Raw genomic sequence first — 57,671 nt, 5'->3', positions numbered from 1 at the left:
GGTATTGTATGGCTTAGCTCTAATATGTTTGCTTGTGTTGAAGACGAATCTGGTACAGTTTTCATTTACAACACTAAAGAACAAACTATTACAAAAGAAATAAAATTTGCTGGTAAAGGTGATTATGAAGCTATTGCCATAAATGATAATGACGCTTACATTCTAAGAAGTGATGGATTAATATATGAAGTTAAAAATTATGATTCAGAAAATCTTGAAACCTCTAAAATTGCAACCTCTTTTAAACAATACAATAACATGGAAAGTTTAACTTTAGATAGAGGGAATGACCAATTACTCATCACACCAAAAGATTACGACTTCGGAAAAAAACATATTAAAAGTATCTACAAAATTCCGCTTAGCTCTAAAAAAATGGACGCCAATCCTATCATTAATATTGATTTAAAAGCAAACATTCTAGAAGACTTTAAGAAAAAGAAAATTCGTGAGACATTAAGTCCTTCTGATATTGCAGTGCACCCTAAAACGAAGGATATCTATGTAATAGATGGCAGAAACCCGAAACTTCTAATTCTTAATTCAGAAGGCGAAATAAAAGATGTTTTTGAATTAGATAAACACAAATTTGCGCAACCAGAAGGTATAACTTTTAGCACTGATGGCCGTTTATTTATTTCTAACGAAGCCAATAAAGAAGAGGCTAATATTTTAGAGGTTGAGCTGAAATAGATAGTAAAGCAGCCTCATATGATTTTTAAGCCGCTTAAAACACTTGTTTTGAAAATCAAAAAGTTGCACTTACAAATTCAAGCGAGCTTATACTACGTCTTTTTTTTAAACAAAACGAAGTTATAAAGGATTGCTACGCATCCTCTTTAGCTCCGCTTTGAAAATCAAAAAGTTGCACTTACAAATTCAAGCGAGCTTGATTTGACGTGCAACTTTTTGATTTATTCGTGACCGCGAGAGGATTCGAACCTCCAACCCTCAGAGCCGAAATCTGATATTCTATCCAGTTGAACTACGCAGCCATAATTCCTGTTAAAACAGGAATCCTATTCTTGTATTTTAAGACAACTTAGCTTTAACAATATTAGAAATAGTTTTCCCATCAGCTTGTCCTGCTAATTTCTTATTTACTATTCCCATAACTTTTCCCATATCTTTCATGCCTTCTGCACCAACTGCAGCAATGGTTTTCATTACTTCAACAGTTATCTTCTCTTCAGATAGTTGCTCTGGTAAAAACTGGCTTATAACCTCTGCTTGTGCCAATTCTGGCTCTGCTAAATCATTTCTGTTTTGATCTGCAAAAATCGCAGCACTATCCTTTCTTTGTTTTACTAATTTAGATAAGATTTTTATTTCGTCTTCTTCTGATAACTCAGCTTCAGAACCGGAAGTCTTAGCTAATAATATCTCTGACTTTACAGCTCTCAATGCAGCTAAAGCTGTTTGATTTTTTTCCTTCATTGCTGCTTTCATCGCAGTCATTATATCTACTTGTAAACTCATATTTTTATTCTTTATTTAAGAAGTTCAAAGATACTAAAAACTTTCGCTTAAGGTCGTTTAGAAAAGCGTGAATAAACAAAAAGCCCAAAAAGTTTGAGGGACTTTTTAGGCTTGACTTTAGTGTTTCTACACAATAGCTCAATTTGCTATTAATCTACGTTATCGTGTAAAAATGAATTATTACTTCTTAATTGAATATCGTCATTTTCATCCGTTCCTACTGACATTCTTGAAGCTTTAGTTTCAGAAGAATGCTGCGCATCTTCTAAATTTACACCTTGTCTTTTGTAAGCAGGTTCTTTTTCAATCTCATCTATTTTAGCTTTATTAAATTTATAGTTGAAATCTTTCATACTTCTTCTACGATCATCAGCACGAGCTATTAATAAATCTGAGATAGGACTGTTCATAGGATCAATCTCTTCCTCAGTAATTTCTTTAGGCTCATTTATATGAAGCGTTTTCTTCTCAAAAACAATCTCCTCCTTTACTTCGGTTCCTTCGTTTTTTGTATTAATAGACGATTCAAATGTTTCAAAATCATCTAAAGCATAACGCTTTTCAACTTGCTCGTTAACTTCCGCTACAGAAATAACTTCAACCGGCTCCTTAACATCTATATCTTTTACTTCTTCTTCTAAGCTAAAAAACATTTTTTCTTCCTCAGCTTTTGGCTCTTCAGCTTCTACTTCAGTTTTTTTATTTGCTAACGGCAAATCAAAAGAAAATGTAATTTGTTCTTCTGAGGTTTCTTCTATTCTTTCCGCTTTGTTTACAATTGGCGTAATAATAAAATCTTCTGGCTCTATTGTTGGTTCTTGTTCAATTACGGCTACTGGCTCAATGATCTCTGGTTTAGCATCTAAAACCTCATCGTAAACAACATTTATATTTTTAATAATATCTGTAGTTTCAATTAAGTTAGTACCACTATTATTTTCAACTTTAGTTACAACTTTAACCTCCTCTACATCTTCTTCTAAAGTATGACGAACAACTGGTTCTGGTTTTTCTACTTCTAAAACAATATCTGGTGTCACAATTGCTGGCTCCTTGTCTGGAACATTGGTTTCAGTGGTTTCCCCTAACGCATGAATTACTTTTTTAGTCTCTGTATTAGAAATTTCATTTTGCTGATCTAAATCAAAACCCGTAGCAATAATAGTTACAGAAATAGATTCTTGTAACTCTTCATCTTCACCAACACCCATAATTATGTTAGCTCCAAATCCAGCTTCAGTTTGAATATGATCATTAATTTCTCCAATCTCATCAATTGTAATTTCTTGAGAACCAGAAACGATTAGCAACAATACGTTTTTAGCTCCTGTGATTTTATTATCGTTGAGTAATGGCGAATCTAAAGCACTCATAATAGCTTCTTGTGCTCTGGTTTGTCCAGACGCTGTAGCAGAACCCATTATTGCTGTACCACTATTACTTAATACCGTTTTAGCATCACGTAAATCAATATTCTGTGTGTAGTGATGTGTTATAACTTCTGCTATTCCGCGAGATGCTGTAGATAATACTTCATCTGCTTTAGAGAAACCAGCTTTAAACCCAAGGTTTCCATAGACTTCACGAAGCTTATTGTTATTTATAACCACTAAAGAATCTACATGAGAACGTAATTTCTCAATACCACGTTGTGCTTGTGCATTACGCATTTTTCCTTCAAACTGAAACGGCATTGTTACAATACCGACCGTAAGAATATCTAACTCTTTAGCCATTTTTGCAATAATTGGCGCAGCACCTGTTCCTGTTCCTCCACCCATTCCTGCAGTGATAAATACCATTTTAGTATTAGTATCTAACATTCTACGGATATCTTCTAAACTTTCAATAGCTGCCTCTTCTCCAACATCTGGGTTGGCACCTGCACCTAATCCTTCTGTTAAAGCTACACCTAATTGAATTTTGTTAGGAACTCCACTGTTTTGAAGTGCTTGTGAATCTGTGTTACAGATTACAAAATCAACACCTTTAATACCTTGCTGAAACATGTGATTGATGGCGTTGCTTCCACCTCCTCCGACACCAATTACCTTGATGACATTAGATTGATGTTTTGGCAAATCAAATGAAATGTTTCCAAATTCGTTGCTGTTACTCATTTTAATTGTAATTATGGGTTTTCAATTTTATTTTAATACTGTATTAGATAATTTGAATGCGCTTATTCCGCATTATCCAAAAAATCTTTTACGCGTTCTGTTAATTTATCTAAGAATGAACGACGCTCTCTTGTTGGTTCCTCTGGTTTAACTTCAACCTCTGGTTCCTCTACTTCTTCTGCTATATTCTCAATAATCAACTCTTCTTCTATTGCTTCTGCTTTTTTACGTTCTTGACGTTTTAAACCGTCCATCACTAAACCTACAGCTGTTGCATAAAGTGGACTTGCTATATCTTCATCACTATCGCCTGCTAAATGCTCATTTGGATAGCCAATTCTAGTATCCATACCTGTAATATATTCTACTAATTGCTTTAGGTGCTTTAATTGGCTTCCTCCACCAGTTAAAACAATACCACCAATAAGTTTTTTCTTTTGCTCCTCGTGACCGTAATTTTTTATTTCAACAAAAACTTGCTCAATAATTTCCACAACTCTAGCGTGGATAATTTTAGACAAATTCTTTAATGTGATCTCTTTTGGCTCTCTTCCTCTTAATCCAGGAATAGATACAATCTCATTATCCTTATTTTCTCCTGGCCATGCTGACCCAAACTTCACTTTTAAAAGCTCAGCTTGTTTTTCGATTATTGAACAGCCTTCTTTGATATCTTCAGTAATTACATTTCCACCAAAAGGAATTACAGCTGTATGACGAATAATACCATCTTTAAAAACAGCCAAATCCGTTGTTCCACCTCCTATATCAATTAATGCTACACCAGCTTCTTTTTCTTCTCTGCTTAACACTGCATTTGCAGACGCTAAAGGTTCTAAAGTGATGCCTTCTAATTCTAAACCAGAACTTTTAATACATCTTCCTATATTTCTGATAGATGATACTTGACCAACTACCACATGAAAATTAGCTTCTAATCGTCCACCATACATCCCTATTGGTTCCGTAATTTCGGCTTGACCATCAATCTTAAATTCTTGAGGTAATACATGAATAATTTCTTCACCTGGAAGCATTACTAATTTATGCACCTGATTGATTAAACGATCAATATCATCTTCATCAATAACGATATCAGAATTTGGACGCGTTATGTAATCGCTATGTTGTAAACTACGTATATGCTGACCAGCAATACCAACCGTTACTTCTTCAATTTTCTCTGCAGCTGCCGCTTCTGCCTCTTGAACCGCTTGTTGTATAGACTGAATCGTTTGGGTAATATTATTTACCACACCACGATGCACTCCCATACTTTTAGCCTTACCTAAGCCTAAAATCTCAACTTTATCATACTCGTTTTTGCGACCAATCATGGCCACAATTTTTGTGGTTCCTATATCTAGACCTACCGAAATGTTTTGTTTGTCCATAGTTTACTTTTTGGTGCAAATCACTTGTTTATCAAATTTTAAATTTACTAATGCATAGCTATCCAAAATTTGGTCTTTAAAAGCCTTTTGATAAAACGCTTTAAAATTATTTATCTTTTTTTCGAGCTGATTTAAAGTTCCTACGTGAACCGTAAAATCACTTTTTCGAATTTTAAAATCGATTGTATTATCGTCGTTTTGACGAATCTCAATGACATGTTTCTTTAAGAAATCATCTTCATCTACAATTTTTGCAAATTGAAAGACAGTTTGAAGCTTATTTTTCTTAATATTTCCAGTAACAAGTGGCACTCTTGCAGCGTAATTATAAGACAGAGGCATAAATCCACCTTCATCGTCTATATAATAAGACGCATTTGTGTTCACTCTTGCGATAGGTCGTTTCTGTTCAATTTCGGCTGAAAGTGTACCGTTTACTGACATAAACACTTCCGCTTGCTTGATCATTGGATTAGATTTCAGGGCAGATTCTAATTCATTCAAATCTATAATATCTTTAGGCTGCTTTGAAACAGGTTCTAAATTTTGTATTAACAATTTACTAACATTCGATTCTGTTATAAATAATTTGTTTTCGCCCAAGAATTTTATGCTTGGTTCTCCAACAATTCTATTCTTATTTCTTTGATTTGAAAACGCAAACAAAAAACCAACCAACAGAATTAATACAATGATTTTTATGTAGTTGTAATTAATTTTCAACATAGAACGCTTCTTTTATATGTTTAACTTCAGCTCCTATATCTCCTGCTCCAATAGTTAACACAATTTGAGCATCAGATTTATTAATTTCATCAATTATTTCTGATTTTTGAATTAGTTTTTTATTCGGGTTTTCAATCTTTTCTAAAAGCCATTTTGAGGTTATACCTTCAATTGGTAATTCTCTTGCAGGATAAATATCTAACAACAATAATTGATCGAAATTTGAAAGACTTTCTGCAAATCCATCTACAAAATCTTGTGTTCTACTAAATAAGTGCGGTTGAAAAACTGCCAACACCTTTTTATCTGGATACATTTCTCTTACGGCTTGATGCACTGCTTTAATTTCCTCAGGATGATGCGCATAATCATCTATAAAAACAAAATCATTGGTTTTTATATGATATGTAAATCTGCGTTTTACACCTTTGTAAGTTTCTAACCCAATAGCCAAATCACTATACGAACAACCATACTCAACAGCCATAGCTAAAGCAATAATGGCGTTAGATAAATTGTGCCTTCCTGGCAAACTAAATTTGAAACCTTTTTGAATGCCTTTTGGTGTTTTTACATCAAAAATATAGCTGCCATTTTCTATTGAAATGTTCAGCGCACTATAATCTGAATCATCTTCAACACCATAAGTAATGCCTTTTAAAGGCAATCCATTTTTTACAAATAGTTTTCCGTTAGGTTTTATACACGCTGTAAAATCTTTAAACGTTTTTACGAGCTCTTCTGCATTTCCGTAAATATCTAAATGGTCTGCATCCATTGACGTGATGCATGCAAAATCTGGCGACAAGGTTAAAAACGAACGATCAAATTCATCTGCCTCCACAACTGTAACGTCTGTTCCGTTAAGAATTAAATTAGAATTATAATTCTCACTAATGCCACCTAAAAAAGCCGTAACAGGTACATTACATGTATTTAATAAATGACCTAAAATACTTGTCGTTGTTGTTTTACCATGCGTACCAGCAACTGCCAAACAAACGGTTTGCTTTGTGATTTCGCCTAAAACTGCTGAACGTTTTAAAACACTGAAACCATTATCTTTAAAATAATTAAATTCCGAATGACTTTTAGGAATCGCAGGTGTATAAACCACCAATGTGTTTTCAGGATTTAAAAATTCTGAATCAATGTGTTCTGCGTTATCTTCAAAATGGATTTGAACACCTAAAGCCTCAAGCGACTTAGTGATTTCAGTTGGTGTTTTATCATAACCAGCCACCTGATTACCGTTGGCTACAAAATAACGCGCAATAGCACTCATTCCGATGCCTCCTATGCCAATGAAATAAACACTAGAAGCCCATCCCAAACCCTTCCCATTAGGAAGGGCTTTTTCACGGTTGCTAATATGTTCGTTATCCATGTTCATTCTTGTAATTCCTATTTTTGACTCTTACATTTTGACGCGTCTCAGTTTCTTCCCTTAGGGAAGATTAAGATGGGCCATTTAATAATTTTTCCACCTCATCCACAATATCATTTGTGGCATTAACTAATGCTAAGGCTTCAATATGTTTACTTAATTCTTTTTGTTTGTCTTCGTTTGAAATCAATGCAGAAAATTCATTTTGAAAATCAGCATCTAAATCTTTTTCTCGTATTAAAATCGCTGCGCCTTTATCTGCAACCGACTTTGCATTTTTTGTCTGATGGTCTTCTGCCACATTTGGCGACGGAATAAAAATGACAGGCTTACCAACAATGCATAATTCTGAAACCGAAATTGCTCCTGCTCTAGAAATTATAACATCTGCAGCTGCATAAGCCAAATCCATTTGATTTAAAAACGCATGTACTTGCACTCTATCTAAATCATTGTATTGTTTATACTGATTGTAATACAATTTTCCGCATTGCCATATCACTTGGATATCTTGTGTTTCAAAAAACTCAATATTAGCTTCAATTAATTGATTGATACGTCTTGCTCCTAAACTTCCACCTAATACTAAAAGTGTTTTTTTATTATGCTTTAACGTAAAGGCATCTTTACCTTCTATCTGTTTATTTTTTACTTCCAATAAATCCTTACGAATGGGATTTCCTGTCAGCTTTACTTTCTCTTTAGGAAAAAACCGCTCTAAACCATCATAAGCCACACAAATGGTATTCACTTTTTTTCCTAGTAACTTATTTGTGATACCAGGAAATGAATTCTGCTCTTGAATTAAACTCGGAATTCCTTTTGAAGAAGCCACTTGTAATAATGGACCACTTGCAAAACCACCTGTTCCGATAACGGCATCTGGCTTGAATGTCTTTATGATTTTTCGAGATTTTAAAAGACTTGAAATCAATTTAAATGGAAAGGCTAAATTCTTTAAGGTTAATTTTCTTTGAATTCCAGAAATCCATAACCCGTCAATTTTATAACCAGCTTGAGGCACCTTATCCATTTCCATTCTATCTGAAGCACCAACAAAAAGAAACTCAGCATTAGGATAGCGCGACTTTAACTCGTCCGCAATTGCAACCGCAGGGTAAATATGTCCTCCTGTCCCACCTCCTGATAATATGAATTTATATGGCTTCAAATTTTAATTTCTATTTTTTTAGTCTTTAGTCTTTTGTCTTATTTCTTTATCCTTAACTCTCTTTACTAACCTCTTTTCTGTGTATCTAAATCGCTTCGCTTAAAATGGCTAATGGATTATCTTCTGCTTCTTCTTGTTCTTTTAGCTCTTCGCGTTTAGCACTAACACTCAGAATAATTCCAATTGCCATACAGGTCATCCAAATTGATGTTCCACCACTACTAATTAACGGTAATGTCTGACCAGTAACTGGGAATAACTCCACAGCAACTGCCATATTAATTAAGGCTTGAAATACAATTGGTAACCCAACACCTAAGACCAATAATTTACCAAATATGGAATCTGATTTATGGCTCACTACCACAATTCTAAATAACAACCACATATATAAAAACAGAATAAAAATGCCACCAAACAAACCGTATTCCTCGATGATTATGGCGAAAATAAAATCTGAAGACGATTGTGGCAAAAAGTTCTTCTGTATGCTTTTACCTGGTCCTAAAGGTGTAATTCCTGTTGCAATAGCAATTTTTGCTTTTTCAATTTGGTAATCCGCTTCGGTGTCTTCTCCGTTTGTAAAATTTTCAATTCTACTCATCCACGTATCTACTCTATTTGGCATAGCTTCTGGAAATGCTTTTGCTACCAATATAAAAATAGCTAAGGCCGCAATACCAGATACTATCATTAACGCCAAATATTTTAATGGATAACCACCAATAAATGCCAACATCATAATCATTGTAAATATGATGGCTGTTGTTGAAAAATTAGCAGGAAGTATTAAAATTAGAATCAGAAAGATTGGTGTCCAAAGTGGTAAAATAGTTTCCTTAAACTTAATCTCCTTGTCTCTTATTTTAGATAAATATCTAGCCACATAAACCATTAACACTACAGACGCTAACGTTGATGTTTGAAAGGACATATTCACTATAGGAATCTGAATCCAACGACTTGCATTTGCGCCATCAATAGTAGTGCCTTGAAGCATTGTTATCAGTAACAAAACAAACACAATCGGAATCATTACCATAGACAAGCCACGGAAATATTTGTAAGGCACTTTGTGTACCCCAAACATAATAACAAAGCCCAATAACAAATGCATAAAGTGTTTTACCAACAAGGAAAACGTATTGGTATGCCCAGCATTAGCTAAGTTACTTGCAGCACTATAAACAGGCATAAACGAGAATATAGCCAACAACGCGACTATAGCCCAAATGGCTTTATCTCCTTTTATTTGTTTGAATATGTTTTGCATTTTCCGCTTTGTCTTTCCTGCGTAGGCAGGAATCTAATTGTTTACCTTATTCTGGATTCCTGCGTTCGCAGGAATGACTACATTTTATAAATTTCTAACCGCATTTTTAAATTGACGACCTCTGTCTTCATAATTTTCGAACAAATCAAAACTAGCACACGCAGGCGACAACAATACATTATCTCCAGCATCAGCCAATTTGTAAGCTATTTTCACAGCTTCACTCATATACTCCGTTTCAATAATAACATCTACCATTTTTCCAAATGCATCCATAAGCTTAGCATTATCTGTACCTAAACAAATAATCGCTTTTACTTTTTCATTTACAAACGGAAACAACTCTTTATAGTCGTTACCTTTATCTACACCTCCAACAATCCAAACCGTTGGTGCATCCATACTTTCTAAAGCAAAATAAGTAGCATTTACGTTGGTCGCTTTTGAATCATTAATGTATTGCACCTTATTAATCTTTAGAACATTTTCTAAACGATGCTCTACACCCTGAAAATTCTCTAAACTCTCGCGTATAGTTTGCTTTCTAATTTTAAGTAAATGTGCCACAGTAGAAGCTGCCATTGCATTCTTCACGTTGTGTTTTCCTTCTAGTGCTAAATTTTCTGTTGGCATAGTGATTTTATTATTATCTATTGTTATTATTATATTGTTATTGTCTAAATATGCGCCTTGCTCCATAACTCGCGTTAATGAAAAAGGCAATTTTTTTGATTGAATTTGATGCGTTTTCATGTACTCCACAATAACGTCATCATCTGCATCGTAAATGAAATAATCATCTTCTGTTTGATTCTCTACCACTCTAAATTTTGAAGCGATATAGTTTTCAAACTTATAATCGTATCTATCTAAATGGTCTGGTGTAATATTCGTTAGAATCGCAATTTTTGGTTTAAAATCGATGATATCATCTAATTGAAAACTGCTAATCTCCAACACGTAGTTATCATGATTTTTTTCTAAAATTTGCTTCGCGAAACTGTCGCCTATATTCCCAGCTAAACCCACATCTAAATCTTGATGCAACAAATGATGTGTTAACGTTGCCGTTGTGGTTTTACCATTACTACCTGTAATTGCAACCAAAGTTGCTTCTGTAAATTTTGAAGCAAATTCAATTTCTGAAACCACTTTAATTCCGGCTTCACGAATCTGTTTTATCAAAGCCACTTTATCTGGAATACCAGGACTTTTCATGATGATGTCTGCATTCAGAATTTTTGATTCCGTATGCTGTTCATCTTCAAATTCAATCTCATTATTTAAAAGAACGTCTTTATACTTGTCTTTAATTTTTCCTTTGTCTGATACAAAAACCTTATATCCATTTGCTTTTCCTAAAAGCGCTGTTCCTACACCACTTTCTCCTCCACCAAGAATTACTAATCGAAGCCCCTTCCTGAATCCTTCCCCAGAAGGGAAGGACCTCTTACTCTGCTGGTTATTTGTTGCTTCGTTCATTACTTTCCTTTTTGTCATTCCTGCGACGACAGGAATCTACTTTTATTCTACTCTGTATTGTGGACTCCTGCTTTCGCAGGAATGACAAACTCATCTATCTAATTTTCAAGGTTACTATAGTAATTATCGCAAGTAAGATTCCTACAATCCAAAACCGCGTAACGATTTTACTCTCGTGATAACCTGATTTTTGATAATGATGATGTAAAGGCGACATTTTAAAAATGCGTCGTCCTTCTCCAAATTTCTTTCTTGTGTATTTAAAATAACTGACTTGCAAAATGACTGATAAATTCTCTGCTAAGAATATGCCACATAGAATAGGAATTAACCATTCCTTTCTAACCGCAATAGCAATAACCGCAATAATTCCTCCTATCGTTAAACTCCCAGTGTCTCCCATAAACACTTGTGCTGGATAGGTGTTATACCAAAGAAAACCAACCAATGCACCAACAAAGGCTGCAATGTAAATTGTGATTTCCTCAGCTCTTGGGATGTACATAATATCTAAGTAACCAGAAAAAACGATGTTACTAGAGACCCAAGCAAAAATCCCTAAAGTCAATACAATTATGGCCGAAGTTCCTGCTGCGAGTCCATCTATTCCATCTGTTAGATTTGCACCATTAGATACTGCTGTGATAATAATAATGCTAACCAAAATAAATACTAGCCACGTATATTTTTCTAAACTTGGACTTATCCATGTGATTAAATCTGAATAATCAAACTCATTGTCTTTTAAAAAAGGAATCGTTGTTTTTGTTGATTTCTCTTCTGCCTTAAACAACTTAGTTGCTTGCACGTTTGGGTTCTCAGCCCTAATTTCATTTTGTTGCGCAATTGGCAACTTCTCCTTTAAGGTCACATCTTGATGAAAGAATAAGGTGGCTCCAACTATGATTCCTAATCCAACCTGACCCAAAACTTTAAATTTCCCTTTTAAGCCATCTTTATCATTTTTGAATTTCTTGATATAATCATCAATAAACCCAATGGTTCCCATCCATAGCGTAGTAACGATTAAAAGGATGATATAAATATTTTCAAGCTTCGCTAACAACAATACAGGAATCAAAGTCGCTAGAATAATGATGATTCCACCCATGGTTGGTGTACCAGCTTTCTCAACTTGCCCTTCTAGACCTAAATCTCTAATAGTTTCGCCTACTTGCTGTCTTTGTAAAAAACGAATAATACGCTTACCAAAAATTGTAGAAATCAACAACGACAATATAATTGCCACAGCCGCTCTAAAGGTTATGAACCCAAAAAGTGACGCTCCTGGTAATTGGAACTGTTGTTCTAAATATTCGAATAAGTAATACAGCATTATTGGTTGTTGTTTATTGTAATTGTTTCAAATAGTCTTGAACGATTTTATAATCATCAAAATCAAAGCGTTCGCCTTTAATTTCTTGGTAATTCTCATGGCCTTTTCCAGCGATGAGAATAATATCTTTTGGTCCTGCCAATTGGCAAGCTGTTTTAATGGCTTGTTTTCTATTGGTTATAGACAATGTCTTCTTAAAATTTTGAGGCTCTACGCCTTTTTCCATATCTTCTATAATCGTTTCTGGCACTTCGCTACGTGGATTATCACTTGTAAAGATGGCTTTTGTACTTAAAGCCGAAGCGATATGCGCCATTTTTGGTCGCTTGGTTTTATCTCTATCGCCTCCACAACCTATAACCGTAATTAATTCTTCGTTTTTAGTTCTGATATCGTTTATGGTCTGCAATACGTTTTTTAAAGCATCTGGTGTGTGTGCATAATCTACAATCGCTGTAATTTTTTCATCTGAAATAAAATATTGAAAGCGTCCTGCTACGTTTTCAAGCTCACTAATCAATCTTAAAATTTCATCTTTTTCTAAGCCTAATAATTCGGCGGTTCCGTAAATAGCCAGAATATTGTAGGCGTTAAAACTTCCTATTAAACGTGTCCATAATTCGCTATCATTCAACTTTAATAACAAACCACTGAATTCATTTTCTAAAATCTGAGCTCTATAATCCGCATAGTTTTTTAAAGCGTAAGTATATTTTTTGGCTTGGGTATTTTGAAACATTACCAGACCATTCTTATCATCGATATTAGATAATGCAAAGGCTTCCTTTGGCAATTGGTCAAAGAATTTTTTCTTTACATCTCTGTACTCAGCAAACGTTTCGTGATAATCTAAATGGTCGTGAGAGAGGTTTGTAAAAATGCCACCTTCAAACTTTAAGCCTTCAGTTCTACTTTGATGAATACCATGTGAACTCACTTCCATGAAGCAAAATTCTACACCTTCATCATTCATTAGCTGTAAATATTTATTGATAGTTAAAGAATCTGGCGTGGTATGCGTCGCTTTATACATGGTATTATCCACCATAATTTTCACTGTAGACAATAAGCCAACTTTATATCCTGCTTTTTTAAATAGCTGATACAGTAAACTTGATACCGTTGTCTTACCATTTGTCCCTGTAACACCAACTAGTTTTAAATTCTCAGACGGTTGACCATAAAAATTATTAGCCATAAAAGCCATTGCCTGATTAGAGTTTGCTACCTCTACATATGTGATGTCATCTTGAAGGTTTTCAGGCAATGTTTCACAAATAATAGCTGTTGCTCCATCTTTAATCGCTTTTTCTATATAGTTATGACCATCTGTAATCGTCCCAGAAATAGCCACAAAAACATCATTAGTTTTTATTTGACGCGAATCGAATTCAATTTTGCTAACCGTAATGCTTGTGCTACCAACCACTGCGTTTATTGTAACCTTGTATAATATGTCTTTTAATACCATCATGATGCTTCTAAAATGATAGTTTGGTTAGACTCTAATTTATGATGTTTCTCAACAGACTGTTTCTTTACAATACCACTACCTGTTAATTTTACGCGTACATCTACTTGTAAGTTTTCTAACAACGCAATCGCATCCATTGCTGGCATACCCACTACGCTTGGCATTAGTTCCTTATATTTTTGAGCGTTATCGTAATAACTTTCAAAATCTTTATTAACTATATTATTTTTGAAATCGAGGGTCTCAATTTCATCTATAATTGGCGTATCTGTATAAATTTTTTGAGCAATCCTCTTAAAAACAGGCCCAGAAACATCTGCTCCATAATACCCTACTTTAGTACTTGGTTTATGAATCACTACAATACAAGAATATTTAGGGTTATCTGCCGGAAAATATCCAGCAAAAGACGACACATATTTTTTGTCTTTATACCATTTTTCTAAATCGGAATAATCCGTTCTCGCTGTTCCGGTTTTGCCTGCCATAGAAAATGTTTCAGAATACATACGCTGACCAGTACCACGAATGACCACGTTCTTCAAAATATCTTGAACCTCAAAAAGTGTTTTATCTGAGCATATTTTATCGATGATAACTTCTTTTTCAAACACTTCAATATCCTTATCAAATGACTTAACCGATTTAATAAAACGTGGCTTTATCATTTCGCCATCATTTGCAATCGCATTGTAAAACGTTAATGTTTGCAAAGGCGTAATCGTTAAATTATAGCCATAAGCAATAGAAGGCAATGCGTTTCTACTCCAGTTTGAAGCTCCAGGTTCTGGAATATCTGGTATTCCCTCTCCCATTATTGAAATATTAAGAGAATCATTTAGCTTCCAATCTTTTAAATGGTCAATAAATTTTTGTGGTTGTTTAGCATAATTATCATCTATAATTGATGCCAAACCAATATTTGAAGACACCTCTAATGCACGTGCTGCAGAAATTTCGCCATAACCAGCACCAGAATCCGTAATAACACGACCGTAAAATTTCTTTCTTCCTTTCTTTGTATCTACAACTGTTGATGTGTCGATTACTTTATCTTCTAAAGCTGCCATCATCGCCATAACTTTAAATGTAGAACCTGGTTCATGAGCTTCATAAACCGCGTAGTTTCTTTTTTCGTAATAGGTGCCTTTTGATGTTTTAGCCAAGTTAGCAATGGCTTTAACTTCGCCAGTTTTAACATCCATAACAACAACACAACCGTGTTCAGCTTCGTATAATTCTAATTGCTTTAACAACGAATGATGTGCAATATCTTGAATATTAACGTCTATAGTTGTGTACACATCATAGCCATCTTTTGGCTCCACTTGGTCGTAATCTGCAATAGGTTTCCATTGTCCATTTCCTATCTTTTGTTTACGACGCTTACCGTTAGTTCCTCTTAAATATTTTACACCAAAAGCGCCATCTATGCCTGCTCTAGTTACATTTCCATCTTCGTCAAATCGCTCGTAACCAATAGAACGCGACGCAACGCCTCCCATTGGATGCTCTCGTCTTGTGGTTTGTTCTACAATTAAACCACCTTTAATCGCTCCGAGATTTAAGAGAGGAAAATTTCGCATTCTTATATAATCTGAATAGCTAATGTTTCGAGCTAAAAGGAAATATCTGTTTTTGTTTTTTCGTGCTTTACGAATGATGGTTTTATAATACGAAGCAGGTTTTCCTTTATAAACATGAAGTGAATCTGCCAAAGCACCAATATACTTTTCGAAAGTAGCTGGCTTCGCCTGAATGGCATCAATTCTAATATCATATTTGGGAATGGAGGTTGCCAACAAACTGCCATCCGCAGAATATACATTGCCACGATTTGCAGGAATATCGAAATCCTCAAGTGTTCTTTTCTCAGCAAGCGCTCTGTATTCGTCTCCTTGAACAAATTGAATATTCACAAGTTTAAACACCACAGCAATCGCGAACACAAGCAAGCAGCCTGCCACGAAATATAATCTGTGTAATATGTTTTTCTCTGTTATTGCCAAAGTTTGTTTATTATTGCTCTTGTTGCGACTTTACTATTATTTTTGTTGGTGGGTTTAAGGAAATCCCAATTCCTTTTGCTTTCATTTCTACCTCTACAAAAGATTCTTTTTTAAGCTGCATTAGCTTCCCTCTTTTATCCACAAATGCAGAACGTAATTCTTTTACCTCATTGGTTAATTTTGCAATTTCATAAACCTTCTGGTCCGCCTTATGAGAACTAGCAATCATTATTATAGCTAAGACAGAAATTAAAATGATGATACGCCAATTTTTAAACGAATCATCACTGATTAGAAATTTCCCTCTTAGTATGTGATAAATATTTTTTCTCATTTTTACTTCCTACAAAGGCAGGAAACTTTTATAATTTTTTCGCAATTCGAAGCTTAGCACTTCTTGCTCTATTATTTGTTTTTATTTCTTCTTTTGAAGGAATTATTAATCCGCCAACCTTTTTTAGAGGCACTTCAAAATTCCCAAACACATCACGCTCTGGCTCGCCTTCAAAAAGTCCGTTTCTAATAAATCGTTTTACTAACCTATCTTCTAAAGAATGGTATGATATAAAACTTAAGCGACCATCTGGTTTTAAAATTTCTGGTGTTTGAAGCAGTAATTCTTTTAAGACTTCAATTTCTTGATTTACTTCAATTCTTATCGCCTGATAAATCTGAGCCAAGACTTTATTCTCTTTTTGATGGTTTAGAAATTTCTTTAAAACCGTTTTTAACTGTTCACTGGTTTTAATAGCTCCTTCTTTTCTAGCTTCGACAATTACTCTCGCCATAGCAGGCGCTTGCCTTAATTCACCATATTGCAAAAGCACAGTTTTAATTTGCTCTTCTTCGTAATCATTAATGACTTCAAAAGCCGAAAGCTGATTATCTTGATTCATTCGCATATCTAAATCTGCCTCGAACCTTGTAGAAAAACCACGTTCCGCAACATCAAATTGATGAGATGACACACCGAAATCAGCTAAAACACCATCAACTTCTTTTACACCATAAAACCTTAAAAATCGTTTGATGTATCTAAAATTCTCATTGATGAGCACAAAACGGTCGTCATCAATAGTATTTTCTAGTGCATCTTTATCTTGGTCAAAAGCGTATAATTTTCCGTTAGGCCCTAAACGTGATAAGATTTCACGGCTATGGCCTCCTCCACCAAACGTAACATCTACATAAACGCCATCTGGTTTAATATCTAAACCATCAACGGTCTCCTTAAGTAAAACTGCATTATGATAATCCATTTTCTTCATCGTCTTGTCCCATTACCTCTTCGGCCAAATCAGCAAAATCTGAAGCCGCATCATCAATAGCTTGTTCGTATTTATCTTTATCCCAAATTTCAAGAATATTCACTGCAGATGCCAAAACTACTTGCTTACTTATCCCTGAAAAACTGATTAAATCTTTCGGAATCAATAATCGCCCTGTACTATCTACCTCAACAATTTTAACACCAGCTGTAAAGCGTCTGATAAAATCATTGTTCTTTTTTTTAAAGCGGTTTAGCTTGTTAATCTTCTCCATCATTTTGTTCCACTCAGACATTGGATACAATTCTAAACATGGCTGAAAAACAGCACGCTTCAAAACAAAACCATCTTGCAAAGCTGACGACAACTGCTTTTTAAGCACAGCAGGTATCATTAGCCTTCCTTTGGCATCAGCTTTACATTCGTATGTTCCTATAAATGAATTCAAAAGGTTTCGTTTACCACTTTAACGATTAAGAATCAAAGATATTGAAAATTTCACCACATTTTACCACAATCTACCACATTTGTTGATAAGTTTTTGATTAATAAATATTTCATTTATAACAACCGTAATGAATTCGACTTTTGACAAAGCATTAGCAAGTGGGAATTATTAACAATTCTCATTCTTGAAGTATTTGAATAAAAAATCGATATTTTTTGCATATTATTTTTATTCTAAAGGATTTGGTTATATTTGTTTTTAACACATAACCACTAACTTGTACATGGCACACCTTTTAAAAAAAGAAAAGGATTATAGATATATCGAAGTAGGAGAAGGCACACCAATTATTGTGTTACACGGATTAATGGGTGGACTTAGTAATTTTGATGCTGTTACAGAACACTTTAGCAAAAAGGGTTATAAAGTTATTATTCCTGAATTGCCTATTTACACCATGTCGTTAATTAAAACTAACGTCAAAAGTTTCGCTAATTACCTTAAATCATTTATTGAGTTTAAAGGATTGGACGAGGTTATTTTACTCGGAAATTCACTAGGTGGACACATTGGACTATACTATACAAAACTGAACCCTAACAAGGTTAAAGCACTTATCATAACCGGAAGTTCTGGATTATATGAGAGCGCAATGGGTGGAGGCTACACAAAAAGAAGCGATTACGAAGTTATAAAAAAGAAAGCGCAAGACGTATTTTACGATCCTGCTGTTGCCACAAAGGAAATTGTTGATGAAGTTTACGAAACTGTAAATGACCGAAACAAATTGATTAAAACTTTAGCTATTGCTAAGAGTGCAATTAGACATAACATGGCAAAAGATTTACCTAAAATGAATACACCTGTTTGTATTATTTGGGGAAAGAATGATAATGTTACACCTCCTGAAGTTGCAGTTGAATTTGATGAATTATTACCAGATTCTGAATTATTCTGGATTGACAAATGTGGCCATGCAGCTATGATGGAACATCCTGAAGAATTTAATACAATTTTGAATGGATGGTTAGAAAAACGTGGATTTTAAAGCCCATGCTTAATTCATGCTAACAAGTAGAGTAACACACTTGTCTAAGAAGCATCTTCAATGAAAATAAAGTATAACCTAAAAAGATTCCTGCTTTCGCAGGAAGTTCTATGAAAATAAAATCAGCCGAATTTGTAGTTAGTAATTCTGAAGTAGAAAAGTGTCCTAAAAACCAACTACCAGAATATGCCTTTATTGGTCGAAGTAATGTTGGAAAATCCTCATTGATTAACATGCTTACTGACCGTAAGAGTTTAGCTAAAACATCTGGACGACCAGGAAAAACACAACTGATTAACCATTTTTTAATCAATAAAAACTGGTACTTAGTAGATTTACCAGGTTATGGTTATGCACGTGTTTCTAAATCTTCTAAGAAGAAATTTCAAAAATTTATCACTAATTATTTTGAGCAAAGACAGCAACTCGTTTCTGCTTTTGTTTTGGTTGATATTAGACATAAACCTCAGCCAATAGATTTAGAGTTTATGCAATATTTAGGAGAAAGTGGTATTCCTTTTGGTATCATTTTCACTAAAGCAGATAAGTTAAAACCATTAGCGATTGAACGCCATGTAAACGACTATTGTGAAGAACTACTTAAAACATGGGAAGAATTACCACCATATTTTGTCACTTCTTCTTCAAAAAATATCGGACAAGAAGATGTTTTAGGATTTATAGGTGGCACTAACGACGAGATAGAACAACTTAAGTCTCATTAAGATTTTACATCTAAAGCATCTCTTAAAGCATTACCTACCAACATAAATGCCATTACCAATAACATAATACAAAGACCTGGAATTAAAGCTAGGTAAGGCTTACCTAAAATAATATAATTATAATGGTCTTTTATCATTGCTCCCCAACTTGCCATTGGTGGCTGTGCTCCAATTCCTAAAAAACTCAATCCACTTTCTATTAAAATAGCTGCTGCAAAATTAGCCGCAGAAATCACTATTAAAGGACCAAATATATTAGGTAAAATATGTTTAGTTATTATTCTGTAATCATTATAGCCTAACGCTTTTGCTGCCGTAACGTATTGCATTTCTTTAGCACTAATAATTTGTCCTCGCACTACTCTTGCTACTTCAACCCACATGGTTAAACCAACCGCAATAAAGACTTGCCAAAATCCTTTACCTAATGCTAATGTTATCGCAATAACTAATAATAGAGTAGGAATTGACCATGTAATGTTAATAACCCACATAATAAGCACATCTACTTTTCCTCCATAATAACCAGCTAAACTTCCAAATAGAAGCCCAACGATTAATGAAATAAAAACAGCAACAAAACCAATAAAAAATGAAATCCTAGAACCGATTAATACGCGACTTAAATAATCCCTTCCATATTTATCAGTACCAAAAACAAAGCTTCTGGTTTCTATATATTCATTATAATTAGACTTTGGAAATTTTGATACATCCATTTGCTTTTCTAGACCTTGCAATCCATCTGAAGCATATTCTACATAGATCAGTTTATTTCCATTGACACTATAAGACTGAATTGGAATTTCTGTATCTGTATTTGTTTTGCCAAAGAATAATTTTGAGAAGACATTTTGGTCTGATTCAATACCTGAAGGAATAGTTAACATCTGCACTTCAAATCCTGGCGATTTAGAATGAATAGACAAATGCATCTGGTTGGCATTCTTTGAAGCATCTGGCGCAAACAAATAGGCAAATATTGAAATGAATCCTATACAAGCAATAAGTCCTAAACTAAAAACGCCCCAAAAGTTCTTTTTGAACTTTTGAAGCGCTAACCTTGATAATGAATTATTTTTGTTTGCCATTTACATAACCTAATTTGTAATAACAATTACTACAATTGTTGCTTTACCTCAAAGGTATTATAAATTAATTCTTTACAGAATTTACAACTTCAGTTTTAATAGCGTATGCCATTTTTAAATCGTGAAGCACATTGATTGCTTCTTCCACATAAACATCTTTTGCTAAACTCTTATGCCAACGATCACGTTTTTCTTTTAATACAGAATCTTCATCCATTAATTTAATTTCGTAAGGCAACGAACTAAATGTTAAATTCGTTTGATACTCAGACAACTTAGAAAATCGTTTTGCCTCTTCTTCATTGACTTCCATTTCTTTTTTGTAATCTTCATAATTTAAAGAATACGTTTCACGGTCTCTAATTTTCTTTACCCATTGTGCATTAGCATCAATCAACTTTAACTGCTCATTATTAGCCATACGAGCCTTACTTTTATTGATGGTAGAATCATAATCAAAATAATTTTCCCAAACTTCATAATCTGCAGCATCTATTTTATCCCATGGTAATGGGTTTTCTTGATCCTTTTCTCCTATATCAATATATGAATAACGGTCCGGAACTACAACATCACTCTTGACGCCTTCTAACTGCGTAGAACCACCATTAATTCTATAAAATTTTTGAGTTGTAAATTTCAATGCTCCCATATCTCCATTGGTATTATTTCTTACCATACGGTTGAGATCAAACACTGTCTGTACAGTACCTTTTCCATAGGTTTGCTTACTTCCTATAACAATACCTCTTTTATAATCTTGCATTGCAGCAGCCAAAATTTCTGAAGCCGAAGCAGACAATTCATTTACAAGTATAACTAATGGACCATCCCATACAATCGATTTATCTTTATCTCTAAGTACTTCTTTTGCACTTCCTGTTTCTCTAACTTGTACAACAGGGCCTTCTTCAATAAATAAGCCGGCAATATCTACAACTGTTTGCAAAGAACCACCTCCATTATTTCTTAAATCCATTACAAGACCTTCAACACCTTCTTCTTTTAATCTTAAAATTTCTTGTTTAATATCTGAAGCTGCATTTCGTTTGTTATAGTCTTCAAAATTAATGTAAAACTTAGGTAAATTTATTATCCCAAATTTCTTTCCATCTTTATCTACAGTTGAAGATTTAGCGTAAGTTTCTTCTAATTCCACTATATCTCGTTTTATTGAAATATCTTGAATTGTTCCATCCACCTTTTTCAAAGTTAAGGTTACAATGGTTCCTTTTGGGCCTTTTATAAATTTAATAGCATCATCTAAACGCATACCTACAACGTTTAAAGCTTCCTCTTCATCTTCTTGTTTTACTTTTAAAATTTGGTCTCCTACTTCTAATTCATTAGCTCGCCATGCTGGTCCTCCACTAATAATTTCATTAACCATTATACCATCAACCTTCTTTTGTAATCTCGCACCAATTCCCTCAAACTTACCAGAAATATCTCTATCAAAACGCTCTTTATCTTCTGGTGCGAAGTAAAACGTATGCGGATCAAATCCTTCTACAATTGCATTTATGTAAACAGAAAACCAATCTTCTCGTCGTCTATCTTCAATATAATCGTAGAGTTCATCTAATGATTTTTTTGTCGCTATCCTGGCATCAGATTCTAATACTTTTTCCGATTTCTTTGATTTAGATACTGACTCATCACTTTCTAAATCTAAAACTTGTTGAGCAATTGCATCATCATAATTTGCAATGGTAGAGAACTTAAGCTGCTGTCTCCAACGCTCATTCATCTCTTTCTTATTATTCACAAATACGAGTTTCTCATAATCCGCTGAATAACTTTCATCAATTGAAAAATCGAATGGCTTATCTAAAATATTTCCATAAATCTTTTTTGATTCCTCAATTCGCTGCAACAACCTGTTGTGCGTAAGGTTGAAAAATGTTAAATCGTAAGCTTTAATTTCATCATCAATTTTATCTCTATAAGCTTCAAATTCTTTGATGTCTGAAGCATAAAAATAACGTTTGAATGGATCTATATTATCTATATAGGCATCAAACACGTGTGAAGAAAAATCATCATTTATATCTTTAGGATCAAAATGTCCTTGATCTAACAAATAGGTTATCAATTGTATTAGTAATTTATCCTTATCTGGATCATCAAATTTTTTACTTGTAAAACTACATGAGGCAAATGCGATTAACAATGCAAGTAGTAAAAATTTATAATTCCCTCTCATTTTCTTTTTGTTTTAATTAATTCTTAATTAAGTAGGTGCTCAATTTTTCACTAAAATAGAAGAAAAAATCGTGCCATAAAAAATAGACGCACTAATTTTTTGTTAAACCTAATAATAACCGATTAACGGTAGCTTTTTATTATTTTTACAATTCATTAAAACTTTATGCCAAATGTCTAAACGCCCTTTAATATTAGTTACCAATGACGATGGTATAACTGCCCCTGGAATTAGAACCTTAATTTCAGTTATGAATACCATTGGTTACGTCGTTGTTGTGGCTCCTGATAGTCCTCAGAGCGCAATGGGACACGCCATTACAATTAATTCTACACTTCATATTGAAAAAGTGGTTATCGATGGTAAACAAACAGAATATAGTTGTTCTGGCACTCCTGCAGATTGTGTAAAAATCGCAGTTAATGAGATTTTAGACCGACGACCAGATATTTGTGTGTCTGGTATTAATCATGGTTCAAACTCATCTATAAACGTTATTTATTCTGGTACAATGAGTGCTGCTTTAGAAGCCGGAATTGAAGGTATACCAGCGATTGGTTTTTCGTTATTAGATTTTAATTGGAATGCCAATTTTGAACACACAAAATCCTTTATTAAAACAATCACTAATGAAGTATTAGAAAATGGTCTACCTGATGGCGTAGTTTTAAATGTAAATTTACCTAACCTTGAAAAAAAGGCTATTAAAGGCATTAAAATTTGCAGACAAGCTAAAGCAAATTGGAAAGAAGAATTTGACAAACGCACCAACCCAATGGGACGCGATTATTATTGGTTAACGGGAAAATTTGTAAATATGGATCAAGGCGAAGACACTGATGAATGGGCATTAGAGAACGGTTATGTTTCTGTAGTACCTGTTCATTTTGATTTAACTGCGCATCACACAATACAGAAATTAAATACCTGGAAACTCAATGGGTAAAAGAACAAAAATACTTAATGTAAACATAGCTCTGAACTAATGAAGTATTATATCATTTCTGGGGAAGCTTCTGGTGATTTACATGGATCAAATCTCATGAAAGCATTAATTGAACGCGACGAGCAAGCTGAAATTAGATTTTGGGGAGGCGACCTTATGCAACAGGTTGGTGGAGAAATGGTAATGCATTATAAAGAGCGCCAATTTATGGGCTTTGCTGAAGTGATTTTGAACCTCAGAAAAGTCTTAGGCCATATTAAATTTTGTAAATCTGATATTGAAAAATTTCAACCAGATGTTATTATTTTTATTGATAATTCTGGGTTTAACCTTAGAATTGCGAAATGGGCAAAAGCACTTAATTACAAAACGCATTATTATATTTCGCCTCAGGTTTGGGCTTCTAGAGCAAGTAGAGTGGAAAAAATAAAGCAAGATGTTGATGCTATGTATTGCATTCTACCTTTTGAAAAAGCATTTTATAAAAAATACGATTACGACGTCAATTTTGTTGGTCATCCATTAATTGATGCTATTGCGGGTAGACCGCAAGTAAACGAGCAAAAATTTAGAGAAGAACATCAATTAAGCTCACAACCTATAATTGCATTATTACCTGGCAGTAGAAAGCAAGAAATCACAAAAATGCTAGGTGTAATGTTAAGTTTAGTAGATGACTTTAAAGGTTATCAATTCGTTATTGCAGGTGCACCAAGTCAAGATTATAATTTTTACAAAACTTTTATAAAGAAGAAAAACATTAAGTTTATTTCTAATAAAACATACGATTTATTGAGTCTCTCAACTGCTGCATTAGTAACTTCGGGCACTGCTACTTTAGAAACTGCATTATTTAAAGTACCGCAGGTCGTTTGCTATAAAGCAAGCTCCATTTCTTATCAAATTGCTAAACGAATAATTACGCTTAAATATATTTCACTAGTTAATTTAATTATGGATCGTGAAGTTGTAACTGAGTTAATACAAGGTGATTTAAATACTAAACGATTGAAGAATGAATTAACTACAATTCTAGATTCTAAAAAACGAGAGCAACTCTTTTTAGATTATTACGAATTAGAGCAAAAGCTTGGTGGTCGTGGTGCTAGTGAGAACACTGCTAAATTAATATATAACGCTATTAAAAACGATTGATACCGAAACTACTATAGATGAAAAAAATATTACCATTTATATTCTTGCTTTTTATAGTTTCTAGCTGTAAATCAAAAAAGGTTGCACCAAATAAAAAGAAACAAACACGCACTGTAAAGGTTAATACTACGAATAAACCAACAAAAGCTGCAGAATCTATTGTTAAATACGCACAAACTTTTAATGGCACACGCTACAAATATGGTGGTACTACAAAAAAAGGTATGGACTGTTCTGGTTTAATTTTTACAAGTTATAAAAAATACGATATTAATTTACCAAGAACTACATCTGGACTAAAAAGCACTGGTGATTGGGTAGACTTAAAAGAAGTTAATGTTGGTGATTTAGTCTTTTTTGCGACTAAAAAGAATAGTAGAAGTGTCAACCACGTAGGCATTGTAACACGAGTAAGAACTGGCAATGTGGAATTTATACATGCTTCTAGTAGTAAAGGTGTAATGACCTCTTCATTAGCAGAAAAGTATTGGTATTTCTCATTTGTACAAGCTAGGCGCGTTTTGTAAAAACATTTTACATATCTTAGTGACTCATTATCATGAAGTTACTAAATTTTACATTTATAAAGCTAACCTTTTGTTTAGTCTTAGGTATAATTTTAGCCCACTACCTGAAGCCAAGCTTCAACGCAACTTTATATATTACCATTAGCTTAATTATCCTTGTTGGATTTTATTGGTACAAATTAAAATCTAAAATAAATCGTTCTCCTCTATTTGGATGTCTCGCATTCCTTAGTATGATTGGTGTAGGAATGATATCGTATCAGCTGCAAGACGACACACTACGACCTCAGCATTACACACATTATAATTCTTCAGAAAACTATAATAATGTAACTTTTAAAATTGAAGAGCGATTAAAACCAGACACTTACAATTTTAAATATATTGTAGCTATAAGCTCATTTAATAAAAAAGAAACTACAGGGCGATTATTAATAAATATTAGGCGTGATAGTTTAGTGAAACAATACAATGTAGATGATGTTTTGTACGCATCTTTAAAACTTCAACCTATTCAAAAACCATTAAACCCATTTCAGTTTGATTATAGTAATTATTTAGAGTTAAAGCAGGTTTATCATCAAGCTTATCTTAATCATTCAAACATCCTTCCGCTCTCTAGCGATAACTCTACAATCTATGGATATGCAGACCAATTAAGAACTAAAATCAACAGAAAACTAATAACAGCAGGATTTAAAAGCGATGCACTCAGTATTATGAATGCATTATTACTTGGTCAGCGACAAACCATTGACAAAACTGTTTATAATAATTATGTTAACTCTGGAACTATTCATATTCTGGCTGTATCTGGATTGCATGTTGGAATCATTTTATGGATCTTGAATTTTATTTTTAGTCCACTACTTTACCTAAAACACGGCCACTTTTTAAGGCCATTTATTTTAGTCATTATATTGTGGTGTTTTGCCGTTATCGCAGGTTTATCGCCTTCGGTTACAAGAGCCGTTACAATGTTCAGTATCATTAGCATTGCTATGCATCTCAAACGACCAACCAACATCTACAACACCTTAGTTCTTTCAGCATTTGTAATTTTATTATTTAAGCCTACTTTTTTGTTTTCAGTTGGTTTTCAAATGAGCTACTTAGCCGTATTAGGTATCGTTAGCATACAACCAATTATCTATAAAATTTGGCAACCAAAATATATAATAACAGATAAATTGTGGCAAATTTTCACAGTTACGCTAGCTGCACAAATTGGTGTAGTCCCTATTAGTTTATTTTATTTTCATCAATTTCCTGGTCTATTTTTCATCTCTAATATGGTTATTATTCCGTTTTTAGGGTTAATCCTTGGGTTTGGTCTGCTAATTATTTTACTCGCATTAATTGATTTATTACCTCAGCCCATTGTTACGACTTACAGTTATATTATTGATAGTTTAAATAGTTTTATAGCTTGGGTTGCTCAATTCGAATACTTCTTGCTTAGAGATATTCCCTTTATTTTAATTCAAGTTAGCACAACCTATCTTATAATTATAGCATTAATTCAAGTTTACAAAACAAGAAAGTATAAATGGGTTGTGTTAAGTTTAATAGGCATAATGGGGTTCCAATTTTTGAATTTTTATAATAAACATGAAACTCAAACTAATGAATTTGTAGTTTTTAATAAAAGCAGACATACCATTATAGGAGAAAAATTTAATGACAAATTGAGATTATTTCATAATTTAGATTCTACTAAACTAAAATCTGATTATGTGATAAAGAATTATAAAGTAGGCCGATCCATCACCAAAATTGAAACTAATAATCTTAGGCCAGTGTATCAGTTTAAAAATAAAACCATCTTAATTATAGATAGCTTAGCCGTATATAAACGCCTAACGTTTAAACCAAACTATATTATACTAAGAAATTCTCCTAAACTAAACTTAAATAGACTCATAGACAGTTTACAACCTCAAAAAATAATTGCAGATGCTAGTAATTATAAATCTTATCTTAAACGTTGGAAAGAAACTTGCGTGCATAAAAAAATCCCTTTTCATCAAACCAATGAAAAGGGAGCTTTTATAATTAAGTAAGTCTGTACTTTAATTACTCTTCAAATTCAGCCTCAAAAGTCTTTACATACTCACTAAACTCTTCTTGAGTAGTCATATCCTTATATTTATCAGTTTTAAAGATTTTTAAATATAACTCCAATTGTTGCGGCTTAAGATAACCTTGAATAGGTGCAATTACATTTCCTTCTTCATCAAAAAACACCATTGTAGGATATGCCCTTATTTGCAATAAACGAGAAAACTCGTGTGCGCTATTTCTTCTATTTGCTTTAGATTCGTCATAGTTAGGATTAGTATATGTCTTTTCCTTATACGTTATTTCCTCATTACCTTCAGCATTAAACTTAACGGCATAATAATGCTCATTAATGTAAGCAGCCACATCTTTTGTTTGAAATGTATTCTTATCTAACATTTTACATGGACCACACCAATTGGTATATACATCCATAAAAATTTTTTTAGGTTCCTTTTTCTGAAGTTCTAAGGCTTCTTCCATAGTTAACCAATTAATATCTTGTGCAATTGCTGATATTGAAAAAGCAAAAATTGCAATGAGTCCTAAACTTATTTTTTTCATCATAGTTGATTTGTTGCAAATACTGATCCGAACTTACAAAAAATGCTCCTAAATAGGAGCATTTTATAAATTTTTAACGATTTGTCTTAACGTACACCGTGCATTAATTTCTTTAATACTGGGTTTAAAACAAATATTAATAGACCCGCTGCCACAGGCACAATAGTAAAAATTAAGAAGAATGTAGATAAACTATACTCTTTTGTAATATTTTCAATTTGTCCACCAACAACTGCAGCCAATTTGTTTCCAATTGCAATTGCTAAATACCACATACCAAACATTAACGCAATCATTCGGCCAGGCACTAGTTTACTCACATAAGACAAACCAACAGGAGATAAACAAAGTTCGCCAAGTGTATGGAATAGATATGCTAATATCAACCAGACCATACTCACTTTAACACCATCTACAAGACCAAAAGCACCAAAAGCCAATAATCCAAACCCAAGTCCCATTGTAGATAAACCAAGCGCATATTTAGTTGCTGCACTTGGGTTGTATTTACTTTCCCACCATTTAGAAAAGAATGATGCAAATACAATGATGAAGAATGAATTAAGAATACTAAACCATGAAACTGTGATTTCTACTTCGTTGTCTCTTACTTTTGTAATAGTAGCATCAACAAAACCATTATCTCTACCAATGCTTGAGGCATGAGCTTTAAGTTCTTCTAATTTTTCATTTGAAGAAACAAAAGAAAACTCGGTTAATTCCTTGTTTTTATTAATGATAATTTTTCTATCTCCTACTTTATAATCAGCATATGGCTCACCTACAGTAATTACTTTGGTCACAATTTTCTGGGACGGCTCAGTAACTGTATTTTGAGTCACAGGTATATATTTAAACTGTAATACGCCCTTATCATTTTTAACATGAACACCTTTTTCATCTAATTCTGGTTGCTCAATTGCACTGTAACTTGCATCATAAGCTGTAGTGTTAAAATCTCTATTTAACATCCATCCTACAATTCCCCACATTAACACAAAACAGACTACTAATACAATATTTGAACCAGGTATTTTCTTGAACGTTTTCTTCCATAAAATATAAAGAACGTATGAAATGATAATCAATGGTACAACTGTAAGTAATGTATTCACTATATTAAATATCGTTGCTGAACTTCCGCTTAATAATCGATCTACATTATCTCTAGCAAAAATTACTAATGATGATGCTCCTTGCTCAAAAGACATCCAAAAGAATACCGTGAAAAATGCAAAAATGATAAATGCAATCATTCTATCTCTTACTACAGCTGTATATCTTAATATACGACTAATTACTAATATTAAGAATAATCCCAATGCAAATAATACTGCTGTATATTGACCTTCAAATTCACCTATTTGTAAAAATGAGAACATATCGATACCTGCTATCTTAGACATTGGATCGTTAATAGCATAACCAAGTCCAATGATTGAAGAAATAGCAATTAAAATTTTATCTAAGGTCGTAAACGGATTAGGGCGTTCCTCTTTTTCTTCAGTTGTAATTTCAACACTTTCCTCGTTAATGTTTTGAGGTAACTCTACCTCATGTACTTTAGAAGGCTTCGCTCCTATTTTACCGAATAAAGGACCTGCTAACCAAAATTGGATGGTTCCTAAAAGCATAAAGATTCCTGCTAATCCAAATCCATAAGCCCAACCTACTTTTTCTGCCAAATAACCACAAAGCATCATACCAAAAAACGCACCTGCATTTACTCCCATATAATAAATGGTATAAGCGCCATCTTTTTTCTCTGGATGCGTTTTGTACATATCAGAAATAATAGACGTCATAGTAGGCTTAAAGAATCCTGTTCCAATAACTAATAAGGCCAAACCAAAATACAAAGAAAATTCTGTTTCTAGTGCCATTGAGGCATGGCCAGCTGTCATAATTAGCGAGCCAATAATAACTGCTGCTCTATAACCTGTGTACTTATCTGCAAGCCATCCTCCAATAATTGGAGTAATGTAAAGTAGCATTGCGTATGTACCAAAAAGCGCACCTGCATTTTCTACTGTCCATTCCCAACCTGGATTATAGCCAATAGCTGCCATGGTAAGAAAATTAACTAGTAAAACACGCATTCCGTAGAAGGAGAAACGTTCCCACATTTCAGTAAAGAATAGCACAAAAAGTCCAGCAGGATGCCCTAAAACTTTGTCTTTAAATAGATTTTCAATATCTGTATTCATATAAATACTAATTAGTTAGGAGTAATTATTTAAGCGTTAGTTATTTTAATTATCAGCTAATTCGAAACCTTCGGCTTCATCATCATGCATTTCTACTTCGTTGTCCTCTGCACCATGCGTTAAACGTTTTAAAGGTTTAAGTAATAAGATTACCAATATTCCAAAGATAACAGTGAATATCGTTATTCCAGAAAATATAGCATATTCCCCAAATTCTGAAGCAGATTCTCCAATAACACCAGCGACTTTGTTACCAAGTCCTGTTGCCGCAAAATAAACACCCATCATCAATGAAGCATATTTTACAGGAGCTAATTTTGTTATAAACGATAATGCCACAGGAGATGAACATAACTCTCCAATTGTATGGAATAAATAAGCCAACACCAACCAATACATTGCAGAGCTGCCTTTTGAGTTAAACTCAGCAGCTGCAAATATCATAAACACGAAACCAAGACCCATTATCATCGTACCAATTGCCATCTTAAATAATGAAGATGCCTCTTTACCTTTCAATTTTCGTTTGGCCCAATAACCCGCAACTAACGTAGCGAAAATAATAATGAAACCAGCGTTTAAACCTTGAAACCAAGTCGCAGGTATTTCCCAACCAAATAATACGCGGTCTGTATTTGTTTTCGTGTAAATACTCATTAAACCACCTGCTTGTTCAAATGCTCCCCAAAAAACTATAACTATCAAAAATGAGAGTAATAATACAAGATATCGATCTTTAGATATTTGAGTTTCTAAATTTTTATAAATCATCATCATGATTCCAGCTACAACAGCAATAAATATATATAATGCCGTGTAACCCCAACTATCAACACCATTATAAGTAAATCCTGCATATACAGCATATGCCATAATCAACGCAACAATTCCAAGGTTAATTGGAGACTTTAATAAATCACTTAAAAGCTTACCAATAGAAACATCAGAGTTTTTGTCTTCGGCTGTAGGCTTATTTCCAACAGAAACTAAATATTTTTGTCCATATAAATAAACAACTAATCCTAACAGCATGGCAATACCTGCTAATCCAAAGCCATAATGCCAACCAATTTGTTCACCAACATATCCGACAATAAAAGTTGCTAGTAACGACCCCAAATTAATTCCTATATAGAAAATACTAAATCCTTTGTCTCTTCTAATATCTCCAGGTTTATATAAACCACCAACCATAGTTGAAATATTTGGCTTTAGTAAACCAACACCTAAAATAATAAGAGCTAAACCTGTGTAAAAAGCCCACATTTCATCAAAAGCTAAAATACCATGACCTGCAACTAATATTAATGCGCCATAAAGTACCGCTTTCTTTTGCCCTAACACTTTATCCGCAATCATTCCGCCAGGAATAGACATTACATATACTAACATGGTATACCATCCATAAAGCATTATTGACTCCGAATCTAACCATCCTAAACCAGGATTATCTGCAGTAGTCTTCTCAACTAAATAGAGTGTTAATAAGGCTCGCATCCCATAATAGGAGAAACGTTCCCACATTTCTGTAAAAAATAATACGTATAAACCTACTGGATGTCCAAATAGCTCCTTTTGATGCGCTTGTTTAATTGCAGTTGACATAATTTGTTAGTTAGTGTTAATTAGTTTTATTTTAACTCGCAAAGATGTTATTCTTTGTCTGATATAATTTTATCACCTAAAGTTCTGTTGATAAAATTGGTCATCTTTTTATATAAATGAAGCCTAGTATTGCCTCCATATATGCCGTGGTTTTTATCCGGATAGATCATCCATTCGAATTGCTTATCTGCTTGAATTAAAGCTTCCACCATTCGCATAGTATTCTGTACATGTACGTTATCATCTCCAGATCCGTGAATCAGTAAGAAATCGCCTTTAAGTTTGTCTACATGATTAATTGGCGAATTTTCATCATAACCACTTGGGTTTTCTTGAGGCGTTGTCATGTAACGTTCTGTGTAAATTGTATCATAAAATCTCCAACTTGTAACAGGTGCAACAGCAATCGCCATTTTAAAGACATCATTTCCTTTAAAAAGAGCATTACTACTCATAAAGCCACCATAACTCCAGCCCCAAATTCCTATTCTCGAAGCATCAATATAATCTAATTTACCTAGTTGTTTTGCTGCTTCTATTTGGTCTTCTACTTCATACTTCCCTAATTCGTTTTGAGTAACTTTTTTAAATTCCGAACCTTTGAAACCAGTTCCTCTACCATCTATACAAACAACTATATAGCCTTGCTGCGCTAACATTTGATACCAGTAATCATTTGCACCATTCCAACGATTAGCTACTTGTTGAGAACCTGGACCTGAATATTGATACATAAACAAAGGATATTGTTTGGCAGCATCAAAGTCTTTAGGTTTAATGATCCATATGTTTAAATCATTTCCGTTCACAGAAATGGTACTAAACTCTTTTTTAGACATTACATAACCTTCTAATGTCTTGGCTAAACCACTATTATCCTTAATGTTTTTTACAATTTTTCCTGATTTTGAATTATACAACGTGTATTCTTGAGGCGTTGTAGCACTAGAAAATGTATTAATGAAATACGTAAAATCTGCACTAAATGAACCAGCATTAGTACCATCCTTTTCAGTTAAACGTTTTTTACTTTTTCCATTTAATTTTATTGAATAAACATCTCTATTAATCGATCCGTTTTCGGTAGATTGAAAATAGATAGTGTTTGCTTTATCATTAAAACCATAATAATTTGTTACTTCCCAATTTCCTTGAGTCACCTGATTTATTAATTTGCCCGTTTTGGCATAATGATAAATATGATTAAACCCATCGTCTTCACTCGTCCAAATAAAACTATGGTCATCTAAAAAGGTTAGGTTATCCGTAACATCGATATAAGCATCATCCTTTTCAGCTAAAACAATTTTAGATGTCATTGATTTAGTATCTATCATCCAAAGGTCTAATTCATTTTGATGACGATTCATAAATTGCGCACTTAGTACGTTTGATTCATTAGTCCATTTAATTCTAGGTATATAAAAATCTTCATAAGCCTTTTCAACCTTTATCTCTTGTAATTTTGCTGATCCTAAGTCATATAAATGCAGTGATACTTTAGAATTAGCTTCACCTGCTTTTGGATATTTAAAAACATGTTGCGTCTGGTATAAATCTGAACCGTAAACGTCCATAGAAAATTCTGGCACGTCAGTTTCATCAAATCTTATAAATGCAATTTGATTACTGTCAGCATTCCAGTCAAAGGCTCTAACAAAAGCAAATTCCTCTTCATAAACCCAATCCGTTATACCATTGATGATTTTATTTTTTTCGCCATCTGTAGTTATCTGTGATATTTTACCCGATTCTAAATCTTTAACGTAAAGATTGTTATCATAGCCATAAGCTACTTTTGTACCATCTGGAGACAACGTTGGTTCTTGCACTAAATCGTCAGATACTTTAGTAACTTTTTTAGAAGCTACATCATAAATGTAGTATTCTCCTAGCGTGGAATGTCTAAAAACAGGTTGTGACTTTGTAGTAAGAATTATTTTAGACTCATCCTTAGTAAACTTATAATCAATAAAGTATTGAATCTCTGCAATATCAGATGAAGACACTAAAGTGCTCACTTTTTCTAACGTTTCATAGTCGTAAATATCAATAGTAGTCGTTCTACTAACTCTATTAAAATCTAAAACCGAATACTGATTTCCATTAGCCATTGAATGCAGAGCTTGCATTCCTGAAGTTCTAAATTTTCCTCCCCAAATTTCCTCGAGTGTAATTTGTTTTTCTTGGCAGAAAACTAAAGCAGTGATAAAAAATGTAAAAACTACAGCAAAACGTCTAAAAATCATGGATTTGTGTTTAATTATATTTAAAAATTACAGGCTTGAGGTTGTTAATAACACGACCTCAAATTCTATTTTTAGCATGTAAGTTTCATAAAATTCTTATTTCAATAAAGCAATGTCAAGTTTACTAAAAATTATGCAAAAAATCGCTATTATTAACAGTAAATCGGCATTTACAGCCTATTATGCACACATTTTATACCAATCCTAGTATCTTTGTTTTTACTAAACTAAAAACTAAGATGCCAAATACAATTTCTGGCTTTTCAAAGCTGTCTAAATCCGATAAGATTGAATGGCTGTTAGACACGTATTTTAATGATAAAACCAACGCAAGAGCGCTTGTTAAAGGTTATTGGAATACAGATGATAAACTACAAAAGCTTCACGATGAGTTTATTGAAAACACCATTACCAATTATTATTTACCATTAGGTGTAGCTCCTAATTTTCTAATTAATGGGAGTCATTACACCATTCCAATGGCAATTGAAGAAAGTTCGGTTGTTGCAGCAGCTAGCAAAGCAGCGAAGTTTTGGTTAGAGCGAGGCGGTTTTAAAGCAGAGGTATTATCTACTGAAAAAATTGGGCAGGTACATTTTATGTTTTTAGGTGACTTTAAAAAACTTCAAATCTTTTTTAATTATGTAAAACCTAAATTAATAAGCGAAACGGCTACCATAACAAAGAGTATGGAACGACGAGGTGGTGGAATCTTAGATATTGAATTACGAGATAAATCTGAGGATGTTCCAAATTACTATCAACTGCATGCTACCTTTGAAACCATGGATGCCATGGGAGCAAATTTCATCAATACCTGTTTAGAACAATTTGCTACTACACTGAAATACGAAGCTTCGACTTACGAAGCATTCGATGCTAAGGAAAAAGATATTACCGTTATAATGAGTATCCTTTCTAATTACGTTCCTCAATGTTTAGTGCGCGCAGAAGTCTCTTGTAAGATTAAAGAATTAAAAAGTAAAGACATACCTCATCCTGAAGAGTTTGCGCAAAAATTTAAGCAAGCTGTTAGCATTGCTGAAATTGAGCCTTATAGAGCTGTGACACATAATAAAGGTATAATGAATGGTATCGATGCCGTGGTTTTAGCTACAGGCAATGATTTTAGAGCTGTTGAAGCTGGTGTACATGCTTATGCCGCAAAAGAAGGAACATATTCTAGCTTAACACATTGTACCGTTGAAAATGGAGTTTTTAGATTCTGGATTGAAATTCCCTTAGCATTGGGAACCGTTGGTGGTTTAACCAGCATACATCCCTTAGTTAAGTTTGCTTTAGAAATGTTACAAAAACCGTCTGCTAGAGACTTAATGCAAATTGTTGCGGTTGCTGGATTAGCTCAGAACTTTGGCGCGGTAAAATCGCTTACCACAACAGGCATTCAAGAAGGACATATGAAAATGCACTTAATGAACATCTTAAACCAATTTGAAGCTACAGAAGCCGAAAAAACAAAGCTTATAGAGCATTTTAAAACAAACGTAGTCACACATAGTTTGGTAGTTGAGGCCATTGAGACCTTAAGAAAATAAATTGAGTAAGGAAACCAAAATATATAAAAGCAACGGCAAATTACTCATTACTGGAGAGTATGCCGTATTAGATGGTGCAAACAGTTTAGCGATTCCCACAAAATACGGACAGAATTTAGAAATTACGCCTAATGATTCTAATATAATTACATGGAAAAGCTATAATGAACTAAATACCATTTGGTATGAGGACGAATTTTTAATTGAAAATTCATTAGACGCACTAATTATTAGAGCTAAAACTAATAATGAAATATCAGAACGCTTAATACAGATTCTACATTCTATTAGAAGTTTCAATCCTGAATTTTTGCATTTAGATCAAGGATACGATGTTAAAACGCACCAAGATTTTAATAGACTATGGGGTTTAGGCACTTCTTCAACCTTAATTAATAATATGGCTGATTGGGGAAATGTTGACGCCTATAAACTATTAGAAAAAACATTTGGAGGTAGTGGTTATGATATCGCTTGTGCGCAAAATAACAGTGCTATAACATTTCAACTTCAAAAAGATAAAACACCAATAGTAGTAACCGTAGATTTTCAACCGCAGTTTAAACAACATCTTTATTTCGTGTATCTCAATCAGAAACAAAATAGTAGAGATGGCATTGCTGCATATAAAAAATTAGGAAATCTTAATCCTGAAATAATTATAAAAATCAATACTATTACCAAAAAGTTGATTGCTTCAGAATCACTTTCTGAGTTTAACAGTTTAATTGAACAACACGAAACAATTATCTCTAGCCTCATACAGCAAGAACCTATTAAGTTAAGGTTATTTAGCGATTTTAATGGTGCTATTAAGAGCCTAGGTGCTTGGGGAGGCGATTTTGTATTGGTTACTTCAGCGCAAGATCCAACGCCTTATTTTAAATCTAAGGGATTAGACATTGTCATTCCGTATGACCATATGATTTTATAAAAATTAAAATCTGTAGATTTCAAAATCATTTTCATAAAAAAAGGCTTTACATTTCTGTAAAGCCTTTTGATATATAAAAAATATTCAGGTTAATAAACCGTCTTTGCTCTATTATCTTCAATTTCTGCAGCATTTTCTAATGCTTTATAAACTGCAGTTTGTGCTGCTGCACGACGCTCGTTATTTAATCTATTCATTATTGCAGAATAGTTATCCAACTTGGTAGCTTCTGTAATTTTTGTTACTTCTACAACGTAAACACCCTTTTCTCCATCAATTGGCTTAGATGTTGCACCTTGCTCTAATCCAAAAGCAGCACCTACAACTTTAGGCTCAACACCTGCTCCTGAAAGCGTAGTGTTTTTTAATGTGATTGCCGCTGCACTTTTAGGGCTTAATCCTTGATTTTTTGCAATGTCTGCAACTGATGTTCCTGTTATTTTATCACGAATCAATTTCGCTTTTTGCTCATTTCTAATAATAGGTAACGCAGTGATTGATGCATCTTCAGTACTCATTAAGCCTTTGTCTTTTTTCTCAACAACTTTAGCCACTATAAATCCGAAATTAGAAATTGCAAAATTCTTATAATCTCCAGTCTCTGTATCTTCATTAAACGCCCAACGCACAACTTCTCTTTGACTTCCTAAACCTGGAATATTCTCATCTAAAGCTTTAAAAGAAATAGGCTTAACTGTTAATTCTTTTTCTTTAGCTAATTCATTAAAATCGCCATCTTTTGCTGCAATCTCAAACTTAGACATTTTGTTAAACACAGCTTGTAACGTTTCGTCAGATGGTTCAATTTTATCTGCAATAGTCGCTATCTTTAAGGTGTTATTATAACTCTTTTGTTCTAATACTTCAATAATGTGATATCCAAATGACGTTTGCACTACATCAATATCACCAACTTTATTATCAAAAGCATACGCCTTAAATTCTGGAGCCATTCCTGCTCTGTAATCAAATTCTATTTCTCCATCTTGCTCATTACTTACTTTATCAGAAGATAATTCTAATAAATCCATAAACTTCGTTCCTCCTTTAATCGCTGCTAATATACTATCTGCTGTTTTCTTAGCCTCTTCTGGAGTTTTTGTCACTGACGCATCTGCTCTTTGACCTCCAATATTTGGAATTAAGATATGACGTACTTTAACTGAATCTGGTAATTCTTGTTTAGCAACAATCTTAGATAATTTATAATACTCACCATCTTTATATGGTCCGTAATAATCACCTACGTTTAATTTTAATAACGTATCCTTTGCTACAGAAGGTAATTCTGCTGCTCTCAAAAATGAATCATTATATTTAATATCTGAATTTGTATTTACAAACTCTTCAATATTACTAGCATTATCAAATCCTTGAATAGTTTCTTCATTTTTACTACTCTCGTTGTATTCAATCTTATCAGCCTTTAATTCTAATAAACCAGCTTTAATAGCATCTTCATCTGCTTTTGAAGCTTCTTCCTTAAACTCTACGTAAACAACTTCTCTTGTTGCTTCTGTTTCGTAAGTATCTTTATGTTCATTTATGTAAGCTTGAATATCACTTTTAGAAACCTGCACTAAACTATCTGCAATAGTTGTATAAGGAATTTGTACGTAACGTACATCTACAGTTTTTGCATCACCAAAATAATCATTTTCAGCTTCAGAAATTGTAGTGCTTATTCCTGCTTTAATCATATTATAATATGATTGTTGTATTGAGTTTGCAGCGATAGATTGCTCATTGTTTACCCAACTATCAAAGTTTACCATAAAGTTACCTAATGGTGCAGCTCCTCCGTTTAAGTCTTGTAAGTTTGAAATAAAAGCATTTAGACGATTAACATCAAAACTTCCGTTTTCATCCTGAAATTCTGGATAAGAAGAAAAGCTATTCTTCAATAAATCTCTCATTTCATCTTTTTCTACGGACAATCCTAATTTATCAAATTCAGATTGTAATACAATTTTACGAAGTTCTTGACTGTAAATTGTATTCATTGCTTGAGTAGATGTTTGTCTTCCTCCTGAACCATCTTGATAGTTCTTTACCTTCTGCTGAAAATCTAAACGATTAATGTCTTGCCCATTAATAGTTGCAACCACGTCTTGTGATCCTCCAGAAAATGCACTTGAATTTTTGAATAAATCTCCAATTACAAAAGCAAATAATGCCATTGCAATTACAAATATTAATATCAATGATCGTTGTCTAATTTTATTTAAAACTGCCATAGTCTTTTATATATAGTTTATTTTGGTGTAAATAAGTCTGCGAAAATAGTATATTCTTGTAAATAATAAAAGGAGTAACGTAGTTTTTATAAGTGTTACTAATCTATTAATCTACATCGAGCACTTTTAGCTCAACCTCATCTATCTTGGTTGACGAAACTTCTGTAATTGTGAATTTAAAATTACCGATTTGAACATCGTCTTTTTCTTGTGGTATTTCTTCCGTTGCATTAACTATTAAACCGCCTAAAGTTTCATAGTTTTCACTTTCTGGCAGATTTAATTTATAGGTTTCATTAATGTAATCTACTTCAAGCCTTGCTGAAAATTTATAGGTAGATTCATCTATTTGTTCTTCAATCATCTCAATAGTATCGTGCTCATCTTCAATTTCACCAAATAGCTCTTCAATAATATCCTCAACTGTCATTATACCAGATGTTCCGCCATACTCATCAATGACTACCGCCATACTTTTACGTTTCTTATTTAAAATATTTAGAACATCTTTTATAAAAATAGTTTCTGGTACAAATCCTACAGGTATAATAATGGACTTGATAGATTTAGGTTTTTTAAACAATTCAAAGGAATGTACATATCCTAAAATATCATCTATATTGTCTTTATAAACAATAATTTTGGTTCTACCTGTGTCAATAAACAATTGTCTTAAGTTTTCTAAAGACTCTGAGATATCAACAGCGGTTATCTCTGTACGCGGCACCATGACCTCTCTCGCTTTTACATCCGAAAATTCTAAGGCATTCTGAAAAATTTGAATCTCACTATCTACGTCATCATGATCTTCTACCGATTCCATTTGCTCACTAATGTAGTTACCAAGTTCTACTTTGGTCATTGCCAATACCACATCTTCTCCTTCGGTTTTAAAGATATATTTTAAAACTGCATCTGAAATCCATATTACGAAATCAGAAATCCAAGAAAACAATATATAAAATATGTACGTTGGAAGTGCCAATACCTTCAATAATGAATTAGAATAAATCTGAAAAAACACTTTGGGTAAAAACTCTGCTGTTACCAAAATTACAATAGTAGAAATTATAGTTTGGGTTAGCAGCTGTAAATCTGTTAATAAATAGGTTACTGCTGTATTATCTGATGGTAACAAGGACTCAAACCAATGCACCAAAACTTCCCCCATTTTAAAACCATAGATTACCAATGCAATGTTATTACCGATAAGCATTGTGGCAATATACTTTGATGGTCTTGCTGTAAGTTTCCCTAAAATTTTACCTAAAAAATCGCCTTGTTTTTTCTCTAATTCAATATGAATTTTATTAGCAGACACATAAGCAATTTCCATACCCGAAAAGAAGGCTGAAAGAATAAGTGTTGATATAATAATGACTATATCTAGAGTCATATATTACTTTTTATTTCGGTCTTCAATCTTTTTACTAAAGCGTCTTCTAAAAAAAAAGACAAATAATATTAACACCACAAAAAACAATGATGTATAAGATCTATTTCTAGCTACTGACCAGTTAGATACAGCATCCCATAGAAAAAGCACTGCTAAAACAATATAAGCGTATTGAAAAAATTTTAGAATTTTCATTTATTAATTATTCAAAATATTTATTAATCAAAGATAGTTAATTATCAAGCTCAAACTCGCCACCCATTTCTAACATTTGAAAATTCTCGAAATTTTTATCAGAATCAAATCCTATACCATGTAATGTTCCGTATTTCCATGGTTCATTTGTAAACAACCACTCTAACTTCTGATTATAGTATAGCTGTTCTGTAAACAAAGTGTCTTTTTCGGATGTTACAATCCTTACATCACCTTGTAAATCGATGATATTAGTATCTGGATAGTGTATGGCGTAATTAGAGGTTATAGTTGTACGATTACCGTCGTCATCATAAGTTCTTAATTCTATACCTTCAGGAAATTCTGAAAAACCAAACGCTCTATTGGAGTAATCTAACATTTTAGGACTTAACAAATTGGCTATCAACTTAACGGTATCATCAACAAATTTCGTGTATTTTAAATCTATATTATTCGCTTCACCAACAGGTTGATTTTGGTGTACACCAACCTTTTGAACCTCGTTAAAGTCGTTGGTACACGAAAAAAACAAAGTCACAACAATTGCTGTGACTAAGTTTTTAATAATATGTAATTTTTGTTTTGTCATTAAACTTTTGGAACCGTTACTGAGCGACCTATCCAACATCCTATTTTAATTACAGTACCTGAACAGCTACAAGAAAATATATCTGATTTAGATGGCGCACTTGCTCTATAACTTGCTGCTGTTTTAGCTGCTGCAGATCTTAATCTACCATCAACTCTACCAGCTTTTTCAGCTTCATTAGCTGCTAACCAAAATACAGCTCTTTTATTAAAGTTGGTATCTCCACAGTTATTTGCACTTTTAGCATACATTGCTGCTATAGCCAAATAAGGTGATCCATCCGAAGGATTTAATTTTAAAGCCTCCATGTAATACTGTCTTGCTCTACTATAACTTCCCTTAGCCTTTAATTGTTGTGCTAAACCTTTATATAATTTTGCCTTTTTTAAAGGATCTGTAGATAAAGCAATTGTTTGATCTACGTATTTTTGCTCACCAGTTAATACATATAAGTAATATGCCGTATCTGCACTAGGCTCAATAGTATTTTTCTGTTGTACTAATTTTAAGAATAATGGATCTTCTTTACATCCTTTAGCATACATTCTATTCATTGCACGTTGTAACCAAACCCCATTCTCTTTATTTTCTTCAAAATCCTTTTCATATAAAGGTATTAAAACTTCACATGTTGCTCTTTCACCAAGTTTTTGATCCATACTTGGTAGAATTTTAGTTTCAAAAGCATTAATGTAAGATTCGTAACTTGCTTTACGATTAGCCTCTTTTTTAGTTAGTGTTCCTCCTGCTTCTTCTTTAGCCGCATACTTATTTAACTTAACTGTATTAGACTCAATAATTCCTTCAATAATTTCGTTTACATCATCATACTTATCAAACATCTGCTGCGCTGTAAGTTTTTGTGTATCATATAAATCTACTGCTAATGAAAAGTAAGAATATAATCCTTTAGCGTCACTAAAGTTTTTAGCATCCTTTGTGTAAGCTTCATCAAACATAGCATATACTTGCTCATCAGTCTTATTCAATTCTTTCTTGTACTTATAAGCTAAATTCGCCTTATCAACCAAAACGTCTGCAAGATCATATTTAGACTCAAAATGCTCTCTACTTTGATCGTGTAATAACATTAAATCATTGATATGAGCCACTTGCTCTTCACCTGTAGAGTTTTTAATTTTATGTGTTAAGATTTTTTCTCCATGTGCATAAATCGCTCTATTAAATTTAGGGCACATTTCTCTTACTATTTTCCAAGGACCATAGGCATCATCATATTTTTTACTTTTTACGTAACCGTCAAAAAGCGAAAGATTCGTCATGCATTCTTCCTGGCTATCATCTTGAGCAAAGCTCAAGTTAACACTCATAAAAAGGGCTAATACCAGTATTGTAATTCTCGTTTTCATTTTTAAGTTAATTTTATTAGTAATACTTTTTTTGTTGAAACCATCTAGAGTTTAAAGATAAACTAACATTAAAGTTTACAAAATTCTCTAAGATTAAATTTTTCTCTGTTGTTCCTCTTCTTCCAAATTCTAAACCTAAATTAGCATTAGAAAACAAATTTCGAGCTCCAACTGGTAAACCTAGTCCAAAAGATATGCCAAACTCATTTATTGGCTCATCTTTTATAACTAAACCTGTGTTTTCAAATTTAACTCCTGCTCTATAAACTACACGATTAAAATAACCCGAGAAAGCATTATACTTAGGAATATAGAATCCTCCAAGTGAAAATTGAGAACCATCTTGATAGGTTGTTGATGTATCAGAAAAAACGGGATTAGAAAATTCACTAGTATTTAAAAATGTATATTCTGCTCCTACAAACCAAGATTTTGGTTGACCAACTCCTGCTCCAAACGTAAAACGAGAAGGTAAGGTAAGCTCTGTATTTTTAAGATTCTCAGCTTCTAAATCAGCTTCAATAACATTCGAAATCCTAGTGACATTATATTCGGTATCTAAGGTCACTGTTGAAAACGTTCTTTCATTTTCAGATTGCAACTCACTCCCTGGAGCGTATGTTGCTGTTGTAGACAATTCTAATTTATCCGTAATCATGGTTTTATAAGCTAAACCAAAATTTAAGTTTAATCCTCGTAAATCCGATCTATTGAATTCTCTAGTTTGATACTGAGCAATAGTTCCTTCGTTCGTATATGCTATTTCTACTGCCGTATTCTGAATATTACCAAAATTATAGTTAAAATCCACACCAATACTTAGTTTATCCGTTACCTGATACCCTAAGCCTCCAAAAACCTTATTAATTCCGCCTTCACCATTATAACGATTTAATACATCACCATCATCATCAACATCATTTAATCTGTAACCTACAGATGTATAAGGCAATATACCAAACCCAACACCAAACTTACCTATTGGAATAGATAGAGCTAGATAATCAAAAATTGTACTGTTTGTTTTAGCTTTTTCAGAATCGCTATTTAAAGTACTATTAGAGGCCGTACCAGCTACAGAAAATTTAATTGGTCTACTTTCTCCGTTGAAGGGATTAGCGTCAATATTTTTGCCAGCGTAAGAAGCAGGATTTCTTAAATTTAAATGAATACTATCCAAGTAAACTCCCATTTCTCCCATGCTTCGGTTTTCAACTGTACCTCTAAACTTTAAACTCCCAATTCCATAAAATGAATATGGAGAACCTGTTCCTTGTTGAGAAAAAACAGAAGAACTAATAATTGTAATACAAATTACAATGAATCGTTTTATCATTATTTTGAATTATATTCGAGTATAAAATCCAAACCTTCCAAAAGAAAATTTGAATTCGCAAATATGGTATTTTTTAATTGGTTTGACAAAAATTTGGTATCTCCTCCTGTTAAAATAACTGTTAAATCCGAATAATCAGCCATATATTGATCAATTATTCCATCTATTTCCTTAATTACTCCGAAAATGACACCAGAATGAATTGATGATTCTGTGGAGTCACCAATAATATTTTCTGGCATTTTAGAATCTAACAATGGAAGGTTTGCTGTTAAATTATTTAAAGTTTTATAACGCAACCTTATTCCTGGAGAAATTGCACCACCCAAATATTCATTATCTGTATTTACAAAATCGTAAGTTATGCATGTACCAGCATCTATAATTAAAACATTATTATTAGGAAACTGATCTGCAGAAGCACTAGCCAAAGCCATACGATCTACACCTAAAGTTTGAGGTGTAGCATACCTATTCTTATATGGCATTTTTGTCCTTGAGCTAAGTTCAATAACTGGCATATCAGTTTTTATAACTTCAATATCAGTTTTTGACAAAAAACCAACCGATGAAATAATGGCATTATCTACTTTTGGGTAACTTTTTTTGAGCTTTTTATATTGTTTTTTGAACTCATTCAGCTCAAAACTCAGTTTACACATTAAATTTTTGCTATTAAAAACAGCAAACTTAACGTACGTATTTCCCACATCTACAATAAGATTCATATGTATTTTATATTTTACAAATTTATAAAATGAAATTTTAGTAAATTCTTTTTGTGAATAATAAAAATGCATTTATATTTGCACCCGCTTAATTAAGCAATTGGTGCCTTAGCTCAGTTGGTAGAGCAAAGGACTGAAAATCCTTGTGTCCCTGGTTCGATTCCTGGAGGCACCACTAAGTAAAAGCGTAAACGCCTGATTATCAAATGATTGTCAGGCGTTTTTCATTGACTGCTCTTGAATATGCTCTGGAATTGTTTGCAAAGCCAATGGTGTCAATACTTCCGAGAAACTACACTTTTTATATCAATAAGAATATTCTGAATAACTGAACAACTTTTTGACATACTACTTTATACATACAAACCTTTATATTTGTTTGACTTAAACGTTACAAATTTTTTCGATTTTTCGATATGTCTGCAAAGTCTTCAAATAACAACTCATCAACTCCTAATGAGATACACAAAAAGGAACTAGAATCGACAATACTTTCACTTATTGAATCTACAGGACTTTTAGAAATAGATTTTTTCAACGTTTATGACAATCTAAACGAACAAGACCGCAAACAACTTATAAACGAATTTTACCATTGGATTATTTCAAACAAAGTGATCCGACATTATGATTCTAAGTACGTAAACTATAGTGTTGATCAACAACCCAATTATCGTTTTGGTGATTTTGATAAACGTGTTGCTGAAAATCGTTTACCTGAACTTATGGAATCTTTACATAATGATAAACTATCGTATCGTGCTACTGTGTGTTGGGTGGAGCATAAAAAAGCAGAAATCAATACCTTTAAATATCAACTTAAAACACTACGTGATGAATTTTTTGATAACGTTTCTTCTGAACCAGTAGAACAAGCTGTGATTTCTACTTCAAATACTACCGATTATACTTTCCCAACTGAACTTATAGATAAAGATTTTGACAAAATCATATTTGACCATTGTTATAGAATACCTACTAATCTTGACAAGCAAACACTGCTTAATCAATTTCAGAAGTACTTCACCTCTATATCGCAATGTTTTAGTTCGATACAATTTGAAGCTTGGCTATATAATTCTTTTGAATTTAAAGAAAATATAACTACTGCTACACCTTTAAATCTTTCGCTTATTTCTAAAATAGGCATCTTCAAACATCACTTACATCATTTATACACTAATTTTAATACGATTTACGGCACTGAAAAGAAAGGCTTTGCTAATAGCCTCATTTTAAACTTTTCAAACGTCAGAAACGGAGTTAATTTCATAAATAACAAGGCATTCAAAAAGCAATTTGATTCATTAGAAAAAAGCATTCGCAAAAAGACTGGCTTCACATATGATTACGAGTCTTAAACCATCATTTTCTTCATTTTTCACATGTTCTACACGTTATTTACACGTATGGCTAACGTACATTACACGTGCTATTTCACACCCTAGATAGACTCATTTTATTTGCATCGCAATAGTAATAAACACGCCATGCAACAAGACAAATTAACATATCATTTCAACGAGTTCATAAGTGAGTTCAAAGCGCAAATTACGGAAGAGGTAGCTACGTCCGTAATTGATTCTTTGAAAGACGTTATCAAGTCGTTACCTCAAGGTCGGCCGACCGATGATATGCAACATGTTACCCTTAGTGAACTGGCGTGTTTGTTTTCAATTTCAAAATCAAAAATTAATCAGCTTAGAAAAAAACATAAAGATTTCCCTTTGGTTAAAATCGGAACATCAGTTCGGTTTAATCCTCGAGAGGTTAAAGTGTTTCTTAAAAAGCATTACAACAATTAAAAAATAAAAATATGGAGTTAAAAGACGCAAAAACCTTTGTAGACTATTACAAAGACCAGTCGATAAAGTTTTGGCATAAAAATGGAGATGCCGTACTTCTAAAGGCATATCAATTGATACGATTTCTAAAGTTAAAATTATATGTATGCAAAGTTAGACTACATGAGACGACACACTTAGCTATAAAACGTTATAATCAAATTGAATTGGTAGATAATGAGGCAATTGCCCAAAAATTTATAACCTATGTTGAAGACTATTTCCCAGATGATAAGGGCATACTTAGTAAAACAATGGTACTTGATTTAATCGTTGGACAGTCCACTTCTTACTATAATAATAAGGTATTTAATCACTTACCTATATATAACGTAACAATTAAACCCGACACTAAGGATACGTGTTATCTAACTTTTGCTCATCAGGTGGTAAAAATCACAAAACATGAGTTACAACAAATACCTTATCACGAACTGGATATTGCGGTATTCAATAATCGAAAAATTGATAGACGTTTCAAAAGAAACAAAAATAAACTTCGTGGTGATTACGTCAAGTTCGTTTGGAATTTATCGGGTCATTCTCCCTATCGTTTTAAAGTGTTCTGTACAGTTCTTGGGTATTTGATTCACAATTATAAAGACCCTGCAAATCCAAAAATGGTTATTCTTATTGATCAAGTGATTGGGGAATTAGAAGCGGCTAATGGTGGCTCTGGTAAAAGTCTGTTTTTTAAAGCCATTGGACATATCCGAAATTTGGTAGAGCTTAGTGGTAAAAAATTACAATCTAATAGTCGGTTCGCTTTTCAACGTATCGATGTATGGATAGACGTAATTTTAGTTAATGACGCAAGTAAAACTGAAAACCTAGAAAATTGGTATAATATTACTGCCGATGGTTTTATGACCGAACGCAAGTATGAAAAGGAACAATTTATTCCACATCATCTTTCGCCTAAGATATGTTTAAGTTCCAATCATATGATTAGACGTCCTGAGGGAAATTCTTCCGAAAGACGTGTCCACGAGATTGAGGTATCTGATTACTATGGTAAAGACTTATCTCCTAATGAAGAATTTGAAAGAAACTTATTCGGCGATGAGTGGACTGATAAGGATTGGCGTGAATTTGACAACTTCATTGTGTTCTGCGTGCAGTACTACCTTCAATTTGGTTTATTAACACCGCCTAAAATTAACATCCTCAAACGCAAACTTATTGCCGAAGTTGGTATTGAACTTATCGAATTTATGGATGATAAAATTACCCAAGGCATTACCAAATTCCATAAAAAAGACACGTACGACGAATTTGTGAAAGGTGGTTTTATCAATAGAAAATATATCCCTCAACGCAATTCATTTACTAGAAAATTAAAGAAGTTCTTCGAATATAAACAACTGAATTATACTGAAACACCTTCTGATAGCAAAAAGTATCTCGAACTGCTTACAGATGTTAAAATCGAGGATGTCACCACACAAACACTTAAAGACAAAGTTGTCGATTATAAATTGGTCGATACTCCGAACAAATTAACACGATTAGATAATACACTTAAAACATTATAACAATGACAAAATTACTAACATACGATTTAGAAACCACAGGACTCAATCCGAGAACATGTCGCATATTAGGCATAGCCATCTGTATTTCTGTAGGCGTGACTTACTATATCACTTTACCAAAGTGTATTGAAAAGGCCAAGAAGATATTGGAAGTGCTTCGTCCTTATTTTAAAGATGCGTCCATTGAAAAACTAGGCCATAACCTCAAATATGACAATCAAGTGCTTAAACATTATGGTATTGATGTTAAAGGAAAATTACATGATACTATGGTTGGTGATTATGTGTTACACCCTGATCGCAAACATCATGGGCTGAAATTAATCTCAAAACTGCATTTAAATTATCAACAGTTGGAATTTGACGAGATCGCTATTGGCAAAACTAAACAAGATAAAACGTTAGAAGGTGTTGACCCAAAATTAGTCTCTGTATATGCGTGTGAAGATACTGACCAAACCTTACAATTACATCAATATTTACATCCTCAAATTGAACAAAATGGACTATTGGATAGTTATAACCTCGATTGTCAATTGGTTGATGTCATCAGTGAAATGGAATATAATGGTATTACTATCGATATTGATTTGGTTAAGGAGATAGAAAGTGAGATTGACGTGCTGTTAAAAAATTTAAAACAGTCTATTTTAAAATTCACCTCTGGTGAGTTTAATATCAATTCTACTAAAGATGTTAACCATTTATTATTTAATCAACTAGGTATCGAACCGATTGGAGATAAAAACAAAAATGGGTTGTATTCAGTATCGAGTAAGATACTTAAACGTTTACTGCCAGAACACAAAGTCATCAAATTAATTTTAGACTATCGCGCCATATATAAGGTGAAATCAACCTTTATTAAAGCATTATTACAGATAGACCCTGTTAGTGGTCGTTTACACACCTCAATTAATCAAACGGTTACTGAAACTGGACGGTTAAGTAGTAGTAAACCTAATTTACAGAATATTCCTAGTCGTACTATTGGTAAAAAACTACGTCAGTGTTTTATCGCTTCTAGTGAACACCATACACTTATAGGTGCGGATTTTAGCAATATAGAATTACGTGTAATGGCTATTATTAGTCAAGATGTGACGATGTTAAGTGCCTATAAAGATGGTGAGGATCTACATGCGTTAACAGCATCAAAAGTTTTAGGTATTTCTTATCAGCAAGCTAAAGAGAATAAAGACCAACGTAACATTGGAAAACTGATCAACTTCGGATTAATCTATGGGATGAGTTCCCACGGACTCCGTGAGTCGTTGTTTCTTAATGCTGGAAAAGACTTCACTTTAGAACAATGTCAAGATTTTATAAACACATACTTTGAACTGTACAGAGGTGTTGCTAAATGCCGTGAAGATTTGGTTTATAAGGCAACCATAAATGGGTATACTGAAACCTTGTTTGGCAGGAAACGTCCTTTATCTAATATCAATTCCAACGATTCTTATAAACGTAGTGCCGCTAAACGTTTGGCTATGAATACACCTATTCAAGGTACAGCCGCCGACATTATTAAAATGGCAATGGTCAAAATCCATAAACGTATCAAATCAGAAGGCTTAGCCAGTAAAATGCTATTACAAGTCCACGATGAACTGCTATTTGATGTTCCCAATTCCGAACTCAAGTACATGGAAAAACTGGTTAAGTATGAGATGGAAAATGCTGTTCACTTGGCTATTCCTATGGAAGTGGATTTACAAAGCGGTCGTACTTGGTATGATGTCCATTAACTCGATAATAGAAATTTAAACAACACATAAACTTTTAAATACAAAAACCATGAAACAAATCGATTACATCAAAATTAAAGTAAACAACGTAGACACTTTAAATACAACGTATTTAGTAGAACACCCTACAATTAAAAATCGGTATCACTTCAATTTTCCAAAAAATGGTTTTAATGGCCGTCCATTATTTGGGAAAAATATTGAAATCTACCACAACAACAGTACTTTATATCTAAAATGTAGTTTGCCGTATTTGGTTTACGGGCATAACCATATTGAATTTAATGCCATTGAAGCTAAAGATGTGTTAGTCTATATTTCTTCACTTTTGAATGTGAACCTACTTCTGGGCATCGTTGTAGATTTTGAAGTAGGCTATATCTATTCATCGACACTACCTTTTAAGGAGCTTTGTCATACCATTAGTGGTATTCAAGGGATGGACTTACAGAAAAAAACAAATTCGTTTCTTGCTTATGGACATAAAAACAAACAGTTCAAACTGTATAATATTTATGCTAACCTAAAACGTAAAGTCAGTAAGTCCGTTTTCAATTCAATCGAAAATCTATCGCCTAATAATGTAAAATTAGAACTAAAATTTACGAAAGACCATCGTTATTCAGTTTGTGAATTTCTTGACATAGGTTATCAACTTGCTTTTAATGAATTAGACGATTTACTTCAACATCACATTCAGCAAGTGAGTCATATTTATAATGGTGTTAAGTTCGACGATATCCTTTATATGACTTTGCTAAAGGCTAATAAATATACACACAAAAATGTAGATGAAATGGTATTGGATACCATTGCCACCATTGACGCTACGCCTAGTCAAAAATCGGCAAGACGCCTAGCATTAAGACAGAAACAAGCACAAATTAAACATAATCAAAACCAATCTTTTATTCAATATTTCAAAGAACCTAGTTATATGGACCTTCATTTTTAGGGACATTCCCAACAACTATTGTAAAACTATAAAAATCGGAAATCCTATGAAAATAAATCTCGTACTCAAACAGTCAGAATCACAAAGGAAACGAAAAAGTGATCAACGAATGATTTTTGTTAACTATGCCTACAAAAGTCAAAACACCACATTCTTCACCAAAAAGAATATTCCTATTAAAATGTGGGATAAAAAGAACCAATGTGTAAAGCGTGCTTATGCTGGTCATTCTGCGCTTAATGCGTATTTACAAAAGTGTGTTGGTGACATTAGAAATATCGTTAATATGGCAATGCTTGATGATATTGACCCCACTGTAACCTACGTTAAAGATATTCACAAAGGACGTGTTGAGGCTAAGAAAAAACAACGAAAATTATCATTTTGGGACTTTACAGAAACCTATATGGAAAATGCGAAAATACGTCTCTCAGCTAATACGTTACGTTCGTATAAAACCATACTTAAAAATATTAAAGGTTACGAACGCTATGCGCGAATTAAACTCGATTGGCATAATATAGACATGGATTTTTATTACAGTTATATGGACTACTACCTTAGCTATAAAGCACTAAAAACAAATGGCTTTGGTAAGGTGATTAAATTATTGAAGTCAATTCTTAATAGTGCAACCGACCAAGGCTATAATACCAATATGATTTACAAGAGTAAAGCATTTAAGGTTATTAGTGAAGATACCGATAATATTTATCTCAATGAAGAGGAACTTTCTAAAATTATTGGGTTGGATTTATCAGACAATAAGAAGCTTGAACGTGTTCGTGATTTGTTCTATATTGGTTGCTATACAGGATTACGTTTTAGTGACTATAACCAAATTACTTCTGAAAATATAAAAGGTGGAAATCTACACGTTAAAACCAAAAAGACAGGTACTTTAGTCGTTATTCCTTTGTTGGAAGAGACCAAATCTATCATTGCCAAATATAATGGTAATTTACCTAAAGCGTATACCAATCAAGTAACCAATCGCTATCTTAAACAAATTGGACAACTCGCTGGATTAACAAGTGATTTTAACACCTATCATACTTCTGGTAAAGGACGAATTAAACAAACATTTAAAAAGTATGAGATGATTTCTACTCATACCGCTAGACGATCCTTTGCTACTAATATGTATAAACGTGGTTTAGACACTATTATGATAATGGGTATTACAGGGCATTCCAGTGAAAAGGTGTTTATGGATTACATTAAAATATCTAAAGAAGAAAATGCCAAACTATTCTTAGCTGGTATTAAAAAGCGGAAAAACGCCGCTTAAAGTTCAAACTATAGGGAAGTACAAATGTGCTTCCTTTTTTCATTTATAACAAACCGTAAAAACAATAATTATGAGCAAACGAACGAATTTTAAAGCAATGTCTAAAGCTGATTTTATATCACATTTAGATAACAATAACATTGAATATACCACCTTTAAAACAACCACAGTTTTGGGCTTAAGTGTTATTAAAATTAAACCGAATCATTTTAGATTGGGCGAACGTGTGTTTGAACTAAAAAAACGGCAAACAAATAGATTCTAAAGTTGAACTAACCAATATTCCGTTGGAAGTTGAAGATGAAATCGAAACTGGAGATGATGATGATGATGATGATGATGATGATGATGTTAAAAATCCTACTTCTAAAACTATTACCAAAAAACAACTGATTAAACTAATTGACCATCGTTTTCAGAATATGGGAACAAAAGGTGTGTATCACCCAAAACGTTTAAAGCCAAAATGGAATAGTTTAACCGATGATAACGATAAATTAGCGTTGTTTGAAAAGTATTTATCCAATAAAGAGACCTCTATTGGTTTACACAAACTGATTGAAGTAAATCTTTGCCACAAAACCTTAGAAGCTATAATCATCGAGGATTTAAGCGTCTTAAAATGGCTGTCCTCAGATGGCTTATTGAAAAACTGTATCAACAAGTTTAACAAATATAAAAATGGTAAGGACTACCTAAAATCAAAAGGAATAAAAATTACTGACGATAAAAAGGCATATTAATTGTAACTTTATCGGCAGAAACATATTGAAATAATTATATAGCGTTAGCTATTTATTCTTGTCAAGGAAAACTGGTAATTTTTAAAATGCACAAGATGAATAGACTCAACGCTCACGCTTTGGCGTGGGCTTGGTTTATTTGTGCATTGGGTATACCAGTACCTCCTTGACGATAAGCTACAGTTCCACGCTTTTTCGTTTTATAAACTCTTCTATTTGGGACTGGTAGATACAGCTACCATACTTAATGAAACAAATTATCATTCTTCTATTAATTATTACATCAACTGTTTGTAATGCGCAAATCAAACTAGGCCAACACTCTTCTGAAACACTTTATTTCTTAAGTCATTTGGTAGATAATAGATCGGATTGGCAAATGGAAAAACAGCTTTATAATGGAGAAATACAAGAACTCATTGTTTATAAAGCAGACCAACTCTATTACGATTTAAAGGTAAAAGTAGATGTTATTGAACGTTATATTATGATTGATGGACAGTACGCTTATAACATCGTTCATTTTCCGTCTTTAAAGACAGACTTTTTACAACAACGTTTCAACGACAAGTATAGTAAGAATAAAATTGAAGCCCTTTACTTTACCGATGATTATCAACATTATAGAACAATTGAATTAATTGATGGAAGCGCTTCAGTAGTTTATAAAAAGTATAACCCAAACTTGTTTTCCGAAGGTATTAATAACGAAGTTAAAAAACGAAGGTCAGAGTATTTAGCTAATACAGGAAATAGAGAGTTAACTCGTAGCAAACGCAAATCATTACTATTCGATTATTTCAATATAAAGGATTATGATAGTAGTTTTGTTAGCAGAATACAGCCTAAGGTTATTGACTTAATCGTTAAACAAGCCAAAAATGATTTACAAAATTCAATTAGTACAAAATCAAGTCGATCTTTTGAAACTCTTAATACTAGCTATCAAGTTCGTTTTTACGCAAAATCAAAGTCAAAAACAGCTCAATGTCAGATAAAATCTTTAGATTCAACTGTCTCTTATAGACCATCATATATCTACGAAGTAATGTTTAAACTACCTCCTATTGAGGAGCAATATAATGGAAGAACTTATAACTTAAATAGAGAATTAGTCCTAAAACTTGACTATGATTTAATCCGAGGATCTATTGATATAAAACACAGAAAAAACAAACCTTTTGAAATACTTTCTAATAAAAGCTTGAGTTCGGAATTTAAACGTAAGATTTCAGAACAGCTTAAAAAATATAAATCTGGAAAATTCACATTATATTATCAGTTTGGTACTATTAATGGCATTGATGCTTCTGAACTACTTGTATATGACTTAAAAAAATAAGTTTACTTTCAGTGTCTTTTTATTAAAGAGGAAGGCACTCAAAGAAACTTCTGCCGATCTGTAATTACAGCCAATTTATAGAACAACGTACTAAAGAAATACGACATAACCTCTATTCTATATAGAAGTGTAAAGTCCCTACTTTTTAAACTGATGTACAACGCTTAAAGTTCTTGTTATATAGAGGCACCTAAAATTTTACATAATTCTGTATCACTAGTGGCTTACTCCATCAATGTAGGTTGGTATCTTATGACTTTAATTCTAAGAAGTGACGTAAACAAAAACCATTGATTTAGGGACATTTTTAATACCTGTTGGTTATCTTTTTGAATAAAAAGGGTGATGGTTACCAAAACAAATAACCATGACTGATTTTAAAGAAACACCACAACAGAAACACATCGCAGATTATAATGTGTATTTGCAACTCAGGGATTTAAACTACACTAACACTGATATTGCTAAACATCTTAATTACTCAAATGAACAACTGGGCTATCTTATAAGTCGCTACACTTTTAAAAATAGCCTAGAATACTCACTTCAAGAAAATGAAGGCGATTACTATTTCAATGGAAAGTTTTATGTAACTCAAAACGCAAGTACTTGCCTCACCCCAGACGAGATTTTAGAAATCTATACATTCACCCAACAACTTGTTAAACAACATAAGGGTATTGATTATTTACAGTCATTTTATAGTGTAGAGCAAGATTGTAAACTATTCTTTATTGATAATTTGAGTAAGTCTATAATAGAAAGTGGAAATTATCGAGAACAAGATAATTACTGCACACTAATGTTGGCATCCGATTATTAAAATGATTAGACATGAAAAACAAGTCAGAACAATTTGAGTTAAATTTAGGTATTCAACCAAAACTTACTTCTAAACAACTTGACAATTTTACATTTGACTTGATGGACTGTTTGAAAAGTCCAATTATTACCTATCCTTCACTTTGGGCTGATACGCTACCTAAAGATGTCGTTTCAAAAGTATCTATGGAACGCTTAATAGCATTGATAACTAGACAACAAAAAGCAACTTTAAGTGAAGTCATTTTATATCTATCTACTGCGTCATTAGAAATGCCTTTATCATACGAGTGGGCAGAAATTTATACATGGTGTGGTTTACAATTTGTAAAGAAATACAGAAATGAAGACACTATTAAACAAATGGAAGAGATTGCTCCTTCTGAACTAAATTCTTATTTGCAAGATAAATTAGATAGCTTACAAACTTGGATATATGAAAAACGTAGAAAAGCTTTAAAGTCTTCTCTTAAAAAATGATTCAAAGTAAATTTAAAAAAAAGAAAAGCGAACGACTGGCTGTTGGATGGCGAAGCCTTTCCAACAAGGAGTGATGCCATTCTCTTCTTTAATTCCCTTGTTTAATTAGGTGTTTAACTAGGTCTTTAATTATAAGTGCAAAATTGGTGGTCTAGAAATGCAAGAATGGTGTAAATGAAATGCAATTTTGGGGATATTGAAGTGTTAAATTGGTGATAATGGAATGCAAGAATGGGGATTTTAGGTTGTCAAATGTTATAAATCCTCAAAATAGAAATGCAAAATTGGGGATTGGTAATTTTTTAGGATAGTTACATCATCAAACAAAAAAAGGAAGCGTCTTTTTGGGTTGACAACTTCCTTTTTCTTAAAACTAAAGTGATGGGCAACAATCTTCATTCCAATAGGAATACACAACTTATTGTTAAAATTCCTGCTACTATAATTTCAAATAAACAATTATCCCTAAATGAAAAACTAATACTTGGTTTACATTATACATTTGACTTTAAATTGGGCAAGACCTCACTAACCAATAAACAGATTGGACAATTATTTCACTTACATCCTAATATCGTGTCATATTGCCATAAAAATCTATTACAGAAAGGTTTTATCACTAAAATGAAGTCTACTTACACGGTTACTTACAAACATTTACAGACTGAAATAATTGATAAACGAGAAATCTATATACCCTATCAAGTCTACAATCATCCAAAGTTAAATACAGGATCTAAACTGCTTTGGGGGGAATACAATTCCATTAGTAAAGGACATCGAGAGTATTTTGCAAAAAGAAGCTATACCTCACAACGTTTAAATGTTTCTGAGGAAAGTATTACCAATTGGACAAAACAACTTAGGGAATACCAAGTATTGAAGTCATATACTCATAAGAGAGGTTATGGTAAATCTCAGAAAATGATTGTTACGTGTTCATTTCAAAATAATTAAATCTCGATTATCGAGTTCGCAAGTACATAGAGAACCTAATTATCTCATAGTTTTACCGCTGTTTAATTGACATATCCATTAAAAATCCTAACAACGGTCTTGAATATGCTCTTAAACAAGTATCTACAGATATACAAAAACATAATATTATCGATAATTAAATCTAAAAACAACAATTATCTAACTAGAGAGTTTTAGAATATATGTCTTTATTTTTTCTTTACTCATAGCATCTACTTTAGACTTACTCTTACTATAAAAATTGCTAAATGTAAAGTCTGTCCAATCCTCTCCTTCTTTAATAGATGGCATTACCATAACAAAACTTTCATCATCATAAGCTATCATATATAACCCTAATTTATTATAAAATATAGCCACACCAACCTCCTTACTATCCTCTTCTTGGTATCTATACACACCAGGCATACACTTAGCACAAGCTGCAACAGCTAATAATTGCACTCCATTATGTTCTCCAAACTCAAACATCTTAGTATCAGCACCACGCTCTGCTTCTAATAAATAATAAGTCCCATTACGTTCTTTAGTTGGCATAGACCCTTGAGAGCTAATTAAGTTAGGTATAAATAACAGAAGTAAATAATAACAAATGGTTTTCATAATTTTAGTATAAAAAATGATTAATTAATAAAACTAATACTGTATAAAACATTATTAAAAAAAGTTCTAGTCTATATATTTTAAAATACTTCATGTTTATGAAGTATTTAAAACAAAAATGCCTCAATCTTGAGGCATTTTATTAATTTTTCTTCTGAAATGTTTATATAAGTTTCTAAGTGGTATTTATACACACAAAACACTTATTCTTTTATAAATTTTTGCCTCACCACGTTCCCTTCCACATCTTCAATCACTATAATATAAAGCCCTTTTTTATAACCTTCCAAATTTAACGATTTTACAGATTTTGTATCTAACAATTTTACTCCATCTGCAGAATAAAGGGCCAGGTGCTCTATTTCTATATCATAATTTATATTAATAATAGTGTTTGCTGGGTTTGGAAAGAGACTTAAACCAGCGGTTGTATGACCTCCACCAGATATAATAGATTCGCATACATCTGAATAGTCTGCGTGAGAATCTTTGTCCCATAAATATGGGCTAAAACCACTATCGACTTGAATACAATATAGATCTTGATTGTTACGAGATTCTACGTATGACAGATTAAAATTATTGTTATTAGCTAAATTTAAACTAATTAACGAATTACCATAACAATTCAAATTTTCTAAAACGCTATTGTTAGTTACATCTAAAGTCTTTAACAAATTATCTCCACAATTTAGAATTTTTAATAAACTATTGCTTGAAACATTTAAAGCATTTAAAGAATTTGAATGACATTTTAATGTTTCTAGAAGAGCATTATTGGTAACATCTATGCTTGATAATGAATTAATACCACAATATAACTCCTCTAAAATAACGTTATTTGATAGGTCCAAAGACGATAAGTTATTGTTCATAGCATTTAACACTACTAAAGATGTATTATTAGATACATCCAAATTTGTAAGCTGATTGTTATTACATGCTACTTTTTTAATGAGGGTATTATTGGATAAATATAGATTTGTTAATGAGTTAGAAGCACAATCTAAGTTAGTTAATGATAGATTTGCT

At 32.9% G+C, this 57,671-nt stretch carries 50 protein-coding genes and 2 tRNA genes (1 of these 52 running past the window's edge); 22 read left to right on the top strand and 30 right to left on the bottom strand.

Annotation, left to right across the window (positions count from 1 at the left end):
* Window positions 1-693: the 3' portion of an SdiA-regulated domain-containing protein gene (locus ACJBCC_RS12585; RefSeq protein ID WP_299101875.1), read on the top strand. 183 nt of this gene lie to the left of the window's left edge; 693 of the gene's 876 nt are visible here — the last part of the coding sequence; the start codon falls outside the window, past its left edge; its stop codon occupies window positions 691-693.
* A 228-nt stretch (window positions 694-921) separates the two neighbouring features.
* On the opposite strand, the gene ACJBCC_RS12580 is transcribed toward ACJBCC_RS12585, so the two are convergent.
* The 15 genes from ACJBCC_RS12580 to mraZ form a co-directional block, all read right to left on the bottom strand.
* Window positions 922-995, bottom strand: a tRNA-Arg gene (locus ACJBCC_RS12580).
* 37 nt (window positions 996-1,032) lie between these two features.
* The gene (locus tag ACJBCC_RS12575) at window positions 1,033-1,479 is read right to left on the bottom strand and encodes a GatB/YqeY domain-containing protein (protein WP_299101876.1); all 447 of its coding nucleotides are present in this window, start codon (window positions 1,477-1,479) and stop codon (window positions 1,033-1,035) included.
* 149 nt (window positions 1,480-1,628) lie between these two features.
* On the bottom strand, window positions 1,629-3,599 hold the full coding sequence (gene ftsZ, locus ACJBCC_RS12570) for a cell division protein FtsZ (RefSeq protein ID WP_407557360.1): 1,971 nt from the start codon (window positions 3,597-3,599) through the stop codon (window positions 1,629-1,631).
* A 62-nt stretch (window positions 3,600-3,661) separates the two neighbouring features.
* Complete coding sequence (ftsA, locus tag ACJBCC_RS12565) at window positions 3,662-4,993, bottom strand: cell division protein FtsA (protein ID WP_299101879.1); 1,332 nt, start codon at window positions 4,991-4,993, stop codon at window positions 3,662-3,664.
* Between the two features lie 3 nt (window positions 4,994-4,996).
* On the bottom strand, window positions 4,997-5,719 hold the full coding sequence (locus tag ACJBCC_RS12560) for a cell division protein FtsQ/DivIB (protein ID WP_407557359.1): 723 nt from the start codon (window positions 5,717-5,719) through the stop codon (window positions 4,997-4,999).
* Window positions 5,706-7,112, bottom strand: coding sequence for a UDP-N-acetylmuramate--L-alanine ligase (murC, locus tag ACJBCC_RS12555; protein WP_407557358.1), 1,407 nt, complete (start codon window positions 7,110-7,112; stop codon window positions 5,706-5,708). The genes ACJBCC_RS12560 and murC overlap by 14 nt, the downstream gene beginning before the upstream one ends.
* 64 nt (window positions 7,113-7,176) lie before the next feature.
* Entirely contained in the window at window positions 7,177-8,277 is a 1,101-nt protein-coding gene (gene murG, locus ACJBCC_RS12550; protein WP_407557357.1) for an undecaprenyldiphospho-muramoylpentapeptide beta-N-acetylglucosaminyltransferase, read from the bottom strand.
* A gap of 85 nt (window positions 8,278-8,362) precedes the next feature.
* Window positions 8,363-9,550, bottom strand: a complete 1,188-nt coding sequence (locus ACJBCC_RS12545) for an FtsW/RodA/SpoVE family cell cycle protein (RefSeq protein ID WP_407557356.1) — start codon at window positions 9,548-9,550, stop codon at window positions 8,363-8,365.
* A gap of 84 nt (window positions 9,551-9,634) precedes the next feature.
* Window positions 9,635-11,032 (bottom strand): UDP-N-acetylmuramoyl-L-alanine--D-glutamate ligase, encoded by a 1,398-nt coding sequence (gene murD, locus ACJBCC_RS12540; protein WP_407557355.1) that lies wholly within the window; start codon window positions 11,030-11,032, stop codon window positions 9,635-9,637.
* A gap of 94 nt (window positions 11,033-11,126) precedes the next feature.
* The gene (mraY, locus tag ACJBCC_RS12535) at window positions 11,127-12,368 is read right to left on the bottom strand and encodes a phospho-N-acetylmuramoyl-pentapeptide-transferase (RefSeq protein WP_299101891.1); all 1,242 of its coding nucleotides are present in this window, start codon (window positions 12,366-12,368) and stop codon (window positions 11,127-11,129) included.
* A gap of 13 nt (window positions 12,369-12,381) precedes the next feature.
* The gene (locus ACJBCC_RS12530; protein WP_407557354.1) at window positions 12,382-13,842 is read right to left on the bottom strand and encodes a UDP-N-acetylmuramoyl-L-alanyl-D-glutamate--2,6-diaminopimelate ligase; all 1,461 of its coding nucleotides are present in this window, start codon (window positions 13,840-13,842) and stop codon (window positions 12,382-12,384) included.
* Window positions 13,839-15,851, bottom strand: a complete 2,013-nt coding sequence (locus ACJBCC_RS12525; protein ID WP_407557353.1) for a penicillin-binding protein — start codon at window positions 15,849-15,851, stop codon at window positions 13,839-13,841. Before ACJBCC_RS12525 ends, ACJBCC_RS12530 begins: the two co-directional genes overlap by 4 nt.
* A gap of 10 nt (window positions 15,852-15,861) precedes the next feature.
* Window positions 15,862-16,185, bottom strand: coding sequence for an FtsL-like putative cell division protein (locus tag ACJBCC_RS12520; protein WP_173299361.1), 324 nt, complete (start codon window positions 16,183-16,185; stop codon window positions 15,862-15,864).
* 28 nt (window positions 16,186-16,213) lie between these two features.
* Window positions 16,214-17,110 carry a 16S rRNA (cytosine(1402)-N(4))-methyltransferase RsmH gene (gene rsmH / locus ACJBCC_RS12515; RefSeq protein WP_407557400.1) on the bottom strand — a complete coding sequence of 299 codons (897 nt, stop codon included), beginning with the start codon at window positions 17,108-17,110 and terminating at the stop codon, window positions 16,214-16,216.
* Entirely contained in the window at window positions 17,097-17,567 is a 471-nt protein-coding gene (gene mraZ / locus ACJBCC_RS12510) for a division/cell wall cluster transcriptional repressor MraZ (protein WP_299101899.1), read from the bottom strand. Before mraZ ends, rsmH begins: the two co-directional genes overlap by 14 nt.
* A 283-nt stretch (window positions 17,568-17,850) precedes the next feature.
* On the opposite strand from mraZ, the gene ACJBCC_RS12505 reads away from it, so the two are divergent.
* Both ACJBCC_RS12505 and yihA read left to right on the top strand, forming a co-directional pair.
* On the top strand, window positions 17,851-18,615 hold the full coding sequence (locus ACJBCC_RS12505; RefSeq protein WP_407557352.1) for an alpha/beta fold hydrolase: 765 nt from the start codon (window positions 17,851-17,853) through the stop codon (window positions 18,613-18,615).
* A 110-nt stretch (window positions 18,616-18,725) separates the two neighbouring features.
* Window positions 18,726-19,340, top strand: a complete 615-nt coding sequence (yihA, locus tag ACJBCC_RS12500) for a ribosome biogenesis GTP-binding protein YihA/YsxC (RefSeq protein WP_299101903.1) — start codon at window positions 18,726-18,728, stop codon at window positions 19,338-19,340.
* Here the strand turns inward: yihA and ACJBCC_RS12495 are convergent.
* Together ACJBCC_RS12495 and ACJBCC_RS12490 are read right to left on the bottom strand one after the other, a co-directional pair.
* Window positions 19,337-20,431, bottom strand: coding sequence for an ABC transporter permease (locus ACJBCC_RS12495; protein ID WP_407557351.1), 1,095 nt, complete (start codon window positions 20,429-20,431; stop codon window positions 19,337-19,339). The genes yihA and ACJBCC_RS12495 overlap by 4 nt on opposite strands.
* A gap of 64 nt (window positions 20,432-20,495) precedes the next feature.
* On the bottom strand, window positions 20,496-22,637 hold the full coding sequence (locus ACJBCC_RS12490; protein WP_407557350.1) for a carboxy terminal-processing peptidase: 2,142 nt from the start codon (window positions 22,635-22,637) through the stop codon (window positions 20,496-20,498).
* Window positions 22,638-22,809: 172 nt separating this feature from the next.
* Between ACJBCC_RS12490 and surE the strand changes: the two genes are divergently transcribed.
* From surE to ACJBCC_RS12470, 4 genes are read left to right on the top strand one after another with little or no spacing between them, the layout of a single operon-like run.
* Window positions 22,810-23,583 carry a 5'/3'-nucleotidase SurE gene (gene surE / locus ACJBCC_RS12485; RefSeq protein ID WP_407557349.1) on the top strand — a complete coding sequence of 258 codons (774 nt, stop codon included), beginning with the start codon at window positions 22,810-22,812 and terminating at the stop codon, window positions 23,581-23,583.
* A 39-nt stretch (window positions 23,584-23,622) separates the two neighbouring features.
* Window positions 23,623-24,738 carry a lipid-A-disaccharide synthase gene (gene lpxB, locus ACJBCC_RS12480; protein WP_407557348.1) on the top strand — a complete coding sequence of 372 codons (1,116 nt, stop codon included), beginning with the start codon at window positions 23,623-23,625 and terminating at the stop codon, window positions 24,736-24,738.
* A 17-nt stretch (window positions 24,739-24,755) separates the two neighbouring features.
* Entirely contained in the window at window positions 24,756-25,265 is a 510-nt protein-coding gene (locus ACJBCC_RS12475; RefSeq protein ID WP_299101914.1) for a C40 family peptidase, read from the top strand.
* A 32-nt stretch (window positions 25,266-25,297) separates the two neighbouring features.
* Window positions 25,298-27,328 (top strand): ComEC/Rec2 family competence protein, encoded by a 2,031-nt coding sequence (locus ACJBCC_RS12470; RefSeq protein ID WP_407557347.1) that lies wholly within the window; start codon window positions 25,298-25,300, stop codon window positions 27,326-27,328.
* Window positions 27,329-27,341: 13 nt separating this feature from the next.
* Here the strand turns inward: ACJBCC_RS12470 and ACJBCC_RS12465 are convergent, their stop codons facing one another.
* The 4 genes from ACJBCC_RS12465 to ACJBCC_RS12450 form a co-directional block, all read right to left on the bottom strand.
* Window positions 27,342-27,890 (bottom strand): thioredoxin family protein, encoded by a 549-nt coding sequence (locus ACJBCC_RS12465; protein WP_407557346.1) that lies wholly within the window; start codon window positions 27,888-27,890, stop codon window positions 27,342-27,344.
* Window positions 27,891-27,976: 86 nt separating this feature from the next.
* A complete protein-coding gene (locus ACJBCC_RS12460; RefSeq protein ID WP_407557345.1) occupies window positions 27,977-30,097 on the bottom strand; it encodes a peptide MFS transporter in 2,121 nt (706 codons plus the stop codon).
* Window positions 30,098-30,142: 45 nt separating this feature from the next.
* On the bottom strand, window positions 30,143-31,702 hold the full coding sequence (locus ACJBCC_RS12455) for a peptide MFS transporter (RefSeq protein WP_407557344.1): 1,560 nt from the start codon (window positions 31,700-31,702) through the stop codon (window positions 30,143-30,145).
* Between the two features lie 47 nt (window positions 31,703-31,749).
* A complete protein-coding gene (locus ACJBCC_RS12450; protein WP_407557343.1) occupies window positions 31,750-33,951 on the bottom strand; it encodes a S9 family peptidase in 2,202 nt (733 codons plus the stop codon).
* A gap of 239 nt (window positions 33,952-34,190) precedes the next feature.
* On the opposite strand from ACJBCC_RS12450, the gene ACJBCC_RS12445 reads away from it, so the two are divergent.
* Window positions 34,191-35,507: a hydroxymethylglutaryl-CoA reductase, degradative gene (locus ACJBCC_RS12445; protein WP_407557342.1), complete on the top strand. Its 1,317-nt coding sequence runs from the start codon at window positions 34,191-34,193 to the stop codon at window positions 35,505-35,507.
* Between the two features lies 1 nt (window position 35,508).
* On the top strand, window positions 35,509-36,441 hold the full coding sequence (locus tag ACJBCC_RS12440; protein WP_407557341.1) for a GYDIA family GHMP kinase: 933 nt from the start codon (window positions 35,509-35,511) through the stop codon (window positions 36,439-36,441).
* Between the two features lie 89 nt (window positions 36,442-36,530).
* Here the strand turns inward: ACJBCC_RS12440 and ACJBCC_RS12435 are convergent, their stop codons facing one another.
* The 7 genes from ACJBCC_RS12435 to ACJBCC_RS12405 all read right to left on the bottom strand — a co-directional run bounded on the left by ACJBCC_RS12435 (window position 36,531) and on the right by ACJBCC_RS12405 (window position 44,295).
* On the bottom strand, window positions 36,531-38,678 hold the full coding sequence (locus tag ACJBCC_RS12435; RefSeq protein ID WP_407557340.1) for a SurA N-terminal domain-containing protein: 2,148 nt from the start codon (window positions 38,676-38,678) through the stop codon (window positions 36,531-36,533).
* A 106-nt stretch (window positions 38,679-38,784) separates the two neighbouring features.
* Window positions 38,785-40,074, bottom strand: a complete 1,290-nt coding sequence (locus ACJBCC_RS12430) for a hemolysin family protein (protein WP_299101931.1) — start codon at window positions 40,072-40,074, stop codon at window positions 38,785-38,787.
* 3 nt (window positions 40,075-40,077) lie between these two features.
* Complete coding sequence (locus tag ACJBCC_RS12425) at window positions 40,078-40,269, bottom strand: hypothetical protein (RefSeq protein ID WP_299101933.1); 192 nt, start codon at window positions 40,267-40,269, stop codon at window positions 40,078-40,080.
* A 37-nt stretch (window positions 40,270-40,306) separates the two neighbouring features.
* Window positions 40,307-40,861 (bottom strand): LPS export ABC transporter periplasmic protein LptC, encoded by a 555-nt coding sequence (lptC, locus tag ACJBCC_RS12420; protein WP_407557339.1) that lies wholly within the window; start codon window positions 40,859-40,861, stop codon window positions 40,307-40,309.
* Window positions 40,861-42,231, bottom strand: coding sequence for a tetratricopeptide repeat protein (locus ACJBCC_RS12415; protein WP_299101936.1), 1,371 nt, complete (start codon window positions 42,229-42,231; stop codon window positions 40,861-40,863). Before ACJBCC_RS12415 ends, lptC begins: the two co-directional genes overlap by 1 nt.
* Before the next feature lie 16 nt (window positions 42,232-42,247).
* Window positions 42,248-43,567 carry a hypothetical protein gene (locus ACJBCC_RS12410; protein ID WP_299101938.1) on the bottom strand — a complete coding sequence of 440 codons (1,320 nt, stop codon included), beginning with the start codon at window positions 43,565-43,567 and terminating at the stop codon, window positions 42,248-42,250.
* Window positions 43,567-44,295, bottom strand: coding sequence for a type III pantothenate kinase (locus ACJBCC_RS12405; protein ID WP_299101939.1), 729 nt, complete (start codon window positions 44,293-44,295; stop codon window positions 43,567-43,569). Before ACJBCC_RS12405 ends, ACJBCC_RS12410 begins: the two co-directional genes overlap by 1 nt.
* Before the next feature lie 102 nt (window positions 44,296-44,397).
* Between ACJBCC_RS12405 and ACJBCC_RS12400 the strand changes: the two genes are divergently transcribed.
* The 13 genes from ACJBCC_RS12400 to ACJBCC_RS12340 all read left to right on the top strand — a co-directional run bounded on the left by ACJBCC_RS12400 (window position 44,398) and on the right by ACJBCC_RS12340 (window position 56,015).
* A tRNA-Phe gene (locus tag ACJBCC_RS12400) sits at window positions 44,398-44,470 on the top strand.
* A 241-nt stretch (window positions 44,471-44,711) separates the two neighbouring features.
* Entirely contained in the window at window positions 44,712-45,656 is a 945-nt protein-coding gene (locus ACJBCC_RS12395; RefSeq protein ID WP_407557338.1) for a hypothetical protein, read from the top strand.
* 129 nt (window positions 45,657-45,785) lie between these two features.
* Complete coding sequence (locus ACJBCC_RS12390; protein ID WP_407557337.1) at window positions 45,786-46,100, top strand: helix-turn-helix domain-containing protein; 315 nt, start codon at window positions 45,786-45,788, stop codon at window positions 46,098-46,100.
* An 11-nt stretch (window positions 46,101-46,111) separates the two neighbouring features.
* Complete coding sequence (locus ACJBCC_RS12385; protein ID WP_407557335.1) at window positions 46,112-47,674, top strand: primase-helicase family protein; 1,563 nt, start codon at window positions 46,112-46,114, stop codon at window positions 47,672-47,674.
* A 2-nt stretch (window positions 47,675-47,676) separates the two neighbouring features.
* On the top strand, window positions 47,677-49,425 hold the full coding sequence (locus ACJBCC_RS12380) for a DNA polymerase (protein WP_407557334.1): 1,749 nt from the start codon (window positions 47,677-47,679) through the stop codon (window positions 49,423-49,425).
* A 49-nt stretch (window positions 49,426-49,474) separates the two neighbouring features.
* Window positions 49,475-50,380, top strand: coding sequence for a hypothetical protein (locus tag ACJBCC_RS12375; protein ID WP_407557332.1), 906 nt, complete (start codon window positions 49,475-49,477; stop codon window positions 50,378-50,380).
* 46 nt (window positions 50,381-50,426) lie between these two features.
* Window positions 50,427-51,671: a tyrosine-type recombinase/integrase gene (locus ACJBCC_RS12370; protein WP_407557331.1), complete on the top strand. Its 1,245-nt coding sequence runs from the start codon at window positions 50,427-50,429 to the stop codon at window positions 51,669-51,671.
* Window positions 51,672-51,741: 70 nt separating this feature from the next.
* Entirely contained in the window at window positions 51,742-51,936 is a 195-nt protein-coding gene (locus tag ACJBCC_RS12365) for a hypothetical protein (RefSeq protein ID WP_407557330.1), read from the top strand.
* 22 nt (window positions 51,937-51,958) lie between these two features.
* Window positions 51,959-52,414: a hypothetical protein gene (locus ACJBCC_RS12360; protein WP_407557329.1), complete on the top strand. Its 456-nt coding sequence runs from the start codon at window positions 51,959-51,961 to the stop codon at window positions 52,412-52,414.
* 247 nt (window positions 52,415-52,661) lie between these two features.
* Window positions 52,662-53,756 (top strand): hypothetical protein, encoded by a 1,095-nt coding sequence (locus ACJBCC_RS12355; protein ID WP_407557328.1) that lies wholly within the window; start codon window positions 52,662-52,664, stop codon window positions 53,754-53,756.
* A 367-nt stretch (window positions 53,757-54,123) separates the two neighbouring features.
* Window positions 54,124-54,579, top strand: a complete 456-nt coding sequence (locus ACJBCC_RS12350) for a hypothetical protein (protein ID WP_407557327.1) — start codon at window positions 54,124-54,126, stop codon at window positions 54,577-54,579.
* A gap of 11 nt (window positions 54,580-54,590) precedes the next feature.
* Window positions 54,591-55,058, top strand: coding sequence for a hypothetical protein (locus ACJBCC_RS12345; RefSeq protein WP_407557326.1), 468 nt, complete (start codon window positions 54,591-54,593; stop codon window positions 55,056-55,058).
* Window positions 55,059-55,439: 381 nt separating this feature from the next.
* Window positions 55,440-56,015, top strand: a complete 576-nt coding sequence (locus tag ACJBCC_RS12340; protein WP_407557325.1) for a hypothetical protein — start codon at window positions 55,440-55,442, stop codon at window positions 56,013-56,015.
* Between the two features lie 180 nt (window positions 56,016-56,195).
* Here the strand turns inward: ACJBCC_RS12340 and ACJBCC_RS12335 are convergent, their stop codons facing one another.
* Together ACJBCC_RS12335 and ACJBCC_RS12330 are read right to left on the bottom strand one after the other, a co-directional pair.
* Window positions 56,196-56,639: a hypothetical protein gene (locus tag ACJBCC_RS12335; RefSeq protein ID WP_407557324.1), complete on the bottom strand. Its 444-nt coding sequence runs from the start codon at window positions 56,637-56,639 to the stop codon at window positions 56,196-56,198.
* Window positions 56,640-56,842: 203 nt separating this feature from the next.
* Window positions 56,843-57,671: T9SS type A sorting domain-containing protein (locus ACJBCC_RS12330; protein ID WP_407557323.1), on the bottom strand; the 829-nt coding region annotated here is incomplete at its 5' end.

Source organism: Winogradskyella sp. 4-2091, from assembly GCF_045765065.1.
Classification (GTDB): domain Bacteria; phylum Bacteroidota; class Bacteroidia; order Flavobacteriales; family Flavobacteriaceae; genus Winogradskyella.
Note: the sequence above shows the minus strand (reverse complement) of the source record. Positions and strands in the feature narration are given on the sequence as shown.

What these genes read in the sequence shown, in the direction of transcription:
- ftsZ (WP_407557360.1), bottom strand. Translation starts at nt 3,599, where the DNA reads ATGAGTAACAGCAACGAATTTGGAAACATTTCATTTGATTTGCCAAAA.
- murD (WP_407557355.1), bottom strand. Translation starts at nt 11,032, where the DNA reads ATGAACGAAGCAACAAATAACCAGCAGAGTAAGAGGTCCTTCCCTTCT.
- ACJBCC_RS12475 (WP_299101914.1), top strand. Translation starts at nt 24,756, where the DNA reads ATGAAAAAAATATTACCATTTATATTCTTGCTTTTTATAGTTTCTAGC.
- surE (WP_407557349.1), top strand. Translation starts at nt 22,810, where the DNA reads ATGTCTAAACGCCCTTTAATATTAGTTACCAATGACGATGGTATAACT.
- ACJBCC_RS12460 (WP_407557345.1), bottom strand. Translation starts at nt 30,097, where the DNA reads ATGAATACAGATATTGAAAATCTATTTAAAGACAAAGTTTTAGGGCAT.
- ACJBCC_RS12375 (WP_407557332.1), top strand. Translation starts at nt 49,475, where the DNA reads ATGAAACAAATCGATTACATCAAAATTAAAGTAAACAACGTAGACACT.
- ACJBCC_RS12455 (WP_407557344.1), bottom strand. Translation starts at nt 31,702, where the DNA reads ATGTCAACTGCAATTAAACAAGCGCATCAAAAGGAGCTATTTGGACAT.
- ACJBCC_RS12395 (WP_407557338.1), top strand. Translation starts at nt 44,712, where the DNA reads ATGTCTGCAAAGTCTTCAAATAACAACTCATCAACTCCTAATGAGATA.
- ACJBCC_RS12445 (WP_407557342.1), top strand. Translation starts at nt 34,191, where the DNA reads ATGCCAAATACAATTTCTGGCTTTTCAAAGCTGTCTAAATCCGATAAG.
- ACJBCC_RS12530 (WP_407557354.1), bottom strand. Translation starts at nt 13,842, where the DNA reads ATGATGGTATTAAAAGACATATTATACAAGGTTACAATAAACGCAGTG.
- ACJBCC_RS12490 (WP_407557350.1), bottom strand. Translation starts at nt 22,637, where the DNA reads ATGAGAGGGAATTATAAATTTTTACTACTTGCATTGTTAATCGCATTT.
- ACJBCC_RS12465 (WP_407557346.1), bottom strand. Translation starts at nt 27,890, where the DNA reads ATGAAAAAAATAAGTTTAGGACTCATTGCAATTTTTGCTTTTTCAATA.
- ACJBCC_RS12575 (WP_299101876.1), bottom strand. Translation starts at nt 1,479, where the DNA reads ATGAGTTTACAAGTAGATATAATGACTGCGATGAAAGCAGCAATGAAG.
- rsmH (WP_407557400.1), bottom strand. Translation starts at nt 17,110, where the DNA reads ATGGATTATCATAATGCAGTTTTACTTAAGGAGACCGTTGATGGTTTA.
- murC (WP_407557358.1), bottom strand. Translation starts at nt 7,112, where the DNA reads ATGAACATGGATAACGAACATATTAGCAACCGTGAAAAAGCCCTTCCT.
- ACJBCC_RS12355 (WP_407557328.1), top strand. Translation starts at nt 52,662, where the DNA reads ATGAAACAAATTATCATTCTTCTATTAATTATTACATCAACTGTTTGT.
- ACJBCC_RS12340 (WP_407557325.1), top strand. Translation starts at nt 55,440, where the DNA reads ATGGGCAACAATCTTCATTCCAATAGGAATACACAACTTATTGTTAAA.
- ACJBCC_RS12505 (WP_407557352.1), top strand. Translation starts at nt 17,851, where the DNA reads ATGGCACACCTTTTAAAAAAAGAAAAGGATTATAGATATATCGAAGTA.
- ACJBCC_RS12390 (WP_407557337.1), top strand. Translation starts at nt 45,786, where the DNA reads ATGCAACAAGACAAATTAACATATCATTTCAACGAGTTCATAAGTGAG.
- ACJBCC_RS12365 (WP_407557330.1), top strand. Translation starts at nt 51,742, where the DNA reads ATGAGCAAACGAACGAATTTTAAAGCAATGTCTAAAGCTGATTTTATA.
- ACJBCC_RS12520 (WP_173299361.1), bottom strand. Translation starts at nt 16,185, where the DNA reads ATGAGAAAAAATATTTATCACATACTAAGAGGGAAATTTCTAATCAGT.
- ACJBCC_RS12415 (WP_299101936.1), bottom strand. Translation starts at nt 42,231, where the DNA reads ATGAAAACGAGAATTACAATACTGGTATTAGCCCTTTTTATGAGTGTT.
- ftsA (WP_299101879.1), bottom strand. Translation starts at nt 4,993, where the DNA reads ATGGACAAACAAAACATTTCGGTAGGTCTAGATATAGGAACCACAAAA.
- ACJBCC_RS12495 (WP_407557351.1), bottom strand. Translation starts at nt 20,431, where the DNA reads ATGGCAAACAAAAATAATTCATTATCAAGGTTAGCGCTTCAAAAGTTC.
- ACJBCC_RS12425 (WP_299101933.1), bottom strand. Translation starts at nt 40,269, where the DNA reads ATGAAAATTCTAAAATTTTTTCAATACGCTTATATTGTTTTAGCAGTG.
- ACJBCC_RS12345 (WP_407557326.1), top strand. Translation starts at nt 54,591, where the DNA reads ATGAAAAACAAGTCAGAACAATTTGAGTTAAATTTAGGTATTCAACCA.
- ACJBCC_RS12410 (WP_299101938.1), bottom strand. Translation starts at nt 43,567, where the DNA reads ATGATAAAACGATTCATTGTAATTTGTATTACAATTATTAGTTCTTCT.
- ACJBCC_RS12385 (WP_407557335.1), top strand. Translation starts at nt 46,112, where the DNA reads ATGGAGTTAAAAGACGCAAAAACCTTTGTAGACTATTACAAAGACCAG.
- ACJBCC_RS12470 (WP_407557347.1), top strand. Translation starts at nt 25,298, where the DNA reads ATGAAGTTACTAAATTTTACATTTATAAAGCTAACCTTTTGTTTAGTC.
- ACJBCC_RS12450 (WP_407557343.1), bottom strand. Translation starts at nt 33,951, where the DNA reads ATGATTTTTAGACGTTTTGCTGTAGTTTTTACATTTTTTATCACTGCT.
- ACJBCC_RS12560 (WP_407557359.1), bottom strand. Translation starts at nt 5,719, where the DNA reads ATGTTGAAAATTAATTACAACTACATAAAAATCATTGTATTAATTCTG.
- mraY (WP_299101891.1), bottom strand. Translation starts at nt 12,368, where the DNA reads ATGCTGTATTACTTATTCGAATATTTAGAACAACAGTTCCAATTACCA.
- ACJBCC_RS12370 (WP_407557331.1), top strand. Translation starts at nt 50,427, where the DNA reads ATGAAAATAAATCTCGTACTCAAACAGTCAGAATCACAAAGGAAACGA.
- yihA (WP_299101903.1), top strand. Translation starts at nt 18,726, where the DNA reads ATGAAAATAAAATCAGCCGAATTTGTAGTTAGTAATTCTGAAGTAGAA.
- ACJBCC_RS12335 (WP_407557324.1), bottom strand. Translation starts at nt 56,639, where the DNA reads ATGAAAACCATTTGTTATTATTTACTTCTGTTATTTATACCTAACTTA.
- ACJBCC_RS12545 (WP_407557356.1), bottom strand. Translation starts at nt 9,550, where the DNA reads ATGCAAAACATATTCAAACAAATAAAAGGAGATAAAGCCATTTGGGCT.
- ACJBCC_RS12380 (WP_407557334.1), top strand. Translation starts at nt 47,677, where the DNA reads ATGACAAAATTACTAACATACGATTTAGAAACCACAGGACTCAATCCG.
- ACJBCC_RS12435 (WP_407557340.1), bottom strand. Translation starts at nt 38,678, where the DNA reads ATGGCAGTTTTAAATAAAATTAGACAACGATCATTGATATTAATATTT.
- ACJBCC_RS12350 (WP_407557327.1), top strand. Translation starts at nt 54,124, where the DNA reads ATGACTGATTTTAAAGAAACACCACAACAGAAACACATCGCAGATTAT.
- lpxB (WP_407557348.1), top strand. Translation starts at nt 23,623, where the DNA reads ATGAAGTATTATATCATTTCTGGGGAAGCTTCTGGTGATTTACATGGA.
- ACJBCC_RS12430 (WP_299101931.1), bottom strand. Translation starts at nt 40,074, where the DNA reads ATGACTCTAGATATAGTCATTATTATATCAACACTTATTCTTTCAGCC.
- ACJBCC_RS12405 (WP_299101939.1), bottom strand. Translation starts at nt 44,295, where the DNA reads ATGAATCTTATTGTAGATGTGGGAAATACGTACGTTAAGTTTGCTGTT.
- lptC (WP_407557339.1), bottom strand. Translation starts at nt 40,861, where the DNA reads ATGACAAAACAAAAATTACATATTATTAAAAACTTAGTCACAGCAATT.